This is a genomic window from Variovorax endophyticus (assembly GCF_025376855.1).
Classification (GTDB): Bacteria; Pseudomonadota; Gammaproteobacteria; order Burkholderiales; family Burkholderiaceae_C; genus Variovorax.
The window spans coordinates 55,272-108,786 of the sequence record NZ_JAHUTH010000031.1 but is presented as its reverse complement, the minus strand read 5'-3'; the positions used below and the strand labels follow the sequence as shown (position 1 = coordinate 108,786).

The following is a 53,515-nucleotide window of genomic DNA, read 5'->3' as shown; positions in this document are numbered from 1 at the left end:
CCACGTTCACGTGCGGCTTCGTGCGGGTGAATTTACCTTTTGCCATTTTTCAATCCTTGAAAGAGCAGTCCCGTGTATTGGTTTTATGTCTGCATCCGGTTGCTGGATCGCCTCGCACGGGAACGAGACGGCACCGGATCGCAGACAAGAAGGGCCGCGCACTGCGCGGCCCTGCATTCCTGAAACGCTTACTTCGCGCGGGCAGCCACGATGGCTTCGGCGACGTTACGCGGAGCTTCGGCGTAGTGCTTGAACTCCATCGTGTACGTGGCGCGGCCTTGCGACATCGAGCGCAGCGTGGTCGAGTAGCCGAACATTTCCGACAGCGGCACTTCGGCCTTGATGGCCTTGCCGCCACCGACCATGTCGTCCATGCCCTGCACCATGCCGCGGCGGGACGACAGGTCGCCCATCACGTTGCCGGCGTAGTCTTCGGGCGTCTCGACTTCCACTGCCATCATCGGCTCGAGGATCACGGGGTTGGCCTTGCGGGCACCTTCCTTGAAACCGAAGATCGCGGCCATCTTGAACGCCATTTCGTTCGAGTCCACGTCGTGGTACGAGCCGAAGTGCAGCGTGACCTTGACGTCCACGACGGGGTAGCCCGCCAGCACGCCTTGCGTCAGCGCTTCCACCACGCCCTTTTCCACCGCGGGGATGTATTCGCGAGGAACCACACCGCCCTTGATGGCGTCGACGAACTCGAAGCCCTTGCCGGCTTCCTGGGGTTCGATCTTCAGCACGACGTGGCCGTACTGGCCCTTGCCGCCCGACTGGCGAACGAACTTGCCTTCGGCTTCCTCGACGGTCTTGCGGATCGTTTCGCGGTAGGCCACCTGCGGCTTGCCCACGTTGGCTTCCACGCCGAACTCGCGCTTCATGCGGTCCACGATGATTTCGAGGTGGAGCTCGCCCATGCCCGAAATGATGGTCTGGCCCGATTCCTCGTCGGTCTTGACGCGGAACGACGGGTCTTCCTGCGCGAGGCGCTGCAGGGCGATGCCCATCTTTTCCTGGTCGGCCTTGGTCTTCGGCTCGACGGCCTGCGAGATCACCGACTCCGGGAACACCATGCGCTCGAGGGTCACGACCGAATCGGGATCGCACAGCGTCTCGCCGGTGGTCACTTCCTTCAGGCCCACGCAGGCGGCGATGTCGCCGGCGCGGATTTCGCTGACTTCCTCGCGGTTGTTCGCGTGCATCTGCACGATACGGCCGATGCGTTCCTTCTTGCCGCGCACCGGGTTGTAGACGCTGTCGCCCTTCGAAAGCACGCCCGAATAGACGCGCACGAAGGTCAGCTGGCCCACGAACGGGTCGGTCATCAGCTTGAAGGCGAGCGCCGAGAACTTCTCTTCGTCGTCGGCCTGACGCACCACCGGTGCGTCGCTTTCGTCGGTGCCGGCAACCGGGGGAATGTCCGTCGGAGCGGGCATGTACTCGATCACGGCGTCGAGCATGGCCTGCACGCCCTTGTTCTTGAAGGCCGAGCCACACAGCATCGGCTGGATTTCGCCGGCGATGGTGCGCTGGCGCAGGGCCTTCTTGATTTCCTCTTCGGAGAGCTTCTCGCCTTCGAGGTACTTGTTCATGAGCTCTTCGCTCGCTTCGGCGGCTGCTTCGACCAGCTTCTCGTGGTACTCGTTGCAGACGTCGACCAGGTCGGCCGGGATTTCACCGTAGGTGAAGGTCACGCCCTTGTCCTCGTCCCAGATGATGGCCTTCATCTTCACGAGGTCGACGATGCCCTGGAACTTGTCTTCGGCGCCGATCGGGATCTGGATCACGACGGGGTTGGCCTTCAGGCGGTCGATCATCATCTGGCGCACGCGCAGGAAGTTCGCGCCGGTGCGGTCCATCTTGTTGACGAACGCGAGACGGGGAACCTTGTACTTGTTGGCCTGGCGCCAGACGGTTTCCGACTGGGGCTGCACGCCGCCGACGGCGTCATAGACCATCACGGCGCCGTCCAGCACGCGCATGGAACGCTCCACCTCGATGGTGAAGTCCACGTGGCCGGGGGTGTCGATGATGTTGATGCGGTGCTCGGGGAAATTCTGGGCCATGCCCTTCCAGAAGCAGGTCGTGGCAGCCGAGGTGATCGTGATGCCGCGCTCTTGTTCCTGCTCCATCCAGTCCATCGTGGCGGCACCGTCGTGCACTTCACCGATCTTGTGGTTCACACCGGTGTAGAACAGGATACGTTCCGTCGTCGTGGTCTTGCCAGCGTCGATGTGCGCGGAGATGCCGATGTTGCGGTAGCGCTCGATGGGGGTCTTGCGGGACATGATTTACTTTCGGGTTGAAATGCGTTGAGCGCTGGGCCCCGGGGCAGGCTATACGCCCGACACCCGACACCCAACGCCCAAGCGAAGTTTGGTTTTTAGAAGCGGAAGTGGCTGAACGCCCGGTTGGCTTCCGCCATGCGGTGCACTTCGTCGCGCTTCTTCATCGCGCCGCCACGGCCTTCCGTGGCTTCCATCAGTTCGTTGGCCAGACGCAGGGCCATCGACTTCTCGCCGCGCTTGCGGGCGGCTTCCTTGATCCAGCGCATCGACAGGGCGAGGCGGCGGACGGGACGGACTTCGACCGGCACTTGATAGTTCGCACCGCCGACGCGGCGCGACTTCACTTCGACCATCGGCTTCACGTTGTTGATGGCAACGGTGAACGCCTCGAGGGGGTCCTTGTCCGGGTTCTTCTTCTCGATGAAGTCGAGCGCGCCATAGATGATGCGCTCGGCAACAGCCTTCTTGCCGCCTTCCATGATCACGTTCATGAACTTCGACAGCTCGACATTGCCGTACTTGGGATCCGGCAGGATTTCACGTTTGGGGACTTCGCGACGACGTGGCATTTTCTTAACCTCTTTGCTTCAGTTGGCACCGTCTCCGGCACCGCGAGAGTCGACTCGGACCCTCACTTACTCGACCCAACTTCGGGTCACTACGCTCGACATGCCCGCCAAGGCACTCGAACACCGATGAAACAACTACTGAAAGAAGAACCCGATCAGGCCTTCTTGGGACGCTTCGCGCCGTACTTGGAACGCGACTGCTTGCGGTCTTTCACGCCTTGCAGGTCGAGCGAACCGCGCACGATGTGGTAGCGCACACCGGGCAAGTCCTTGACACGACCGCCGCGAACCAGCACGACGCTGTGTTCCTGCAGGTTGTGGCCTTCGCCGCCGATGTAGGAGATGACTTCGAAGCCGTTGGTCAGGCGGACCTTGGCAACTTTACGAAGTGCCGAGTTCGGCTTCTTGGGGGTCGTGGTGTAGACCCGGGTGCAGACACCGCGACGTTGCGGCGAGTTCTGCATGGCAGGGCTCTTGGACTTGATCTTTTCGACCGTCCGGCCCTGACGCACCAGTTGATTGATGGTTGGCATGAATGAATTAGTCCCAAAACGAGAAATACCCCGGAACTGCCTTGCGGCGCCCTGATCGTGACTCAGGAACCGGGAGATGACGCAAACGTGAATCCCTTCGGAATTTTCCGAAAAGCCCACGAGTATAGCAGCGGGCTCGTGAAACGGCAAAGTCAGCCGGCTCGGCCCGCGTTCAGGCCGTGCGGCCGATCACTTGATCCAGAGTCGGACCGCATCCCAGGCGCGGCCCAGCATGCCGGCCTGCTCGACCGGCTCCAGCGCCACCAGCGGCACCTCGGCCACCGGCTGGTCGTCGAGCGTGACCTTGAGCGTGCCCACGGGCTGGTACTTGGTGAACGGCGCCACCAGCGGGTCGGGGCGCGCGATCTGGGTCTTGAGCTTGCTGGCGGTGCCCGCGGGCACGGCGACCACGATCGGCTCGGGGCGGCCGAGCTTGAGCACGTTCTGCTTGCCCTTCCAGACCGCCGGCGTGGCCGCGGGCTGGCCGCCGTCGAACAGGCGCACGGCGTCGTAGGCGGTGTAGCCCCAGTTCAGCAGCTTCTGCGATTCGTTGGCGCGCACGGTCTCGCCCGAGGTGCCGAGCACGATCGACAGCAGGCGGCGGCCGCCGGTCAGGTTCGGGAAGTCGCGCTTGGCGGTGGCGATCATGCAGTAGCCGGCGGCTTCGGTATGGCCGGTCTTCAGTCCGTCGACGGTCGGATCGCGGAACAGCAGCAGGTTGCGGTTGGTGTCGTTGGTCGAGGGCGTGCCCGGGTAGCGGTACTTCTTGATCGCGTAGTACTTGGCTTCCTCGGGGAAGTCGCGCACCAGCCGGGTCGCCAGGATGCTGAGGTCGCGCGCGGTCGTGGTGTGGCCGGGCGCGGTCAGGCCCTCGGGGTTCTTGTAGGTGGTGTTCTTCATGCCCAGCACCTTGGCCTGGGCGTTCATCATCTCGACGAAATGCTCGACCGTGCCGCCCACGCCCTCGGCCAGCGCCACGGTGGCGTCGTTGCCCGACTGCACGATCAGGCCCTTGATCAGGTCTTCCACCGGCACCTGCATCTTCGGGTCGATGAACATGCGCGAGCCCGGCATCTTCCAGGCGCGCGGGCTGACCGGCATCGTCTGCGTCAGGGTGATCTTCTTGGCGCGCAGCGCGTCGAACACGATGTAGGCCGACATCAGCTTGGTCAGCGACGCGGGCTCGACCGGGCTGTCGATGTCCTTCTGCGCGAGGATCTGGTTGGCCGTCACGTCGAGCAGCAGGTAGCTGCGCGCGGCGATCTCGGGGGGTGCGGGCACCTGGGCGGCGGCGATCAGGCAGACGGAAGCGGCGGCGGCGAGCAACAGCGCGCGGGCACCGTGGAGGAAGCGATTCATGGGAGCGATGGGAAAGAAACGAAGACGTGCCTGCAAGCCAGGCTTTCAGGCGGCCGGGTTGTCCGCGCGCAGATGGCGCGCGACCAGGCTCTTGAGCAGCGGCAATTGTCCGTGAAAGAAATGGCCGCCCCCGGGGACGACTGTGACAGGAAGTGACTGCGGCCGCGCCCAGTCCATGACGGCCGACAGCGCCACCGTGTCGTCGGCCTCGCCGTGGACCACCAGCGTGCGCTCGTGGGCCTCGGGCGGCAGCACGGCCACGGTGTTGCGCGCGGCGGCGGTGCCGACCAGCACGATCTGCCGCACGTCGCGCGCTGCCCAGAGCTTCTCGACCGCGCCGCTCGCGACGAAAGCGCCGAACGAGAAGCCGGCGATCGCCAGCGGGCCCTCGGGCGCGAGCTGGCCGACGACGTTCAGCATGTCCTCGAGCTCGCCGCGGCCCTCGTCGTGCACGCCCTGGCTGGTGCCGACGCCGCGGAAGTTGAAGCGCACCGCGGTCCAGCCGCAGGCGATGAAGGCGCGCGCGAGGGTCTGCACCACCTTGTTGTCCATGGTGCCGCCGAACAGCGGATGGGGATGGGCGATGACGGCGATGCCGCGCGCGGCCTCGGCCGGCTGGTCGCGCTGCACCTCGATGGCACCGGCGGCGCCCTGGAGGCTGATCTTTTCGGTCTGGGAATTCATGAGGCTCGGAGTGGAACGGGCCGGCAGGCCGACAGTGAGAGGGGTGCCTGCGGCGAGCACGGTACGAGCGCAGGCCCGGGCGAAAAGTTCAGCGCCCGACGTCGGGCGGCAGCAGCAGGCGCTCGACGATCTCGCCCTTCTTCAGGTGCGAGTCGACGATCTCGTCGATGTCGTCGGCATCGACGAAGGTGTACCAGACCGCCTCGGGATAGACCACGGCGACCGGGCCGCCGGCGCAGCGGTCGAGGCAGCCGGCCTTGTTGACGCGCACCTTGCCGGGCCCCGAGAGCCCCTCCTCCTTGACCCTGGACTTGCAGCGGTCGAAGCCCTGCTGGGCGTTGTGCATGGCGCAGGAATCCTCGCCGTTCTTGCGTTCGTTGAGGCAGAAGAAGATGTGGCGGCCGTAGTAGCCCGAAGGCGCGGCGTGGCTGGCGGGGGTGGACATCGGCGGATTCTAGGACCGCCGCCCGCGCGCCCGGACCTTCCCCTCAGGCGGCCGGCGCCCGGCTGCGCCGCGACAGCAGGAAGATCACGTAGGCCAGCACCCCGAACGGCCAGAACCAGCCCAGCCACTGGGCCAGCCCGTGGAAGCGGATGAAGCGCCCCTGCTCCCAGGTCGCCAGCGTCTGCGCGAAATAGGCGCTCTCGGGCGCCTGGTTCAGCAGGCTCAGCTGCAGCACCAGCGCCACCAGCAGCAGCGCGCCGCACAGGCGCCGCGGCGCGAACAGCAGCGCCACCCCGGCGAACAGCGCCGCCGCGATGCCGACCTGCGCCGGCAACCCGAGCCAGGCCCAGGCATGGTCGGGGCCGTAGCTCAGCGCGGCCGACAGCCCGGAGGCCGCCACGCCCGTCAGCAGGATCAGCGGCAGCAGCACCGCGCGCTGCACCACCGTGCGCGCCGCCAGATAGCCGAGCAGGCAGGGCACCAGCGCGCCCAGCATCACGCACAGCAGCTCGACCGCCGGCACCAGCGGCTCGAGCTCGAACTGGCGCACCGGCAGCCAGTCGATGAACGGGGTGTCGAGCAGCCATTCGGAGATCGCCGCCTCGAGCCGTTCGAACACCTGGCCCAGGCCGAAGGTCACGGCGGCCGGGAACAGCAGCGCGAACGGCCACAGCGCGAGCAGTACCAGCGCGCCGCGGGCGTCGTCGCCGAACCATTGCGCCCGGACCCGCCCCCAGTGCGCGACCGCGCCGAAGCGCTCGAGCGCCACCGCCAGCACGGCGCCCAGCAGCGCGCCAGCGCTGTTCAGGCCCAGGTCGACGTTCGAGGGAATGCGCACCGGCAGGTAGCTCTGCAGTGTTTCCATCGCGAAGGACACCGCCACGCCCGCCAGCGTGGCGCGCAGCACGGCGCGGCCGTTGCTCGCCGTGCTGCGGGTGCGCAGCACCGACAGCGCGCAGAGAAATCCGAAGGGCACGTAACCCGCGACGTTGATCGCGAAGTCGAAGCCGGTCCAGTACTTGGGCCAGGGCGCCCACAGGTAGGCCCAGGGCGCGATGCCCTGGTCGCGCCAGTCGGCGAAGGGATAGAGGCTCGCGTAGACGATCAGCGCCGCATAGGCCAGCGCAAGGGGCAGCGCGGCGGACTTGTGCTGCGTCGCCACCGCCGTCAGAAGGGCTTGACCACGACCAGGATCACGATCGCCAGCAGCAGCAGCACCGGCAGCTCGTTGAACCAGCGGTACCAGCCATGGTTGCGCCGGTTCTCGCCGGCCACGAAGCGACGCAGCAGCACCGCGCAGCCGTGGTGGTAGCCGATCGCCACCAGCACCAGCGCCAGCTTGGCGTGCATCCAGCCGTTGCCCGGGCCGCGCCCGATGCCGTAGCCCAGCCACAGCCAGAGGCCGAAGCCCAGCGCCGGCACGGCCAGGAAGGTGGTGAAGCGCAGCAGCTTGCGCGCCATCAGCAGCAGGCGCTCGCGCTCGGCGAGCGACTCGGGCGGCACCATCGCGAGGTTGACGAAGATCCGGGGCAGGTAGAACAGGCCGGCGAACCAGCTGGCGATGAAGACGATGTGGAAGGACTTGACCCAGAGCATGGCGGCCAGTTTAGTGGCCGCTCCCCGCCGCAGGCACCCGGTTTCGGCGGCCCCCCACGAAAGCGGCGGACAAAAAAAAGCCCGACGTCTTCACGTCGGGCTGGGAAGCCCTTTTGCTGTCACACATCAAGGCACCCGCTCAGGGAGGAAAAGCGGGGGACGGCAAGCCGTCCGGGGCAGAATTTAACAAAGACGAAACAAGGTTTCAAGCGACTGCTGCGCTTTAATTAACATTCTCGGGTAAAAATTTATTACTTTGGTACTACTAATTTCCGTAGTTGTCGGACAACCGGTCCCATCCGCGACAACAGGTCAGGAACTTTAGTTCGGGCACAATTTTCCGCATGAGCTCCACCCTTTCCTCCTTCGCCGCCTTCCCCGCCGGGCGCCCGCGCCGCCTTCGCCGCGACGCCTTCACGCGCAACCTGGTGCGGGAAAACGCCCTCACCACGCACGACCTGATCTACCCGGTGTTCGTGCAGGAAGGCAGCGGCCGGCGTGACGCGGTGGCCTCGATGCCGGGCGTGGAACGCCTGAGCCTCGACCTGCTGCTGCCCGTGGCCGAGCAGTGCGTGACGGCCGGCATCCCGGTGATGGCGCTGTTCCCGGTGATCGACGCGAGCCTCAAGACCCCGGCCGGCGACGAGGCCTTCAACCCCGACGGCCTGATCCCGCGCGTGGTGGCGGCGCTCAAGGCGCGCTTTCCCGAACTGGGCGTGATGACCGACGTCGCGCTCGACCCCTACACCAGCCACGGCCAGGACGGCCTGCTCGACGACAGCGGCTACATCCTCAACGACCCCACGGTCGAAGTGCTGGTGAAGCAGGCGCTCACACAGTCGCAGGCCGGCGTCGACATCGTGGCGCCCAGCGACATGATGGACGGGCGCATCGGCGCGATCCGCCAGGCGCTCGAAGCGCGCGGCGACGTGCACACGCGGATCATGGCCTACAGCGCCAAGTACGCGAGCGCTTTCTACGGCCCGTTCCGCGACGCGGTCGGCTCGGCCGCCAACCTCGGCAAGAGCAACAAGAAGGTCTACCAGATGGACCCGGGCAACAGCGACGAAGCGCTGCGCGAGGTGGGAATCGACATCGCCGAGGGCGCCGACATGGTGATGGTGAAGCCCGGCATGCCCTACCTGGACATCGTGCGCCGCGTGAAGGACGAATTCCGCGTACCGACCTTCGCCTACCAGGTGAGCGGCGAGTACGCGATGCTCAAGGCCGCGGCCCAGAACGGCTGGCTCGACCACGACGCGGTGGTGCTCGAGAGCCTCCTGGCCTTCAAGCGCGCGGGTGCCGACGGCATCCTCACCTACTTCGCGCTCGACGCTGCCCGCCTGCTACAAACTAAGTAGCACAATGGGGCCGCCCGGCCTTCAGTCCGGGCCATCTTGAGCAAGCACGGGGGCGCGCGATGCGAATCTTCGAAATCAACAGCTCGCAGGTCAGCGAGCATGCCGCGCTGGCGCCGCTGGCCCTGCCCGGCTCCTGCAGCGCCGCCAGCTATCTCTGGATCTCGCTCACGCGCGACGAATTCCGCGCCTCGCTGCCCGAGGTGCAGCAGATCCTGCAGACCCTGTGCCAGACCCAGCTGGTCGACCTGCACGTGGCCGACCTGCTGAACGACCAGTTGCCCTCGCACAGCGACTACACCTCGCAGTACGACGTGCTGGTGTTCCGCCGGCTCGCGAGCGGCAACGGCCAGCCGGCGCCGCCCGCTTCGACCGCGCCACCCGCCGCCGCCCCGGCCCCGCGCCCGCGCGGCGGCCCGCCCGTGCTGCGCCGCATCGACACCCGCCCGGTCGGCTTCGCCGTGTTCGACCGCGTGCTGCTGTCGGTGCATCCCGAGGACGGCGCGGTGCGCGACGTCTTCGCCGCGCGCCTGCTGGCGGCCGCCGCGCCCGGCGACCGCGGTACGCCGGCGCTCGACGTGCGCGCGGTCACGAACCGCGTGCCCACCAGCCCGGCCGACCTGATGCTGCGCGTCATCAACCAGATCGTCGACGGCTACCTCGACCTGCGGCGCGAGCTCACGAAGCAGCTCGACCACTGGCAGGCCGAGCTCATCGACCCGCGCAGCCGCTTCACCAACTGGGGCGCGCTGATGGAATCGCGCCAGTCGCTGCACCACCTCGACGAGATCTGCGAGGACCAGCGCGCCGCCATGCAGGACTGGCTCGACAACCTCGAGACCCTGCCGCCGCCCAAGGACGCGGCCGAGGGGCGCGAGCGCGAGCTGGTGATGATCCGCAGCCGCGACGTGCTCGAACACATCGAGCGCGTGGTGCACCACGTGCGCCGGCTCGAGCAGAACGCCGAGACCGCGGTGCAGATGCATTTCAGCGTGCAGGGCCACCGGGCCAACGACATCATGCGGGTGCTGACGGTGCTCACCGCCGTGTTCCTGCCGCTGAACCTGATCGCCGGCATCTTCGGCATGAACTTCGAGTTCATCCCGCTGGTGCACAAGGCCGACGGCTTCTGGATCGCCATGGGCTCGATGCTCGCGATCGCGGTGCTGCTGGTGCTGATCTTCTGGCGCAAGCGCTACCTCGCGCGCACGCGCTGACCGAACGCGCATGAAAAAAAGCCACGCGGAGCGATCCCCGCGTGGCTTTTTTTCGTCCGGATGCGAACGGCCCGAAGGCCGCCCGGTGCCGTGCGACAGCTTACTTGGCGGTGGCGCCGGTGCCTTGCTGGGCCTGGACGCGTGCGTCGAGCGGGTGTTGCATGGTCGAGATGACCTTGCTGTTCACGCGCGAACCCGAGGTCACGTTCTGGTCGGGAGCGGCGGCGGTGCGGATCGCTTCGGCTTCGACCAGGGCGCGGTCCTTCGACACGGCGACCGTTTCCGGGCCGCGCGAGCCGCGGGTCACGTTCTGGTTCGGAGCGGCGGCGGCGCGCACGGCTTCGGTGTTGACTTCGTCGCGGCTCTTGGTCGAGACGGCCTGGGTCACGCCTTCATAGGTTTCGGCTTGGGCGCCAGCGGCGGCAACGAGGGCCAGAGCGGCGGCGGCGATGATGTGCGAGGTCTTCATTTCGTTTGTCCTTGATACGGTACGTCGGAGGGTTTAGCCACCAGGCGCGCGAATCGGCTCGCCTGTGCGGCGAGTTTCAAGGCGAAATCGTTCGGGAAAACACCCGGTTCAGAGACACGGTGTTTCCGGTATTGAAACAATGTCAGGTCGACCGTTCAGTCATTAACCTGGGCGCGCAGCGGGCCATTCCGCCCCGCCGCATGCTCAGCGCCCGGTACGCGGCGTGCCCGGCACGGCCTTGATCTGCGGCGGGATCTCGCTGTTGACGAAGGCGCGGCGGTCGAGGTTCAGGCTCGGGTCGTGCGAGGCCGCCACCGCCTCGGCGCGTACCGCCGCGCGGTCGCGCCCGCCGGTGCGCGGCGCGGCGAGCGGCCGCTCGGCCTCCACGTCGCCATACGCATTGCCGGCGCGCGCCGCCGCGGCGGCTTCGGCGGCCAGCGCGGCGCGGTCCGCGCCGGGGCCGATCGGCCGGATCGGATCGAAGGCCTGGGCGAGCGCCCCGCCGGCCGGCAGCCACAGGGCCGCCAGTGCCAGCATCGCCGGCGCGAGGGCCGCATGGAATCGAAAAGTACGTGTCATCGAATGCATCCTTGCCTGCGTGCGAGTCGCGGCGCGCCACGAAAGTGCCGCGCGGCCATGCTAAGAAAAACCCTTGAGAATCGCGCCATCGCCCAGCGCTACCGGCACGACATCCATGGACAGCCTCGACCTGATCAGAACCTTTCGCGAAGTCGCGGCGCATGGCAGCTTCTCGCAGGCGGCCAAGCGGCTCGACATGTCCAAGGCCACGGTCAGCAAGTATGTCGCCGAACTCGAAACCCGCTTCGGCGTGCGCCTGCTCAACCGCTCCACGCGCTCGGTGAGCCTCACCGACGCCGGCCAGTTGCTGCTGGAGCGCAGCACGCCGGTGCTCGAGATGGTCGAGCTCACGCAGGCCGAGTTGCAGGAGCGCGCGAGCCAGCCCGGCGGCCGGCTGCGCATCTCGGCGCCGCACGGCATGGGCAACGGCGAGTTCCCCAACCTGCTGGCCGACTTCATGCGCCACTACCCCGACGTGCGCATCAGCCTGCAGCTGACCAACCGCACGGTCGACCTCGCCGAGGAAGGCATCGACGTCGACATCCGCAGCGGCCCGGTGGAGGACGCCAACCTGATCATGCGCAAGCTGCGGCTCATGAACATGGTGGTGTGCGCCTCGCCGGTCTACTGGAAGAAGCACGGCAAGCCCGAGCATCCGCGCGACCTGGCGGACCACGAGGCGCTCACCCACTCGCTGCTCGGCGCCCAGCCGGTCTGGCGCTTCGACGACGGCGGCGAGCCGCTCGACGTGCACGTCAGGAGCCGCATGGACTGCACCGAGGGCGCGCCGCTGATCCGCATCGCGATGCGCGGCTTCGGCGTGATCTACCTGCCCTCGATCCTGGTGCAGTCGCACATCGACCAGGGCGAGCTGGTACCGGTGCTGCAGGACTATGCGCGCAAGGACATGTGGCTGTCGGCCGTCTACCTGCAGCGGCGCCACAACAGCGCCGCGCTGCGCGCGCTGCTCGACTTCCTCGAGACCCGCGTGGGCGACAAGCCCGGCCTCAAGAAATGAAAAAGCCCGGCGGCGCCGGGCTCCCATGCGACGAAGCGAGCGCGCTCAGCCGATGTGCTGCGCGAAGAAGGCCAGCACGCGCTCGCGCGCCAGCTTGGCCGCGTCGGCGTCGTACGAGCCGCGCTGGTCGCAGTTGAAGCCGTGGCCCACCGGGTACACGTGCACCTCGACCTCGGGATGGGCCTTCTTGAAGCTCTCGATGGTGTCGAGCGGGATCCAGTGGTCCTGGTTGCCGAAGTGGGCCTGCACCGGCACCTTGGGCTGGCGCGCGGTTTCCTCGGGCGAGGTCATGCCGCCACCGTAGTAGGGCGCGGCGGCCGAGAGGCCGGGCACCAGCGCGGCGGCGCGCCAGGTCAGCAGGCCGCCCCAGCAGTAGCCGACGATGCCGACCTTGCCGGCCTTGGCCGCGTAGGCCACGGCGGCCTCGATGTCCTGCAGCACGCCGGGCGCGGGCAGCGCCTCCACGGCCGTCTTCAGGCCGAAGCCCGTCTTCATGTCGTCCTCGCTGTAGCCGAGCTCGACGCCGGGCTTCACGCGGTGGAAGGTCGCGGGCGCGACGGCCAGGTAGCCCGCGGCCGCGTAGCCGTCGGCCACCGAGCGGATGTGCGAGTTGACGCCGAAGATCTCCTGCACCACGACGACGGCGCCGCGCGGCGTGCCGGCGGGTTCGGCCACGTAGGCGGGGAAGCCGAAGCCGTCCTTGGCGGTGAGATCGATGAATTGACCCATGATGTGTTGCTCCTTTGATGGCAATGGGAAGGATGGAGGGAATGCGTGTCCGGTGCGTGTCGGCGGCGCTCAGCCCGCCGGCCCCGCGCGCAGCGCGCGTTCGACGAAATCGAGCCGGTCCTGGCCCCAGAAGATCTCGCCGTCGATCACGTAGCTCGGCGCGCCGAAGACCTGGATGTCGATGGCCTCCTGCGTGTAGGCCTCGTACCGTTCCTGCACCGCCTGGCTCTGCGCCTGCTCGGCGCGCTTGGCTGGCAGGCCGCATTCGGCCACCAGCGCCTCGAGCACCTTGGGGTCGCCGATGTTGCGCTCCTGCGCCCACACCGCGCCGAACACCGCCGCGCACATGCGCATCGCGGCCTCGCAGCCGTCGTTGAGATCGACCGCGATGATCAGCCGCGCCGCGTCGTCGCCCGCGACCGGAAAGAACTTCGGCTTCGGATGCAGCGGAATGCCCAGGTGCTTCGAGAAGCGCTCCAGCTCGACCAGCCGGTAGGCCTGCCGCTGCGGCGCGCGCTTGCCCAGCGGCAGCCCGCCCGAGACCGGAAAGATGCTGCCCATGTCCACCGGTCGCACGCGCACCGTGGCGCCGGCCGCGGCCGCGATCGCGGCGAAGCGCGCATGGCCCAGGTAGGTCCAGGGGCTTTGGGGGGGGAAGTAGTAGTCGATGGTCTTGCTCATGAATTCACCTCCGCGCACGAAGCGCCGCCGGAACATCCCGGTACTGCGGGTAAGGCCCGCGACTTGCGAGCCACCCTCGGTGATGTAATCCGGACCGACGGTTTTAACTGACGCGCAGCTTTTGTGCAGGAGATCGGAATTGAACCAGCAGGTGCTCTTGGTCACGGGGGGCGGACGCGGCATCGGCGCCGCCACCGCCTTGCTGGCGGCGCGGCGCGGCCATGCCGTGGCGGTCAACTACGCGAGCAACTCGCTCGCGGCCGACGAAGTCGTGCGCGCGATTCGCGCCGCGGGCGGCAAGGCGATCGCGGTGCAGGCCGATGTCGGCGACGAAGCGCAGGTGATGGCCATGTTCGAGCAGGTCGACGCCAGGCTCGGCCGCCTCACGGCGCTGGTCAACAGCGCCGGCGTGGTCGACGTGCGCGCGCGCGTCGACGAGATGAGCGCGGCGCGGCTGGAACGCATGTTCCGCATCAACGTGATCGGCAGCTTCGTCTGCGCGCGCGAGGCGGTGCGCCGCATGAGCACGCGCCACGGCGGCACGGGCGGCGTGATCGTCAACCTCTCGAGCGCCGCCTCGCGGCTGGGTTCGCCCGAGCAGTACGTGGACTACGCCGCGAGCAAGGGCGCGATCGACACCTTCACGCTCGGCCTGGCCAAGGAAGTGGCCGACGAGGGCATTCGCGTCAACGCGGTGCGCCCGGGCCTGATCGACACCGAGATCCATGCCTCGGGTGGCATGCCCGACCGGGCCTTCGACCTCGCCGCCTCGGTGCCGATGAAGCGCCCCGGCAGCGCGGAAGAGGTGGCGAACGCGATCGTGTGGCTGCTGTCCGACGAGGCCAGCTACACCACCATGGCCCTGCTCGACGTCTCGGGAGGACGCTGATGAGCACCTCGATGGACCTGATCAAGCCGCTGGTCACGCTGGTGGCGATCGTCAACCCGCTGGCCATCGTGCCCTTCTTCATCCACTACACGCAGGGTTATTCCGACGCGCAGCGCCGCCGCACGGTGCGCATGTCGGCCTTCAGCGCCTTCGTGGTGATCGCGGTCAGCGCGCTGATCGGGCTGCAGCTCTTGTCCTTCTTCGGCATCTCGATCGCGAGCTTCCAGGTCGGCGGTGGCCTGCTGCTGCTGATGAGCTCGCTGTCGATGCTCAACGCGCAGCCGGCCGAGAGCAAGACCAACGTCGAGGAGCTGCGCGCCACCGAGGTCAAGGCCTCGATGGGCGCCTCGATCGCGGTGGTGCCGCTGACCATCCCGCTGCTCACCGGCCCGGCCACCATCTCCACCGTGGTGATCTACGCCGACAAGGCCAAGCACCTGTGGGAGCTCGCGGTGCTCGTGGGCTATGGCGTGGTGGTGGCGCTGGCCACGGCCATCGCCTTCTCGCTCGCCCAGCCGATCGCGCGCGTGCTCGGCAAGACCGGCATCAACATCATGACCCGGCTCATGGGCCTGATCCTCGCGGCGCTGGCGGTCGAGGTGATGACCGACGGCCTGGGCAAGCTGTTCCCGATCCTGTCGAAGGCTGGCTGAATTCGGGGGCGGACAGCCGAACGCAGAAGGAAAACCAAGAAGCGCAGAAGTCGCAGAAGAAGACTTTCGAAAAGTTTTTTTGGCTGTTCTTCTGCGACTTCTGCGCAACCTTCGCGTCTTCTGCGTTCGGCTGTCCGTTCCCGAATTCCTTCAGCCCAACATCTTCTCGATGATCTTCCAGTGCGCCGGCTCCACCGGCGTGATCGACAGCCGGTTGCCCTTGCGCAGGATCGTGAGCTCGGCCAGCTCGGGCTTCGCGCGCAGCTCGGGCAGCGCCAGCAGGCGCGTCTTGCGCAGCGCCTGCACGTCCACCAGCAGCCAGCGCGGATCGTCCTTTTTCGAGGCCGCGTCGTAGTAGGGCGACTTCGGGTCGAACTGCGTGGGATCGGGCTTGATGCCCGAGGCCACGCGCGCGAGGCCGGCGATGCCGGGCTCGGGACAGCTCGAGTGATAGAACAGCACGCCGTCGCCGACCTTCATGCCGTCGCGCATGAAGTTGCGGGCCTGGTAGTTGCGCACGCCGGTCCACGCCACGGTGGCGTCGGGCGCGGCCAGCGCATCGTCGATCGAGACCTCGTCGGGCTCGGATTTCATCAGCCAGTACTGGGGCATGGCGTTCTCGCGAGGATGGGATGCCGCGCAATATAGCCGCCCGCCCCGCCGCCGGGGCCCGGCCTCAGGGTGCCACGTAGTCCGACACCACCACCCACTTGCCGTCCTTGATCTGCGACAGCCGCGACTGGTCGTTGCCCAGGCGCTTGGTGGCGGTGTAGGTGCTCTTCGGGCTGCCGAACATGTCGGGCTCGAAGGTGATGCTGTCCATGGCCTTGATGAAGCTGTCGGTCGTGAGGTTCGGGCCGGCTTTCTGCGCCGCCTTGATGAAGGAGTCGACGATCACGTAGCCGTAGACCGAGAACACGGTCGGGTCCTCGTTGAACTTGGTCTTGTACTTGTTGGCCCAGAAGCGCAGCGGCTGCGACTGCTCGTCGGTGTAGGGGTTCTGCACCGTCATGGTCGCGTAGATGCCGTCCATGGCCTTGCCGCCGAGCTTGTGGATCAGGTCGGTGTAGGCCGCGCTCGACCCCAGGAAGGTCGGGTTGAAGCCGGTCTTGCGCGCCTCGCCCACCGTGCCGATGGTCTCGCGGATGATGGTGCCGAGCACCACCAGGTCGCAGTTGGCGGCCTTCATCTTCGCGACCTGCGAGCTGAAGTCGGTGGCGCCGCGCTTGAACGAGGTCTTCTCGGCCAGCTCCATGTTGACGGTCTTGAGGCCGGCCTCGGCGCCGCGCTGCACCTCGAGGCCGAACTCGTCGTCCTGGTAGATGGTGCAGACCTTCTTCGCGCCCTTGTCCTTCACCATCTTCGGCAGCGCCAGGCGGATCTGGTCGTAGTAGGTGGCGGCGAACGAGTACTTGAGGCGGTTGAGCGGCTCGTACATCTCGCGCGCCGCGGTGATCGGCATGTAGTTGACGACGTTCTTGTCGAACTGCACCGGCATCGCCGCCATGTTCTGCGCCGTGCCGATGTGGCCGGCCATGATGAAGATCTTCTCCTGGTTCACCAGCTTCTGCGCCGCCAGCACGGCCTTCTTCGGGTCGTAGCCCGAGTCCTCGACGTAGAGCTTGAGCTTGCGGCCGTTGACGTCGCCCTGCTCGTTGAGCTCGTCCACGCGCAGCTGCATGCCGTTGCGCGCCTGCTTGCCGAAGCCGGCGAGCGGCCCCGAGAGGTCCTGGATCGTGCCGATGCGGATCTCGTCCTTGGTCACGCCCTGCTGCGCGGACGCGAGCGTCGCGGCCAGGCCCAGCACGGCCAGCATCGTCGGTGTCTTGAGCTTCATGCGCTTGTCTCCTCGGGTTGGCGAAAAAATCGGGTGGCGATCGGGACGTTCTTCGATGCGCTCAGCGGTACATGGCCTCGATGCGCGGCGCGTACTTGGTCTGCACCAGCTTGCGCTTGAGCTTCATGGTCGGCGTCAGCTCCTCGTCCTCGGCGCTCAGCTGCGTCTCGAGCAGGAAGAACTTCTTGATCTGCTCCACGCGCGCGAACTTCGCGTTGACGCGGTCGATCTCGCCCTGGATCAGGTCGAGCACCTCCTGCGTGCGCGTGAGGCTTTCGTAGTTGCTGAACGGCACGTCGTTGTCCTGCGCGAATTTCTCGACGTTCTCCTGGTCGATCATCACGATCACCGTCAGGTAGGGCCTCTTGTCGCCGATCACCACCGCGTCGGTGACGTAGGGGCTGAACTTGAGTTCGTTCTCGAGTTCGCTCGGCGTGATGTTCTTGCCACCTGCCGTGATGATGATGTCCTTCATGCGGTCGGTGATGCGGAAATACCCTTCCGCGTCGACCGTGCCGACGTCGCCGGTGTGCAGCCAGCCCTCGGCGTCGATGGTCTCGGCGGTCTTCTCGGGCAGGTTCAGGTAGCCCATGAAGACGTTCGGGCCGCGCACCAGGATCTCGCCGGTCTGCGGATCGAGGCGCACCTCGTTGTAGCCGGCCGCCGGGCCGATCGAGCCCGGCATGATGCGCGTGACCGGCACGCCGGTGGAAGCGCCGCACGACTCCGTCATGCCCCAGACCTCGAGCATCGGCACGCCGAGCGCGAGGTACCAGCGCACCAGCTCGGGCGAGATCGGCGCGGCACCGGTCACGAGGAAGCGCGCGCGGTGGATGCCGATCAGCTTGCGCACGTTGTCGAGCGCGAGCCAGCGCGCCAGGCGGAACTTCAGGCGCAGCCCCGCGCCCACCGGCCGGCCCTCGAGCACCCGCTGCGCGATCTGCTGGCCCACGCCGATGCTCCAGCCGTAGGCCGCCTGCTGCAGCCGGCTGGCCTCCTTGAGCGCGATCATCACGCCCGAATAGAACTTCTCCCACACGCGCGGCACGGCCGTGAACACGGTAGGCGCGATCTCGCGCACGTTCTCGGGCACGGTCTCGGGGTTCTCGACGAAGTTGAGGATCGAGCCGGTGTACATCGCGAAGTACTCGCCGCCCATGCGCTCGGCGATGTGGCACAGCGGCAGGAAGCACATGCGCTCGTCGCTCTCGTCCTGCGCCAGCAGCGTGTTGTAGCCGCGCATGGTGTAGACCAGCCCGCCGTGGCTGTGCATCGCGCCCTTGGGCTTGCCGGTGGTGCCCGAGGTGTAGACCAGGATCGCGAGGTCCTCGGCACGGCAGGCGGCCACGCGCTGCTCGAGCGCCCGCGGATGCGCGGCCAGGTGCGCGCGGCCCAGGGCACGCAGGGCCTCCAGGCTCAGCACGTCGGGATCGTCGAGCTCGCGCAGGCCCTCCATGTCGAACACCACCACCTTGCGCAGCAGCGGCAGCGCGGCGCGCACCTCGAGCGCCTTGTCGAGCTGCTCGTCGTCCTCGACGAACAGCACCGTGGTGCGCGAGTCCTCGCACAGGTACTGCACCTGCGAGGCCGCGTCGGTCGGGTAGATGCCGTTGGAGACGCCGCCGCAGCTGAGCACCGCCACGTCGGCCAGCACCCATTCGATGACGGTGTTCGACAGCACCGAGGCACACTCGCCGGCCGCGAAGCCCAGCGCCATCAGGCCGCCCGCGATCTCGCGCACCGCCTCGGCGGTCTGGCCCCAGGTCCAGCTGCGCCAGATGCCGAATTCCTTCTGCCGCATCCAGACCTTGTCGCGGCGCAACTCGACCGCTTTCCAGAACACGGCCGGGATGGTGTCGCCCGGCACCACCACCTCGGTGCGGGGCTGCAGGTGCGCCAGGTCCCAGAGGCCGGCCGGCGCGCGCAGTGCGAAGGTGCTGCTCATCGGTGCTACCTCCAGGTCTTCTTTTTCTTCCAGCGCCGCTCGCCGCGCACGCCCTCGTCCTTCACGCCGAGGTAGAACTCCTTGATGTCCTCCTTCTCGCGCAGCCGCTCGCAGCTGTCCTCCATCACGATGCGGCCGTTCTCGAGCACGTAGCCGTGGTCGGCCGCGTTGAGCGCCATGTTGGCGTTCTGCTCCACCAGCAGGATGGTGGTGCCGCGCTCGCGGTTGATGCGCACCACGATCTCGAAGATCTCCTTGGTGAGCTTGGGGCTCAGGCCCAGGCTGGGCTCGTCGAGCAGGATCAGCTGCGGCGCCGCCATGATCGCGCGCGAGATCGCGAGCATCTGCTGCTGCCCGCCCGAGAGCAGGCCGGCGTCCTGCGTGGCGCGCTCGCGCAGGATCGGGAAGTAGCCGAACACGGTCTCGATGTCGCGCGCCACGCCGTCGCGGTCCTGGCGCGTGTAGGCGCCCATCAGCAGGTTGTCGCGCACCGACAGCAGCGGGAACACCTCGCGGCCTTCGGGCACGTGGCTCAGGCCCTGCTGCACGATGTGGGCCGGGTCCCTGGCCGTGATGTCGCGGCCCTGGAACTCGATGCTGCCCTTGCGCGGATCGATGATTCCCGAGATGGTCTTGAGGATGGTGGTCTTGCCGGCGCCGTTGGAACCCAGCACGGTCGCGATCTCGCCCTGGCGCACCTGGAGGCTCACGCCGCGGATGGCCTTGATCGGGCCGTAGGCGCTCTCGACGTTGAGCAACTGAAGCACCACGTCGCTCATGCTCGAACCCTCCGCAGGCTGCTCACGTCGTCGACCGTGCCGAGGTAGGCCTCCACCACGCGCGCATCGGCCTGCACCTCGCGCGGCGAGCCTGTGGCGAGCACCTCGCCCTGGTTCATCGCGAGCACGCGGTCCGACACCTTCGACACCAGCGACATGTCGTGCTCCACCATCAGCACCGACACGCCGAGCTCGTGCTGGATGTCCTGGATCCAGAACGCCATGTCGGCCGTCTCCTCGACGTTGAGGCCCGACGAGGGTTCGTCGAGCAGCAGCAGCTTCGGCTCGGTGCACAGCGCGCGCGCCAGCTCCACCACCTTGCGCACGCCGTAGGGCAGGCCCGCCACCATCGCGTCGCGGTGGTGCTGCAGGTCGAGCAGTTCGATCACCTGCTCGACCTTCTCGCGCGCCTCGATCTCGGCGCGCCGCGTGGCCGGCGTGAAGAACAGCTCGCGCCAGAAGCCGCTGCGCCGGTGCGTGTGGCGGCCGATCAGCAGGTTGTGCAGCACCGTCGCATGCTCGAACAGCTCGATGTTCTGGAAGGTGCGCGCGATGCCGAGCGCCGCGATCGCATGCGGCGCCTGACTGGTCAGCGCCACCGCGCCGCCGGCCTCGCCATGCCAGGTGATCTGGCCGGAGGTCGGCGTGTAGATGCGGCTGATCAGGTTGAACACCGTGGTCTTGCCCGCGCCGTTGGGCCCGATCAGCGTGAACACCTCGCCGCGCCGCACGTCGAAGCTGACCTTGTTGACCGCGAGCACGCCGCCGAAGCGCACGCTCAGGTCCCGGGCCGAGAGAAGGATGTCGCCGCCGCTCATCTCAGGCGATCCGACTTGGTGAAGGACTTCTGCCGCTTGAACAGGCCCTTGCGGTAGAACGGAAACAGCTGCAGGTAGGTGCGCACCTTGAGCCAGCGCCCGTACAGGCCCAGCGGCTCGAACAGCACGAACACGATCAGCACCACCCCGTAGACGAAGCCCTGCAGGCCCGGCGCCTGGCCGATCACCGCGGGCAGCCAGTCCTTGCCCATCGAGATCAGCTGCGGCATCGCGATCAGGAAGATCGCGCCGAGGAAGGCGCCGTGCACCGAGCCGAGCCCGCCGATCACCACCATCAGCAGCAGGTCGATCGACTGCAGGATGTTGAACTGGTCGGGCGAGATGAAGCTCAGCTTGTGCGCGTAGAGCGCGCCGCCGAGCCCCGCGAGCGCGGCCGAGATCGCGAACGACATCGTCTTGTAGCGCGCGAGATGGATGCCCATGCTCTGCGCCGAGATCTCCGAGTCGCGGATCGCCACGAAGGCGCGGCCCGTCGGCGAGCGCAGCAGGTTCAGGATGCCCAGCGTGCTGAGCACCGCCACCACCAGGCACAGAAAGTAGAAGCCGTCGCCCGAGCCCAGCGACCAGCCGAAGAGCTGCGGCGACTTCACGTGCAGGCCCGCGTTGCCGCCGGTCACGCTCTCCCAGCGCGCGAACACCTCCTCGACGATGAAGCCGAACGAGAGCGTCGCGATGCCCAGGTAGATGCCCTTCACGCGCAGCGCCGGCAGCGCCACCACCACGCCCACGCCGGCCGACAGCGCCGCGGCCGCGACCAGCGCGAGCGGGAACGGCACGCCGAGGTTGGTCAGCACGCCCTGCGTGTAGGCACCGGTGCCGAGGAAGGCCGCGTGGCCGATCGAGAACTGGCCCGTGAAGCCCGCGAGCAGCATCAGGCCCAGGCCGACGATGCCGTAGATCAGCACGAAGGTCAGTTGCGCGAGCCAGTACTCGTCGATGACCCACGGCGCGGCCAGCAGGAAGACGCACAAGAGGCCATACCAGAAGACCTGGCCGCCATGCTTGGCGAGCCGGATGTCCTGGTCGTAGGAGGTCTTGAAGATGTAGCGCATCGTTCAGACTTTCTTGCGCAGCTTCTCGCCGAACAGGCCGTTGGGCTTGATCATCAGCATCAGCAGCACCACGATGTACGGCGCCGTGTCCTTGAAGCCGTCGGGCAGATAGAAGCCCGCGAACGACTCGACGATGCCGATCACCAGCCCGCCGACGATCGCGCCCGGCAGGCTGCCGAAGCCGCCGACCACCGCCGCCGGAAAGGCCTTGAGGCCGATGAAGCCCATGTTGGCGTGCACGAAGGTGATCGGCGCGAGCAGCATGCCGGCGATGGCCGCGACCGCGGCCGCCAGCCCCCACACCAGCCCGTTGAGCCGCTTGACCGGAATGCCCATGTAGTAGGCCGCGAGCTGGTTCTGCGACGAGGCCTGCATCGCGATGCCGAGCTTGCTGTAGCGGAACATCGCGAACAGCAGGCCGCAGAGGATCGCGGTGGCGACGATGATCACGAGCTGCTCGAGGTTCACCACCAGCTCGCCGAGCTTCCAGATCCGGTCCTTGTAGGGCACGGCCAGCGCATGGGTCTCGGTGCCGATGCCCGGCACCATGGTGACCAGCCCGCGCGCCACGTAGGCGATGCCGATGGTGAGCATCACGATCGAGAACTGCGGCTGGCCGAGGATCGGGCGGATCACCACCAGCTCGAGCAGCACGCCGAAGGCCGCCATCGCGGCGATGGCGAGCACGGCCGCGAGCCAGAACGGCATGCCGAACAGCGACATGCCCGCGAACGCGGCGAAGGCGCCGAGCATCATCAGGTCGCCCTGCGCGAAGCTCACCGTCTCGGTGGCCTTGTAGATCAGCACGAAGCCGAGCGCGATCAGGCCGTAGATGCAGCCTTGCGCGATGCCCGACAGCAGGAGCTGGAGGATCTGCACGACGGGAACCTCCTTGGCCTTACTGGCGCAGGTGACGGAACGGGGACGTGAAGGGGCGGTAGGCCGCGCCGGCGGCGTCGTGCAGCGCGAGGCGCCGCGAGCCGGCCAGGATGTCGCTGGGCTTCAGGCCATAGACCTGGCGGATCGAATGGCTGAAATGGGTGGAGTCGGGATAGCCGGCCTCGAGCGCGATGTCGGTCAGGGTGGCGGTCTGGCGCACGTAGCGCAGCAGGCTGCGCGCGCGCTTCCAGGCGCGGAAGGCGCGGAAGGCCATGCCGGTCTCCTGCTTGAACAGGTGCAGGAAGCGCGAGAACGAGAGGTGCACCGAGGCCGCGCATTCCTCGGCCGAGGTGGCGGCCGCGGGATCGGCGTTGATCGTGTCGATGACCTTGCGGATGCGCGCATCGAGCGCGCGCGGCGCGAGCGGCGCGCCGAAGAACTGGCGGTCGAAGTCCAGGCCGTCGAAGCGCTGGCCGCGCGCCGAGGCGGCCAGCAGCTGGGCATGGCTCTCGCGCACGCGCTGGACGAAGGCCGGTGCCTGCACCGGGCCGCAGTGCTGCAGCCAGTCGGGCATGCGCGCGGGATCGACCGACTCCGATTCGATCAGCAGGTTGAGGATCAGCGGATGCGCGCTCTCGATCTCGATCGGCACCTGCGGCGGCACCACCAGCAGTTCGCCGCTCTGCCAGGCGCCGCCGCCCACGCGCAGGCGGTTGGGCGGTGCACCCGCGGGAGAGATATAGACGCCATGGCCGCCCATGGTGCGCACGGCGGCACGGCCCAGCAGGCCGGCGTAGAACACGCGCTGCGTGGTGAGCCACATCAGGCGTTCGCCCTGGCCGCGACCCTCGCGGGCACCGCCTTGCGTCGACGGCGCCATCCTCGTTCCCTGCATGGTGTCTGTCTCCTGCATTCGGGGGCCTGGGCCAGGGCACGGGCCCTGGGTCGGCGTCGTTGTGGGGCTGATCGTAGCGGGGCACGCGCGCGGCGCGGCACCGATTTGCGCGGGGACTTTCCCTAGGCCTGCGGCCGTGGCGCCGCGAGCGCGCGACGCAACTCGGTGGCGCAAAGCGCGACCGCGGTGTTGGCCTCGTCGAGCACCTTGCCCATGGTCACGAAGCCATGGATCTGGCGCTCGAAGCAGACGTAGTTCGCGCTGTTGCCGGCCGCGGTCAGCGCCTCGGCATAAGCCAGGCCCTCGTCGCGCAGCGGGTCGTAGCCGGCCGTGAGCACCAGCGCCGGCGGCAGCCGCGACAGATCGCCGTGCAGCAGCGGCGAGGCACGCCAGTCGAGGTCGTGCTTCGCATCGGTGATGTAGTGGTCGTGGAAGTAGGTCATCGTGTCGCGCGTCAGCAGGTAGCCCTGGCCGTTGGCCTGGTGCGACGGATGGCCGCGCCGCATGTCGGTGGCCGGATAGATCAGCAGCTGGAAGACGAGCGGCAGGTCGGCGCTGTCGCGCGCGGCGATCGCCACCACCGCCGCGAGATTGCCGCCGGCGCTGTCGCCGCCCACCGCCATGCGGCTCGCGTCCACGCCCAGCGCCGCGGCCTCGCGCCGCACCCAGCGCGTGGCGGCCAGCACGTCGTCGACCGCGGCCGGGAAGCGGTGCTCGGGGCCCATGCGGTAGTCGACCGCCACCACCGCGCAGCCCGCGCCGTTGGCCAGTTCGCGGCACAGCACGTCGTGCGTGTCGAGGTCGCCGATGACCCAGCCGCCGCCGTGGTAATACACCAGCACCGGCAGCGGGCCGGCGCCCGAGGCCAGCGGCCGGTAGATGCGCACGGGAATAGGGCCGTGCGGCCCGTCGGCCGCGAGGTCGCGCACCTCGGCCACTTCGGCCGGCAGCGGCTGGGTGGCGGCGCGGCGCTCGCGGTAGAAGGCGCGCGCGTCGGCGGGCGACAGCGTGTGGGTCGGCGGGATGCCCCGCGCCTCGATAAAGTCGAGCAGCGCGCGGGCCTGGGGATGCAGCATGGTGTCTCCGGTGGATCGATCGATCGACCCAGTGTGGAGCGCGGCGCGCGCGGACGGTATCCGCATGCACCCGCATGCCTCCCCAGGGCCGGCGTCTTTCGTCAGCCCCGGCACCATGCCTGCGCCTGCGCGGCGCGGCTTGCGAAAACTGGCTACCGCTGTCGCGCGCGCAACCGGGCGGCCGAAGCGTTCAGGCCTGGCGCGGCTTCACGCGCGAAGCCGCTTCCTTGGCGTTGGCGCGCGCGGTCTCCACGTCGGCGGCATGCGCCAGCGCCACGCCCATGCGGCGCTTGACGAAGCTCTCGGGCTTGCCGAACAGGCGCAGGTCCACGCCCGGCACCTGCAGCGCCTCGGCCACGCCGTCGAAGGCGATGCCCTGGGCATCGACGCCGCCGTAGATCACCGCGCTGGCGCCCGGGCTCTTGAGCGTGGTGTCCACCGGCAGGCCGAGGATCGCGCGCGCATGCAGCTCGAACTCGTTCTGCCACTGCGTGGCCATGGTGACCATGCCGGTGTCGTGCGGGCGCGGGCTGACCTCGCTGAACCAGACCTGGTCGCCCTTGACGAACAGCTCGACGCCGAACAGGCCCTGGCCGCCGAGGTCGGCCGTGACCGCCTCGGCGATCTGCTGCGCCTTCCGCAGCGCGGCGGGCGCCATCGGGTGCGGCTGCCAGCTCTCGACGTAGTCGCCGCTGACCTGCACGTGGCCGATGGGCTCGCAGAACCGGGTGCTCACGGCGCCGCCGGCGTCCTTGGCACGCACGGTCAAGAGCGTGATCTCGTAGTCGAAGTCGATGAAGCCCTCGACGATCACGCGGCCATGGCTCACGCGGCCGCCGGCCATGGCGTAGTCCCAGGCCTTCTGCACATCGGCCGGGCCGTCGATCTTGCTCTGGCCCTTGCCGGAGCTGCTCATCACGGGCTTCACGATGCAGGGGTAGCCGATACCCGCGTCGATCGCGGCCTGCAGCTCGGCGAGCGAGTCGCAGAACTTGTAGGGGCTGGTGGGCACGCCCAGCGTCTCGGCCGCCAGGCGGCGGATGCCTTCGCGGTCCATCGTGAGGCGGGCGGCGCGGGCCGTGGGGATCACGCGCACCGTGCCCGCGTCCTCGAGCTGCTGCAGCATCGGCGTGGCGATGGCCTCGATCTCGGGCACCACGAGCTGCGGCTTCTCGGCCTCGATCAGCGCCTGCAGCTGCGCGGGGTCGCTCATGACGATGGTGCGCGCATGGTGGGCCACCTGCTGGCCGGGTGCGTTCTCGTAGCGGTCGACGGCGATGGTCTCGACGCCCAGGCGCTGCAGGGCGATCAGCACCTCCTTGCCGAGTTCGCCGGAGCCGAGGAGCATCACGCGGGTTGCCGAGGGGGAGAGGGGGGTGCCGAGGGTGGTCATGGCGGCTTCTGTCGGTTCGGGAGGGAGAAAAAGAGGGGAAAAGCGCGAGCGCGCACTGTAAGCCACCCGTGTCGCCCGCGGCAACGACGCGCCCGCGGGGCTGATCCACAATGGACGGCTCGGCGGCTGGCCCGCCTTCTCTTTTCTTCCCCTTTCGTTTTCTCAAGGAGCATTTCTCATGGCGATTCAGACCGTCGGCATCATCGGCGCCGGCACGATGGGCAACGGCATTGCGCAGGCCTGTGCGGTGGCGGGCGTCAAGGTGGTGATGATCGACGTCGCGCAGGCGGCGGTCGACAAGGGCCTGGCCACCGTCTCGGGCAGCCTCGACCGGCTGATCAAGAAGGAAAAGCTCACCGCCGAGCAGAAGGCCGCCGCGCTGGCGCTGATCCAGGGCTCGACCAATTACGATGACCTCAAGGGCGCGCAGCTCGTGATCGAGGCCGCGACCGAGAACCACGCGCTCAAGCTCAAGATCTTGAAGCAGGTCGACGAGCTCGTGGGCCCCGAGGTCATCATCGCCTCGAACACCTCCTCGATCTCGATCACGCAGCTGGCCGCCGCCACCTCGCGCGCCGACCGCTTCATCGGCATGCACTTCTTCAACCCGGTGCCGATGATGGCGCTGGTCGAGCTGATCCGCGGCTACCTCACGAGCGACGCCACCCACGACACGGTGAAGGAACTGGCCGAGCGCCTGGGCAAGTCGCCGATCACGGTGAAGAACGCGCCGGGCTTCGTGGTCAACCGCATCCTGGTGCCGATGATCAACGAGGCCTTCTTCGTGCTGTCCGAGGGCATCGCGACCGCCGAGGACATCGACGCCGGCATGAAGCTGGGCTGCAACCAGCCGATCGGCCCGCTGGCGCTGGCCGACATGATCGGCCTGGACGTCTGCCTCGCGGTGATGGAGGTCTACCTCGACCAGTTCGGCGACTCCAAGTACCGCCCCTGCCCGCTGCTGAAGGAAATGGTCGCCGCCGGCCAGCTCGGCCGCAAGACCGGCCGCGGCGTCTACACCTACTGACGCGCCGAAGAACGAGGAGACAGGGAACGCCATGACCGCCACGCCCACCACCCCGCCGACCGAAGGCTGCATCGACACCCAGGTGCTCGACCACGTGCTGCTGATCGGCATCAACCGGCCCGCCAAGCGCAACGGCTGGACGCCGCCGATGTTCCGCCAGCTCGCCGAGGCCTACACGCGCCTGGACGACGACCCGAAGCTGCGCGTGGGCGTGCTGCATGCCTTCGGCGACCACTTCACGGCCGGCCTCGACCTGCCCGCGGTGGCCGAGTACATGAAGCGCGGCGAGAAGGCGATCCCGCAAGGACTGGTGGAGCCGCACGACTTCGGCCTCGAGGGCTACCGCCGGCGCACCAAGCCGATGGTGGTGGCGGTCAAGGGCATCTGCTTCACGGTGGGCATCGAGCTGATGCTCGGCGCCGACATCGTGGTGGCGGCCGACAACTGCCGCTTCTCGCAGATGGAGGTGCAGCGCGGCATCATGGCCACGGGCGGCGCCACCTTGCGCATGGCCGAGCGCGCGGGCCTCGGCAACGCGATGCTGCACCTGCTGACGGCCGACGAGTTCGGCAGCGCCGAGGCCTATCGCCTGAACTTCGTGCAGAAGGTGGTGCCCGCGGGCCAGGAGCTCGACGAGGCGCTCGCGATCGCGCAGCGCATCGCCGCGCAGGCGCCGCTGGCGGTGGTGGCCACGCGCCTCAACGTGCTCAAGGCGATCGAGCACGGGCCGCTGGCCGCGGTCGGCGAGTTCATCGAGACGCAGAAGCGGCTGTCGAACAGCGAGGACGCGGCCGAGGGCGTGCGCTCCTTCATCGAGCGCCGGCCCGCGCGCTTCAGCGGGCGCTGACGAACGCCCCCGTTCCTCCCCTCTTCTTCCCCTCTCACCATGACCCTGCGACTGCGCGCGGCCCTGGCCGCCCTGACCCTCTCCGCCGTGAACACCTCCCTCCACGCCCAGGCACCGGCCGCGCCCGCGGCCCTGCCCGATCCCGCGGCCACCTCCGTCGACGCGCTCGGCTGGATGCGCGGCTTCCCGCCGCCGCCCGACAAGCAGATCACCTTCGAGAACCCCGCCGGCAACGCCTTCCCGCGCAACCGCTGGACCTTCTCGCACGTGCGCGAGGTCGTGCCCACCGCCAACGTGTGGCGCGGCAGCGGCGCCGCGAGCCCGCTGCCGGCCGCCACGGGCGTGACGCCCGAGCAGATCGAGGGCATCCGCTTCAAGTCGCTGTCGGGCGAGGACAGCACCGTCGCCCAGATGATCGCCAACACCTACACCGACGGCTTCCTGGTGCTGCACCGCGGCCAGGTGGTGTACGAGAAGTACTTCGGCGCGCTCACGCCCGAGCGGCCGCACCTCGCGATGTCGGTCACCAAGTCCTTCGTGGGCACGCTCGCGGCCATCCTCGCGGACGAGGGCAAGCTCGATCCCGCGGCGCCCGTGACCCAATACGTGCCCGAGCTCAAGGACAGCGCCTACGGCGACGCCACGGTGCGCCAGGTGATGGACATGACCATCGGCGTGCGCTATTCCGAGAACTACGCCGACCCCAAGGCCGAGATCTGGGACTACTCGCGCGCCGGCGGCTTCATCCCGCGCGCGCCCGGCTACAGCGGCCCGAATACCTTCTACGAGTTCCTCGCGCTGCAGAAGAAGGAAGGCACGCACGACGAGGCCTTCGGCTACAAGACCATCAATGCCGAGGTGCTGGCCTGGATCCTGCGACGCGCCAGCAACCAGTCGCTGGCCGATCTGCTCAGCGAGAAGATCTGGCGCCGCATCGGCGCCGAGCAGGACGCCTATTTCATGGTCGACAGCATCGGCACCGAATCGGGCGGCGGCGGCCTCAACACCACGCTGCGCGACCTCGCGCGCTTCGGCGAGACCTTGCGCAACGGCGGCCGCGCGCCCAACGGGCAGCAGGTGTTCCCGAAGGCGGTGGTCGACGACATCCGCCGCGGCGGCGACACCGCCAAGTTCGCGAAGGCCGGCTACGGCCTGCTGCCGGGCTGGTCGTACCGCAACATGTGGTGGGTGTCGAACAACGCGCACGGCGCCTACATGGCGCGCGGCATCCACGGCCAGAGCATCTACGTGGACCCGGCGGCACAGATGGTGATCGTGCGCTACGCGGCGCACCCGATCGCCGCCAATGCCGGCAACGACCCGCTGACGCTGCCGGGCTTCGCCGCGGTGGCCGATGCGCTGATGAAGCGCCCCTGATTTTTCCTCCCCTCTCCCGCCGGGAGAGGGCGCCTGAAAACCTCGTGGCACGAAATACTTTGCACACAATTTAATTGAGTGCCATAATTCGCCCATGCCCTCCTTGACGCAAGACGAACTCCTGAAGCTGGACAACCAGCTCTGCTTCGCCATGTACTCCGCCTCGCTGGCCATGACCCGCCTGTACAAGCCCCTGCTCGACAAGCTCGGCCTCACCTACCCGCAGTACCTGGTGATGCTCGCCCTGTGGGAAAAAGACGGTCCCATGGTCTCCGAGCTCGGCGAGCGCGTCTCGCTCGACTCGGGCACGCTCACCCCGCTGCTCAAGCGCCTCGAGGCCAACGGCTTCGTGGCCCGCGTGCGCGACGTGGCCGACGAGCGCCGCGTGCACATCACGCTCACGGCCGCGGGCCGTCGCCTCAAGGCGCGCGCGGGCCATGTGCCCGAATGCCTGCTCGCGGCCTCCGAATGCTCGGTGCCCGAGCTCGTGGACCTCACCCACCAGATTCAAGCGCTGCGCGACCGCATCCGCAAGGCCGCCTGAGCAAGCAAGCCATTTCAATCACTACAACAGGTTTCTCCCGCCGCGTGCCATTCCGGACCACGACGGCTTTCTTCAACCACCGTTCCACTTCGACCAAGGAAACATCACCATGACCACCAAGCTCGACAAAGTGCTCTACACCGCCCAGGCCCACACCACGGGCGGCCGCGACGGCGCCGGCAAATCCAGCGACGGCGCGATCGACGTCCAGCTGAGCTCGCCCGGTTCGGGCAAGCCCGGCACCAACCCCGAACAGCTGTTCGCGGTCGGCTACGCTGCCTGCTTCATCGGCGCGATGAAGGCCGTGGGCCCGAAGATCGGCGTCAAGGTGCCGGACGACGTGGCGATCGACTCCAGCGTCTCCCTCGGCCCGACGAATGGCGGCGCCGCCTACGGCATCGCGGTCAAGCTCGCGATCACGCTGCCCGGCCTCGACGCCGAACAGAAGCAGAAGCTGGTCGACACGGCCCACCAGGTCTGCCCGTACTCGAACGCCACGCGCGGCAACATCGACGTCGAACTGACGATCGCCTGAGCCTCCCGCGCTCCATGACGAAGCCCCGCTCGCGGGGCTTTTTTGCGTGCGCGCGCTTGTCCCGCGCGTGACGCGCCGGCGACCTGCGCGATGGCGCCTTTCACGAAGCTTGGCTAATGTCACGTGGACGCACCCCTTGCCACCCCAGCGGCCGGAACGCCGCGCAGCCACGGAGCCTCGACACGCCATGAGCACCACCCTCAGCCTGCAGATCCGCAAGAGCCGACTGGGCGACACCCGCCTCGACGACAGCACCGACACCCCGCTGGCCGACGGCCAGGTGCGCGTGCGCATCGACAGCTTCGCGCTGACCTCGAACAACATCACCTACGCCGCCTTCGGCGACGCCATGAGCTACTGGCGCTTCTTCCCCACCGGCGACGAGGCCTGGGGCAACATCCCCGTGTGGGGCTTCGCGAGCGTGGTGCAGTCGCTGCATCCGGGCGTGGCCGTGAACGAGCGCCTCTACGGCTACTGGCCCATGGCCACCGGCGCGGTGCTGAGCCCGACGCGGCTCTCGCCCGAGCGCTTCGCCGACGGCGCCGCGCACCGCGCCGAGCTGCCGGCGGTCTACAACCAGTACTTCCGCTGCAATGCCGACCCGCTCTACACCGCCGACAGCGAGGACACGCAGGCGCTGCTGCGCCCGCTGTTCATCACCTCCTGGCTGATCGACGACTTCATGGCCGACAACGACTTCTTCGGCGCGCGCACCATGCTGCTGTCGAGCGCCTCGAGCAAGACGGCCTACGGCACCGCGTTCCAGCTGCACCAGCGCGAAGGCATCGAGGTGGTCGGCCTGACCTCGGCCGCCAACGTCGGCTACTGCGAGAGCCTGGGCTGCTACCACCGCGTGCTGCGCTACGACGCGCTCGACGAATTGCCGGCCGACACGCCCTGCGTCTACATCGACTTCGCGGGCAACGGCGCGCTGCGCGAGGCGATCCATGCGCGCTTCACCGGCCTGCGCTACAGCTGCGCGATCGGCGGCACGCATGTCGAGGAACTGGCCTCCAAGGGCGCCACCCGCGAGCTCGCGGGCCCGCGCGCCACGCTGTTCTTCGCGCCCGCGCAGATCAAGAAGCGCACCGCCGAATGGGGCGCCGAGGAATTCAGCCGCCGCATGGTGGCGGCCTGGCAGGCCTTCACCGCACGCGCGACCGATGCCGCGAGCCCCTGGCTGCGCGCCGAGCACCACCACGGCGGCGCGGCCGCGCAGGCGGCCTATGCCCAGGTGCTGGCCGGCAAGGGCGATCCGCGCACCGGCCACATCCTGTCGCTGCACGCGCACCCCGGCGGCCTCTGAAAAGCGCGCGGGGTGCGGGCGACGACAATCGCCGCATGATTCCCGATTCCCCCGCGGCGCCCGCCGGCCACCCTGCCCATCCCTACGAGAGCCTCACGCCCGACGTGGTGCTCGACGCGCTCGCGGGCCTCGGCCTGCACGGCGACGGCCGGCTCACCGGGCTCAACTCCTACGAGAACCGGGTCTACCAGGTGCACCTCGAGGACCCGCAGCCGCACCCGGCCGTGGTGGTCAAGTTCTACCGGCCCGGCCGCTGGAGCGAGGCCGAGATCCTCGAGGAACACGCTTTCTCCCTCGAACTCGCCGCGGCCGAGGTCCCCGCCGTGCCGCCGCTGGCCTTCGGCGGCGCCACCTTGCACCGCCATGCCGGCTTCGCCTTCAGCGTGAGCCCCTACCGCGGCGGCCGCGCGCCCGAGCTCGACGACTTCGAGGTGCTCGAATGGGTCGGACGCTTTCTCGCGCGCATCCACACCGTGGGCGCCGCGCGCCCCTTCGAGGCGCGGCCCGCGCTCGACCTGCAGAACTTCGGCACCGCCTCGCGCGACTGGCTGCTGGCGCACGACAAGCTGCCGCTCGACGTGCAGCGCGACTGGGAGAAGGCCTGCAACGAGGCGCTCGAGATGATCGCCGCGACCCCGCTTTCAGGCTCGGCCGCCGCTGGCGACGGGCCGCGCAAGCTGCGCCTGCATGGCGACGTGCACCCCGGCAACATCCTCTGGACGCCGACCGACCGCCCCCACGGCGGCCCGCACTTCGTCGACCTCGACGACGCGCGCACCGGCTTCGCGGTGCAGGATTTGTGGATGCTGCTGTCGGGCGAGCGCGCCCAGCGCACCGCGCAGCTCTCCGGGCTGCTCGACGGCTACGAGCAGTTCCGCGAATTCGACCGCCGCGAGCTCGCGCTGATCGAGCCGCTGCGCACGCTGCGCCTGATCCATTACAGCGCCTGGCTCGCGCGGCGCTGGGAAGACCCGATCTTCCCGATCAACTTCCCCTGGTTCGGCAGCAGCGACTACTGGAAGGGCCAGGTCCAGATGCTGCAGGACCAGTGCGAGGCGATGGCCGAGGACCCGATCTACGCCTGAACCGTCGGCGCCGACAGCCGGCGGATCTCCTCGCGCACGATCTCGCGGTGATGGTGCGAGGGCGAGAGACCGATGAACTGCGTGTACTTCTCGAGCGCGGCCGCGACGTTGCCCGCGTCCTCGAGGTCCAGCGCCTCGAGCATCAGTTGCGTGAACAGCCGGTTGGCATCGGCCTCGCGGCGCGAGGCCGCGAGCGTGCGCGGCTGCAGCTCGGGCTGCTCGGCATAGATCCGGCGCTGCACCTCGATCAGCTCGACCATCGCGCGGCCGATGCGGTGCACCTGCTCGGTGGCCGGCTCGAGGCCGCAGGCCCGCACGTCGGCCGCGGCCTGGTCGAGCAGGTGCGAGGCCACGCGCAGCAGCCGGTTCAACGATTTGAGGCTCATGGCAGCACCGCCCCGGCCGTGCCCGCCGGCCCGGCCCTGCACGCACGCGCCGCCATCAGGACGCCAGCTCCGCGCCGTCGAGCTGCCGCTTGAGCGCGAGCTGCGTCTCGCGCTCGGCGATCGCGAGCCGCTTGGCCGCCTGCTCGCCATGGGTCTTCACCGAGAAGGCCTTGCTGACGGTGCCGCGCCCGGCGATGAAGGTGATCGCCATCCAGTAGCCCGGATGGTCGGGCCGCGGCGACTTGAACTGCACGCCGCTGGTGCCGCTCGAGTTGTTGCGCCGCACGATCTCCGCGCGCGAGAGCCGCGCCGTGCGCGCGCGCGGCGCGGCATCGGTCTCGCGGCGGATCGCTTCCTCGGCCGGGTGCACGTGCGCCAGGCCGGTCATCTGCGCGAGCTGGCGCGCGCGCTCGGCCAGCGCCGCCGCATGGGCCGCGCGGTCGGCGCCATCGACCGAGAAATAGGTCTGCAGGATCTGGTCCTCGGCGATGTAGGTCTTGGCGAGCCAGGCGCGCACGCGGCCGTCGGGCGCGACGCGGCTGTAGACGCCGGGCGCGCCGGTGCTGTTGTTGGCACGCGGCTGCTCGGCCCGCGCGCGGCGCGCGATCGGCGGGTGCTGCCGCACGATGGCGTCGCGCCAGTCCTGCGCATGCGCGAGCGCCTGTTCGGCGCCGCCGTAGCTCGCCCGGCCGAACTGCCGGTAATGGCGGGTTCCGTTGCGCATGACGGAGACCTCGTAGCCCCAGGGCCGGGTGAAGATGCCGTACATGGCGGCGGAATTGGGGATACCTTTGGGCATGCTGGCGTCGACTCGGCCATGTCGTTGATCTGAACCCCCTGGCGGCACCCCTTTTTTCCGGCGTGCTCTTGAAGGCCCGGGCCACGGCGAGGTTGGCGGGAATACTAAAGCCTTCGCAAGGCCTTGGGCATCACCGGTTCCGGTAGCCCGGCGCGGCGCGGGGTCGATGCCCCGCATGGTCACGGCCCTGCCACGAAGACGGTGCAGAACGGCGTCCGCGTTCAGCGCTTCGCGCTCTCGCGCAGGCTCTTCGCGAGCCCGTCGAGCAGCCGCTGCACCAGCATGTTCGGCGGTCCCGCGCGCCACACGCCGTAGGCCTCCGACGGCGTGACCTCGCGGTCGAGCGGACGGAACACCGCACCGCTCAACGCCGAGTGCCGCATCGCCTGCGGCACCAGCGCCACGCCCATGCCCTGCGACACCAGCGAGACCACCGCGAGCCAGTGCCGCACCTCGTGCCGCACCTCGGGATGGAAGCCCGCGTCGGCGCAGATCGAGAGGATGCGCTCGTGGTAGTCGGGCGAGGCCTCGCGCGAGAACAGCACGAAGGGCTCGCCGCGCAGCTCGGCCGGCGCGAGCGCGCGCCGCCGCGCCAGCGCATGGCCCGCGGGCAGGCAGCAGACGAAAGGCTCGGTCAGCAGCAGCCGGTGCTGCAGCTCGGGCGGCATGCGCGCGGTGTGGACGAAGCCGAGGTCGAGCCGGTCGTGCATCAGCTCGGCGATCTGCACGCCCGAGTTGAGTTCGGCCAGCGTGATGCGCACCGCCGGATGTTTGGCCTGGAACGCACGCAGCGCCTGCGGCAGGCCGCGGTAGAGCATCGCGCCGACGAAGCCGATGCGCAGCCGGCCGGCCGAGCCCTGCGCGATATCGCGCGCCTCGAGCGCGGCCTCCTCGGCCTGCTGCAGCAGCCGGCGCGCCGACACGCGCAGCGCATCGCCCGCGGGCGTGAGCCGCACCTCCTTGCTGTTGCGCTCGAACAGGCGCGCGCCCACCGTGTCCTCGAGCTGGCGGATCGCCACCGACAGCGGCGGCTGCGAGATCGAGAGCCGGCGCGCCGCGCGCCCGAAGTGCAGCTCCTCGGCGAGCACGGAGAAATAGCGCAGGTGACGCAGTTCCATGAATAGGCAAATCGAATCGAGCAAGACCCAAACGATATTAGACACGGATCGTCACGGCTTGAACAATGGCGCGAATCCAGGAGACAAGCCATGCCCCAGACGTCTGCCGTGCCTGCAGCGCCCGCCGTTCACCCCATCCCCGACCGCCACGGTCAGAACCTCTACAGCGTCGACACCGAGCTGCAGTCGCTGCTCGCGCTCTACCTGCCCGAGGACCTGCTGCGCCACCTGCGGCCACACCTCGAGCGCCTCGGCGGCCTCGCGGGCGGCAGGCTCGACGAGCTGGCCGGCACCGCCGACCGCAACCCGCCCACCCTGATGCAGCGCACGCGCATCGGGCTCGACGAGCAGCAGGTGATCAAGCATCCGGCCTACGTCGAGATGGAGCGCCTCGCGCTCAGCGAATTCGGCCTGGCCGCGATCTCGCATCGCGACGAGACGCTGGGCTGGAAGGGCCGCATGCCGCCGCTCGTGAAATACGCGCTGACCTACCTGTTCGTGCAGGCCGAATTCGGCCTGTGCTGCCCGGTCTCGATGACCGACTCGCTCACGCGCACGCTCAAGAAATTCGGCGCGCCAGAGCTGGTGCGAAAGTACCTGCCGCGCCTGACCTCGCTCGACTTCGACGAACTCGCGCAGGGCGCGATGTTCATGACCGAGCAGGCCGCGGGCTCCGACATCGCCGCCACCGCCACGCTGGCACGGCGCGAGGCCGACGGCAGCTGGCGCCTCACGGGCGACAAGTGGTTCTGCTCGAACCCCGACGCCGACTTCGCGATGGTGCTCGCGCGCGCCGAGGACGGCGTGGCCGGCATGAAGGGCGTGTCGCTGTTCCTGCTGCCGCGCCGGCTCGACGACGGCAGTCTCAACCACTACCGGATCATCCGGCTCAAGGACAAGCTCGGCACGCGCTCGATGGCCAGCGGCGAGATCCGGCTCGAGGGCGCGCTCGCCTTCCTGGTCGGCGAGGAAGGCCGCGGTTTCGTGCAGATGGCCGACATGGTCAACAACTCGCGGCTGTCGAACGGCGTGCGCGCCGCGGGCCTGATGCGCCGCGCGGTGGCCGAGGCCGAGTACATCGCGGCCGAGCGCCAGGCCTTCGGCCGCACGCTCGACCGGATGCCGCTGATGCAGCGCCAGCTCGACAAGCTGCGCGTGCCGGCCGAGCAGGCGCGCACCATGGTCTGCCAGACCGCCTTGGCGCTCGCGCGCTCCGATGCCGGCGAGCCCGATGCCTACGCGCTCCTGCGCATCCTCACGCCGCTCATCAAGTTCCGCGCCTGCCGCGATGCGCGCAAGGTCACCGGCGACGCGATGGAGGTGCGCGGCGGCTGCGGCTACATCGAGGAATGGAGCGATCCGCGGCTGGTGCGCGATGCCCACCTGGGCTCGATCTGGGAGGGCACGAGCAACATCGTCGCGCTCGACGTGATCCGCGCCGTCAAGCGCGAGGGCTCGCTGCCGGTGCTGCGCGCCCATTGCGAAAAGCTGATCGCCGAAGCCGAACCGACCCCGGCCTTCGCCCAGGCGCTGCGCGATGCGCTGGCGCGCGCCGCCGCGCTGGCCGAGACGGCCGCGCGCGAAGGCGGCGACGTGCTCGCGCGCCAGGCCGCCTCGGCGCTCTACCACTGCACCAGCGCGAGCGCGATGGCCTGGGAGGCCGCGCGCACCGGCTCGGCCGCGCGGCTGCGCTGGTCGCAGCTCGCGCTGCTGCACCGCGTGCTGCCGCGCGATCCGCTCGCGCCCGATGCGCTGCCCGCGGACTGGACCGCGGCCTGAGCCCTTCCCTCGAACAAAGAACGGAGACCTCCTCTTGAAACACCTCGCCTCCCTCCTCGCGCTGGCCACCGCCTGCGCCGGCCTGCTGGCCGCGGCCCCCGCCGCGCAGGCCGACACCGCCTTCCCGTCCAAGCCGATGATGCTGGTCGTGCCCTTCCCGCCCGGCGGTCCCACCGACGCGATGGCGCGCACGCTCGCGGCCGAGATGAAGGACCGCATGGGCCAGCCGATGATCGTGGAGAACCGCGCCGGCGCGGGCGGCAACATCGGCGCCGAGTACGTGGCGCGCGCCGAGGCCGATGGCCATGTGCTGCTGTTCGGCACCTCGGGCCCGCTCGCGATCAACGCCAGTCTCTACCGCAAGATCAACTACGACCCGGTCAAGAGCTTCGCGCCCGTGATCCAGGTTGGCTACCTGCCGAACATCCTGGTGGTGAATCCCGCGCTGCCGGTGAAGACCGTGCCCGAGCTCGTCGCCTATGCCAAGGCCAACCCCGGCAAGCTCAGCTATGCCTCCTCGGGCAACGGTGCCTCCTCGCACCTCGCGGGCGTGCTGTTCAACTCGATTGCCGGCACCGACTTCCAGCACATCCCCTACAAGGGCACCGGCCCCGCGCTCAACGACCTGCTGGGCGGCCAGGTCAGCATGACCTTCACCGACATCCTCACCGCGCTGCCCTACGTCAAGGCCGGCAAGCTGCGCGCGCTGGGCGTGGCCACCCTCGCGCGCTCGCAGGCGCTGCCCGAGGTGCCCACGATCTCGGAGCAGGGCTACAAGGGCTACGACGTGAGCGTGTTCTTCGGCATCGTCGCGCCCGCGGGCACGCCGGCCGATCGCGTGGCGAAGCTCAACCATGCCTTCGCCGAGGTGCTGAACTCGCCCAAGGTCAAGCAGATGTTCGCGGCCCAGGGCCTGGAGGCCAGCGCCGACACCTCGCCGCCGAAGCTCGGCCAGTTCATCGCGAGCGAGTCGGCGAAGTGGAAGGACGTGGTCAAGAAGTCGGGCGCGCAACTCGACTAGCGCATCCGCAACCGATCCGCCGCACGTGCCCCGAACGACAAGACAAAGGGAACAAGAAATGACACAAGGCGCACTCGCGGGCATCCGCGTGCTCGACATCTCCCGCATCCTCGGCGGCCCCTACTGCGGCCAGATCCTCGGCGACCATGGCGCCGACGTGCTCAAGATCGAGCCGCCGCAGGGCGACGACACGCGCACCTGGGGCCCGCCGTTCAAGGATGGCGTGGCTTCCTACTACCACGGCCTCAACCGCAACAAGCGCGTGCAGCACCTCGACTTCTCGACCGAGGAAGGCCGTGCCGCCCTGCTCGCGCTGGTGGCCGAGGCCGACGTGCTGATCGAGAACTTCAAGACCGGCACCATGGAACGCTGGGGCATCGGCTACGAGACCCTGTCGCAGCGCTTTCCGCGCCTGGTCTGGTGCCGCGTCTCGGGCTTCGGCGCCGACGGTCCGCTCGGTGCGCTGCCCGGCTACGACGCCGCCGTGCAGGCCATGACCGGCATCATGAGCGTCAACGGCGAGGCCGAGGGCGGGCCGCTGCGCGTGGGCCTGCCCGTGGTCGACATGGTGACCGGCCTCAACGCCGTCATCGGCGTGCTGCTCGCGCTGCAGGAACGCCAGCGCAGCGGACGCGGCCAGTTCGTCGAGGCCGCGCTCTACGACAGCGGCATCTCGCTCTTGCATCCGCACGCCGCCAACTGGTTCATGGACGGCAGCGCGCCGCGCCGCACCGGCAACGCCCATCCCAACATCTATCCCTACGACGCCCTCGCCACCGGCACCGACCCCGTGTTCGTCGCCGTCGGCAACGACCGCCAGTTCGCGAGCCTGTGCGGCTGCATCGGCCTGCCCGCGCTGGCCACGGATCCGCGCTTCGCCACCGCGGGCGCGCGCTCGGTGAACCGCGACGCGCTCAAGCAGCAACTCGAGACCGCCATGGCCGCCTTCGACGGCCGCGTGCTGGTCGAGCAGCTCATGGCCGCGGGCGTGCCGGCCGCGCCCGTGCTGCCCGTGGCCGCCGCGCTCGAGCATCCGCACACGGCGCATCGCGGCATGGTGGTCGAGCTCGAAGGAGGCTATCGCGGCATCGGCGCACCCGTGAAGCTGGGCCGCACGCCCGCGAGCTACCGGCATGCGCCGCTGACGCCGGGCGATGCCTTCCTGCCGCGCGAGGCGGACACGCCGGCGCGCTGAAGCCCCCGCCGTTCCCGCCTTGTGCGATAAAGGCGGGATGCAATCCTCTCCCGCGGTTCCCCCTGGAACGAACGGCGCCATCGCGCGCGTGGCGGCGCGCACCGCGCTGGTCCTCGAGACCAACAACCTGCGCGGCGGCGCCGATGCGCAAGCCAGGACCGCCGCCAGCCTGCAGCGGCTCATCGCGCTGCTCGCGCGTCAGAAGCAGCCGCTGTTCACGCTGGCCCAGGTGGTCATCACGCACGACGGCCTCGATGCCGCCACCTGCGAGCAAGTGCAGCGACTGGCCCAGCGGCCCGTGGACTTCGTGCGCATCGACGCCAGCACCGGCTACTACGACGCCAAGAACACCGGTTTCGCGGCCACCGACGCGGCGCGCTGCGACTGGGTGGTGTTCGCCGATGCCGACTGCCTGCCCGACGAGGACTGGCTGCGCGAGCTGCTCGCGCCCTTCGCGCGCGCCGACGCGCCGGCCGTGGTGGCGGGCCGCACCAGCTACGCGGCCAACGTGGTGGGCACCGCGCTCAGCACCATCGACTTCATGTACTTCCCGAACGAGCACGCGGGCGCGACGAGCAACTTCTACGCGAACAACGTGGCGTTCCGGCGCGAGGTCTTCGACACCCACGGCTACCAGGCGCTCGACGGCGTGTACCGCGCCCACTGCCAGGTGCTCGGCATGCGGCTGCGCGCGGCCGGCATCCCGCTGCACTACGCGGCGCGCGCCCACACCGAGCACCGCCTGCCCGACACGCGGCGCGAGGCGCTCAAGCTGCGCTGGATGCGCGGGCAGGACACGTATTCGCTCACGCCGCACCTGCTGCGCAGCTACGTCTCGCCGCGCTGGCAATGGCTCGCGAAGAGCGGTCCGATCGGCCCGCTGTGCGTGCTCGTCACGCGGCTGGGCTTCAGCCTGCGCGCGCTCAACCGGCAGGACCTGCCGCCGCTGCGCGGCGCGCGCTGGGCGCTCGGCGTGCTGCTGATCCTGGGCTTCTCGGCCGTCGACATGCTCGGCGCCTTCGCGCGCGGCATCGGCCTGCACACCACGGGCCGCGCGCATGCCGATGCGCAGGCGCTGTCATACCACCGCCCCTGAGGCCCGCGACCATGGCACGCATGCTCGTTCTCGCCGCCCTCGCGCTGCTCGCCCCCGGACTCGCGGCCTCGGCCGAGTTCTCGGGCCGCGGCGTCTTCGCCTTCCGCTCGGGCAGCGGCTGCCCTCTCGCCAACGGCGGCGAGGACTGCAACCGGCTCGCGCTCGACGACGAGCACACGCGCGCCACGCTCGACGAGGCGACGCACACGCTGCGCTTCTCGAATGGCTTCGGCTACGACAGCAAGCGCATCGTCGGCGACGTGGTGCTGCAGGGTTCGGGCCGCACGGCCGACGGCCAGCGCGTGCCGCTGAGCTTCCATGCGTTGCTGAGCCGCTCGGGCAACGACTGGTCGTTCAGCAGCCATGCGCATGCGCCGGTGCGCGGCGAGTTCTCCGAGATCCGCATCGATCCCTGGCAGCTCGTGGTCGGCGAGGCCGGCGGCGAGCGCGTGCTGTTCAGCAGCGCGCAGGTCATGGAGGCGCTCGCCAGGCCCTCGCTGACGGCGCGCCTGGCCGACGAGCTGGTGCAGGTGCGCGACAACCGCGAGAGCGCCGCGCGCGACGCCGACATCACGGTCGGGCTCGGCGTGTCGAAGGCCGTCAAGTGGGTGGCGCGCACGCGCTTCGCCACGACGCGCAACCAGCCGCTGGCCGAGGCGATGCGCGAGGGCAACTGGTCGCTCGAGCTGCAGGCGCTCAGCGGCCGGATCCCGCGCCAGGTGGTGCAGCGCGACCTGTTCCTCTACGGGCTCGAATCGCAGTCGCTGCTGCAGCCTCTGCTGCAGCGCGGCTTCCGCAAGAACGAGACGCTCGCGATCGGTGCCGCCGGCGGCAAGGGCTTCGTGCGCTACGACGGGCAGCAGCGCGAGTTCGCGGGCGCCGATGCCACGGCGCGCGGCTTCCTGCAGGGCAGCTTCCTGGGGCTGGTGCTCGGCTGGCAGCAACAGCAGTTGCAGCCCGTGGCACTGGACGCGAAGGCGCGGCCGAATGGCCGCTGAGCCGTACGCGCAGGCCGAGACCGAGGCCGAACCTCCGGGCTTCGAGAGCCTCGCGCCGCCATCGCTGCGCGGCTGGCCCGCGCTGCAGGCCGCGCTGGTGCACCGCGTGAAGCGCGCCGCGCTGCGGCAACTGCATGCCAGCCGCGCGGGCGAGGCGCTGCTGCTGCGCTTCTACCTCGTGGGCGAGGAATCGTCGGAACAGGCGCTGCAGCGCGAACTGCGCGCCGCCGCGCCCGACTGGCTCGCGCGCCAGCTCGACCAGCACCTGGCCGACGAGCAGCTGCATGCGCGGCTGTTCGCCGAGGCCATCGCCGAACGCGGCGGGCGCGCACGGGCCGGTGCCCTCGACGGCGAGCAGCCGCGGCCCGACTGGTTCAGCCGGCGCAAGCTCGCGCGCTGGCAGGCGCTGATCCGGCGCCACGCGCCGCATTTCGCGCACGGCGGCCTGGTGCCGGCCTATGCGATCGGCCTCGCGGCCGAGCAGATGGCCTCGCGCATCCTCGAGCGTCACTGCGCGCTGATCGGGCCCGCGCATGCGCTGCATCCGCTGCTCGCGCGCGTGTGGGCCGACGAGCAGCGCCATGTGCGGCTGTGCAGCCACACGCTGCGGCGCTGCGTGGCGCCGCACGAGCGCGCGCGGCTCGCGCGGCTGATGGACGAGGTGCGCGCCATCGAGCGCGGCTTCGGCGTCACGGGCGCGCTCGGCATGTGGTGCGCGGGCGCGGCGCTGCGGCTCGCGCCGCACGTGGGTTGAGCGTCGGCTGAGCCATGCCGCGCATCCTCTACCTCGCGACCGCGGACGCGCGCGGCCACCTGATGCGCTCGCAGCTGCTCGCGCACGCGCTGCGCGCGGCCGGCGCGCAGGTGCAGGTGCTGACCACCTCCGACGAGGGCGCGCTCTTCCTCGCCGGCTTCGGCATCGAGGCGCCCGTGCTCTCGCGCCACTACGCGGTGCAGTTCGACGCGCGGCAGAACATGCTGCGCCGCGAGACCGACCGCAACGTGGCGCACTACGTGTTCCGGCCCGGCCGCATGCTGCGCGACATCGTGCGGCTGCACGGCCGGCTGCGCGAGGCCGACCTGGTGGTCAACGACTCCTTTCATCCCGCGCTGCTGTTCATGGGCGCGCTGCCGCCGTGGCGGCACAAGGTGGTGCACGTGTACGGCGCGAGCCTGCGACGCGCGCTCGAAGGCAACTTCAGCGGCCGGCTGCCGGGCTGGACGGCGCGCGCCTTCGGCCGCATCGTGGCCTGGCAGATCGGGCGCAGTCGCGCGCGCATCGCGCACGACTTCGCGCAGGGAGCGCCGGCGCACGAGGGCCATGGCACGCACCGGCTCGCGACGCCGGTGGCCGTGGCCTCGGGCGAGGACGTCGGGCCCGTTGCACCGCGGGCCGCGGTCTACCTCAACCCGCACTTCAGGGACACGGCGCTGGCCGACGGCCTCGAACGCGGCCTGGCCGCCGCGAGCCTGAACGCGCATTGCGTGGGCGAAGGCTATGCCGGGCGCGCCGGCTGGCAGCCGCAGGACGCGCACTGGATCGACAGCGCGGCGCGCAGCGCCTTCATCGTCTCGGCCCCGGGCATGGCGGCGCTGTCTGTGGCCCAGGTCTATCGCAAGCCGATCCTGCTGCTGTTGACCGACCAGCCCGAGCAGGCGAGCAATGCCGAGCGCGCCGCGCAACTCGGGCTGCATCACCGCACGGTGGTGTGGCGCGGCGATGCGGCCGCGTTCGCGAACGACGTGGCGGCCGCGGCGCGCGAGCTGGGCGCGCGCACCGAGGCCACCGCCGCGCAGGGCCGTGAAGCGGCGCTCGAGCGGCTGCAGCCGTGGCGCCAGCTGCTGCTGGAGCTGGCCACGCAGGCCGCCCCGGCCCGCGCAGACTCCTAGCCTGCCGCGCGCCGGCCGGACTGAAGGAAGACGCGTAGCATCCGGTCGAGCACGCGACCGGGCGCCGCCGTCGAGGCCTCGGGCTGCGGCAGCGCCGCGACCCCGCCCGTGCCGGTCGCGTTCATCGACACGCGCAGCCGGCGCAAGGTGAAGCCCGAGCGCACCACCGGCGCCTGCGTGCCGTCGGCCACCTCCGCGCCGGCCGCCTCGCCGACGAAGAACTGCAGCACCAGGCACTTGCGCTGCGGCGAGGGCACGAGCTCGAACACCAGGCTGCGCCGCCATGCGCCCGTCGTGCGCTGGCCCGGCAGCATCGCGCCGTCGAGCAGCGCCACCACGCGCGTGCCCTTGGCTTCGCAGCGGTAGTCGATGCGCACGCGCAAGCGCTGCGCCGGCGCCTGCAGCGGGTGCGCGAACACGGCCGCGGGCGGCAGCGGGATCGCCAGGCAGGCCAGCGCGCCTTCGCTCCAGGTGTCGACGTCGTCGGGTGCCGCCCAGCCATGGGCCAGCCAGGCCGTGGCCGGATTGCCGGTGCGGAAGGCGTAGTCGCGGCCGAGCACGAGCTCGGGCAGCGGCTGCAGGCCCGGGCTGTCGTCGTCGAGGCCCCAGCGCGTGGAGAAGGCGCGTTCGATCGCATCCGCGGGCCAGGCGCCGGCATCGCCGGTCGATGCCGCGATCAGCCCCTGCGACTCGGGCGCCTGGCAGGCCTCCAGCACGAAGTCGAGCGAGCCGAGCTCCGGTCCCACCGGCATCCACGGCGAGCAGCCCGCGGGCAGGCGTTCGGGCGCGTTGCGGTCGGCACGGATCAGCGCGCGCGTGGGCTTGAGGAAGTAGCGCGCCTCGGTCAGCACGCTCGACGACAGTCCGGCGACGAAGCGCACGTTGTCGGCCGACAGCAGCGCATAGCTGTTCTCGCGCGTCCAGGCGACGTTGGGAATGGCGCGCGCGATCGGCGCGAGGTCGTGCAGCGCGGGCTCGTAGGGATGCGGTTTCACCACCAGCAGGTCGACCTCCTGCGCCAGCGTGCGCAGCGCGCCGATCACGGCCGACGGATGCTGGCTGCGCCCGCCGCTCACCAGCGACAGGTCGACCAGGCTCTGGCCGAAGAACACGCCCACGCGCAGGCGCGGATCGAACAGCGCGCCCGCGCCGCGGCGCGCGAAGAAGCCCTGCAGCGAGGCCGCGTGGTTCCAGAACAGCTCCTCGCCGATGGCGCGGGCCTCGAGCGCGGCACGGATGCGCGCGTCGTTGGTGCGCGCGCAGAAGTGCAGGTGCTCGGTGAAGCGGCGCGGGTCGATCTCGATGTCGAGGTAGCTCGCGCCGCCGCGGTCGATCGCGTGCTGCAGCGCGGGCGTCAGGCCCCAGCCGATCATCAGGCAGCCGGGGCCGAAGGCGGGCCAGCCCTCGAGCTCCCGCAGCGGCGCGAGGTCGGCGATGCAGGCGCGGGCCCAGCCCGCCGGCGTGGCCGGCAGGCCCAGGAGCGCCATCGCGCGCGCCACGTCGATCGCGCCGCCGTGCGAGCGTGGCGCGATCTCGCGCATCGGCAGGCCGAGCCGCCCGAGCGCCGAGCCGAAGAAGCCCTTGAGGAAACGGCGGTTGGCGGGGAAGTGGTTGAGCCCGTTGGCGGGCGAGCGGAAGAGATCGTCCGCGAAGATGACCTGGTGGAACCGGCGTGCTGGCATGGCGTGGGACGGTCGGTGCCGGAGGCCCTGCGGGCCGCCTCGCCGGCCGGTGGCTGAGGTGGAGGCGCCAATCTAGGACCGCACTCTTAGCGGGCGGTGAGCCGCGCGTCCCGCGCGCGCAAAGTTCATGCAAAGGCCGCGTAAAGCGCGCGCCGTGCGTGAACGGCACGCAAAGTACGCGGGCGGTTCAGTCGAGCGTCAGGTTGAGCTCGCGGATCAGGCCGTCCCAGCGCTCGGATTCCTGATGCAACAGCGTGGCGAATTGCGCCGGCGTGCCGCCCACCGGCTCGATGCCGTAGGCCGCGAGCCGGCGATGCACCGCGGGGTTGTGGATCGCGCTCGCGATCGCCTGCTGCAGCCGCGCCACCAGCTCGGCCGGCGTGCGCGCCGAGGCCACCACGCCGACCAGCGCCGCGGCCTCGACGCCCGCGATGCCGAGCTCGGCGAAGGTCGGCACCCCGGGCAGCTGCGGCAGGCGCACGCTGTCGGCGACCGCGAGCGCGCGCACGCGGCCGCTGCGGATGAAGCCCAGCGCCGCGGCGAGGTCGCACATCATGGTCTGCAGCTGGCCGCCGGCGAGATCGGCCACCGCGTTCGCGGCGCCGCGGTAGGGCACGTGCTGCATGCGCAGGCCGGCCTGCCGCTCGAGCAGCTCCATCGCGAGATGGTGCGGACTGCCGGTGCCGGCCGAGGCGAAGCTGAGCTTGCCGGGGTAGGCGCGCGCGTCCTCGAGGAAGGCGCGCGCGTCGCGCACGCCGCTCGCGGGGCCGACCAGCAGCACCATCGGGAAGCGGCCGAGCAGCGTGACCGGCGCGAAGTCGCGCTGCGGGTTGTAGCCGAGGTTGCGGTAGAGCAGCGGGTTGAAGACCAGCGTGCCGTTGTCGGCCGACAGCACGGTGTAGCCGTCGGCCGGCGCGCGCAGGATCTCGGCGGCGCCGAGCGCGGTGTTGCCGCCGGTGCGGTTCTCGACCACCACCGGCTGGCCGGTGTCGATCGCGAGCTGGTGGCCGACGATGCGCGTGAGGAAGTCGGAGCCGCCGCCCGCGGGGTAGGGCACGATCCAGCGGATCGGCCGCTCGGGGAATTCGCGCTGGGCCCGCGCGGTGGCGGGCACGCCGGCCAGCAGCCAGGCGGGCGCGAGGCCGATCGCGAGGGCCGCGCGGCGGCGGCATGGGTCGATCGCCGTCGATTCCGCGGACCGCGCCGATGCCGTGCGTGCCGCGTTCGATGCCATCGCTTCAGGGCGCGATCGGGTTGGCCGGGGAACCGAGCGCCGGGACGATCTCGCGCGCCGGGCCGGCGCCCGAGGCCGCGGGCGCGGACGCCACGGCCTCGGGCGGCCTGTGGACGATGCGCACCGGCGGCGCCGCCGCGGAGGATGCGCCGCCGGTGCCGCGGCGAACGACCACGCCGTTGCCACGGCCGCGCACGGCCGGCGCCGAGGCGGCGGCAGGCAGGGCCGTCGACGCGGTGGCGGTCGAGGGCAAGGGCAGCGGCTCGGCCGCGGGCTGCGAGCCATCGCCCGGCGGCAGCGTCTTCGTCACGCCCATGCCGAGCCCGGCGCCACCGACGCCCGCGCTCATGCTGGTCACGGGCGCGGTGGGCAGGGCATTGGCCTGGCCCGCGTTGGGATCGTGCAGCACCACGCTCTGGCCCACGCCGACACCGGCGGGGCCGATGCCCGCGCCCATGCCGACCGAGCCCGCGACCACGCCGCTGTTGTGCACCGCGACGCCCGCGCCGAGCGGGCCGAAGCCGGTGTTGAGGCCGACCGAGAAGTTGCCGTCCTTGGTGGCGCCCAGGCCGATCGCAAGGCCGGGCGCGATCGGAATGCCGATGCGGTAGTGGGAGCAGCCGCTCACCAGCAGCGCGAGCAGCACGCCGGCCGGAAGGCCGGCGGCCGCGATGCGGGTGCGCGGCCGCGTGCTCACACCAGGAGCGCGTTCACGCGCCGCACGTAGGCCGCGGGATCGGCCGGCAGGCCGCCCTCGGCGAGCAGCGCCTGGTCGAACAGGATGTTCGCGAGGTCGTCGAAGTGGGCCGAGCCCTCGAGCTTCCTAACCAGCGCGTGCTCGGCATTGACCTCGAGCACCGGCTTGAGCTCGGGCGCGGGCTGGCCGGCCTGCTTGAGCATGCGCGCGAGCTGCGTGCTCATGCCGCCGTCCTGCACCACGAGGCAGGCCGGCGAGTCGACCAGGCGCGTGGTGACGCGCACGTCCTCGGCCTTGTCCTTGAGCGCTTCCTTGAGCTTCTCGAGCAGCGGCTTGAACGACTCGGCGGCCTCCTCGGCGGCCTTCTTCTCGTCCTCGTCCTGCAGCTTGCCGAGGTCGACCGCGCCCTTGGCCACGCTCTGCAGCGGCGTGCCGTCGAACTCGTTGAGGTAGTTGAGCGCCCACTCGTCGACGCGGTCCGTCATCAGCAGCACCTCGATGCCCTTCTTCTTGAAGACCTCGAGCTGCGGGCTGTTCTTGGCGGCGGCCAGCGTGTCGGCCGTGATGTAGTAGATCGCGTCCTGGCCGTCCTTCATGCGCGCCTTGTAGTCGGCGAAGCTCACGCTCACGGCATCGGTGGTGGTCGAGGCGTAGCGCAGCAGCTTGGCGATGCGCTCGCGGTTGCCGAAGTCCTCGCCCAGGCCTTCCTTGAGCACGGCGCCGAACTCGGCGTAGAACCTGGCGTACTTGCCTGCGTCGTCGGCCGCCGCGGCGGCGGTCTCGGCCGCGGTGGGTGCGTTCTTGTCGACCACGTCCGTCACGGCCTCGGTCGGCTCGGGCGTGGGCACCGATTCGCCCGAGCCCACGTCGATGCGGCCCTCGCCGCTCTCGGGTCCGGTCTTCTGCTTCCTGGCCAGGTCCTCGAGCATGCCGAGCACGCGCTTGGTGCTGCCTTCGCGGATCGCCTTCACGTCGCGGCTTTCCTGCAGCAGCTCGCGGCTCACGTTGAGCGGCAGGTCGGCCGAGTCGATCACGCCCTTGACGAAGCGCAGGTAGCTGGGCATCAGCGCCTCGGCGTCGTCCATGATGAAGACGCGCTTCACGTAGAGCTTCACGCCCGCGCTCTTCTCGCGGTTCCAGAGGTCGAACGGCGCCTTGGCGGGGATGTAGAGCAGCTGCGTGTACTCGGTGCTGCCCTCGACGCGGTTGTGGCTCCAGGCCAGCGGCGCCTCGAAGTCGTGGCTGATGCTCTTGTAGAACTCTTCGTACTGCTCGGTCGTGACGTCCTTCTTGGGACGGCTCCACAGCGCGTTGGCCTTGTTGACCGTTTCCCATTCGCCGGTCTTCACCATGTCGCCGGGCTGGTCGTTCTCGCCTTCCTTCCACTCCTCCTTCTCCATGAGGATCGGCAGCGAGATGTGGTCGGAGTACTTGCCGACGATCTGCTTGAGCTTCCAGGCGTTGAGGTATTCGTCGGCATCCTCGCGCAGGTGCAGCGTGATGCTGGTGCCGCGCTCGGCACGCACGATGTCGGCCACCTCGAAGTCGCCGGCGCCGCCGCTGGCCCAGCGCACGCCCTGCTCGGCGGGCAGGCCCGCGCGGCGCGACTCGACGGTGATGCGGTCGGCCACGATGAAGCCCGAGTAGAAGCCCACGCCGAACTGGCCGATGAGCTGCGCGTCGGCCTTCTGGTCGCCGCTGAGCTTGCTCACGAAGTCCTTGGTGCCGCTCTTGGCGATGGTGCCGAGGTTGTCGATCGCCTCCTGGCGCGACAGGCCGATGCCCTTGTCGGCGATGGTGATGGTGCGCGCGGCCTTGTCGAAGCTGATGCGCACGTCGAGCTCGGACTGGCCTTCGTAGAGCTCGGGATGGTCGATGGCCTCGAAGCGCAGCTTGTCGCAGGCGTCCGATGCATTCGAGATCAGCTCGCGCAGGAAGATTTCCTTGTTCGAGTACAGCGCATGCGTGACGAGGTGCAGCAGTTGCGCGACTTCGGCCTGGAACGGGAGTTTGGTGTTGGAGGAGTCAGCCATGGGTGAGATAAGGATCGAAGCCCAAAAATTCTAAGTCGGCCCGTCCGCGGAGGACGGCCGGCTCGCCAACTTTTGCAAATGGGGACAGCCTCGTGCAAAAACAACACCCTGCCGGCGGCAGGGAGAAGAAGCCCGCGGGCCCGCGCTTCAGCGCGGCAGCGCCTCGACCTCGCGCGTCCAGCGGTCGATCAGCCGCTTGCGCTCGGCCGCCTGGCCGTACTTCTGGAAGTCGTATTTGATGAGCTTCACGCCGTCCATCGAGGGAATGCGCGGATCGGGCTTGAAGGTCTTGTTGGCCGGCGACTGCAGGCTGCCGGCCTTGGCGCCGATGGACTGGCCCGCGGGACTCATGAGCCAGTCGTAGTAGCGCTTCGCGTTCTCCTTGTTGCGCGCGCCCTTCACCAGCGCGATGCCGCCGATCTCGTAGCCCGTGCCCTCGCAGGGCGCGGCGGTCTTGACCGGAAAGCCGTCGTGGCGCCAGCGCTCGAAGCCGAAGATGAAGCTCACGCCGACCGCGACCTCGCCCTTGGCGACGTTGGGCGCCTGGGCCTGGCCGCTGCGCGTGTAGCTGGTGACGTTGCGATGCAGCTTCTTCAGGTAGTCGAAGGCGGCCTCCTCGCCCATCTGCTGCACCAGGCCCGCGATGATGGTGTAGGCCGTGCCGCTGGTGGCCGGGTGCGAGATCTCGATCTCGCCCTTGTAGCCTGGCTTCACGAGGTCGGCCCAGCAGTGCGGCTCGGGCAGCTTCTTTTTCTTCAGCAGCTCGGTGTTGAAGCCGAAGCCCATCGCGCTGGTGTAGAAGCCGCCGACCATGTTCTGCGACAGCGCGTACTGGCGCACGGCCCAGTCGTGCAGGTCGTTGATGTAGGCCGGGCGGTAGGGCTCGAGCAGGCCCTGCTCGGCCGCCTGCAGGAAGGGGTCTCCGGTGCCGCCCCACCAGAGGTCGGTCTTGGGATTGGCGGCCTCGGCGCGCAGCTGGGCGCCGATCTCGCCGGTGCCCTTGTGGGCTTGCAGCACCTTGATGCCGGTCTCGCGCGTGAAGGCGGCGGCCGCGGCCTCGCACCAGCCGGCGTCGGTGCTGCACAGCGCGCTGACCGTGCCCTGCGCTGCCGCATGCGGCGCGAAGGCGAGCAGGGTGGCGGCCGCGCCGAGCGCGGCGAATGTGCGGGTGAAGGCGAGCAAGTGCATCGTGGGTCTCCTCGGGGTCAGGATAGCGCCGGCGCGCGCGGGCGCCGACAGGGTTCAGTCGGTTGCCAGCAGCGGCGGAAGATGCTCGGCCAGCCAGTCGATCACCACGCGCGTCTTCAGCGGCAGGTAGCGGCTGCGCGCGCGGATCACGTGCAGCGCGAAGCCGAAGGGCCGCGGCTCCTCGAACACGCGCACCAGCGTGCCGGCCGCCAGCGCCTCGGCCGCGAGCCAGGCCGGCAGCCGCGCGAGCCCCATGCCGCCGATGGCCGCCTCGAGCAGCACCTCGGCGCTGTCGCAGCGCAGCCGCGAGGGCAGCAGGATCTCGGCGAGGCGATCGCCGGTGTGGAAGCGCCAGGCCGAGGCCTCGCCGTCGCGCGCGTAGAGCACCGCCTCGTGCGGCGGCTTCAGGTCCTCGATGCCTTCGGGATGCCCGCGCTCGGCCAGGTAGGACGGCGCGGCGCACAGCACCATCCACTGCGTGCCCACGGGCCGCGCGATCAGCGCCGCGCTGTCGCCGAGATCGCCGCTGCGGATCGCGAGATCGAGCCCCTCCTCCGCGAGGTCGACGCGCCGATCGCTGAACGCGAGTTCGAGCGAGAGCTGCGGATGACGGCGCGCCAGTGCCAGCAGCAGCGGCCCGACCTTGAGCCGCCCGAGCATGGCCGGCATGCTGAGCCGCACCACGCCCGAGGCCGTGCTGCGCGCCGCATCGGCGAGGGCCTCGGCGGCCTCGAGCTCGGCCAGCGCGTTGCGGCAGCGCTCGTAGTAGCCATGGCCTTCCTCGGTGAGGCTCTGGCTGCGCGTGGTGCGCAGGAACAGCCGCGTGTGCAACCGCGCCTCGAGCCGCGCGATGCTCTTGGCGACCGCCGAGCGCGTGACGTGCAGGCGCTGCGCGGCGAGCGCGAAGCTGCCGGCCTCGACGGCGGCGACGAATTCCTCGATGCCTTGCAGGCGCTGACTCATTGGCGAATTTCAGGCAACAAATTTAGGAAAATTATCCACCACCGATGCCTATCGAGCGTCAATAGCATGAAGCCTTCTTCTTTTCACGGAGGCCCCTCATGCCCGAAACCACCCTGCGCCGCTGGCAGCTCCCCGCCTACGGCCGCGCCCATCTCGAACAGGTGCAGGCAGCGCTGTCCGCGCCGGGCCCCGGCCAGATCCTGGTGCGCGTCGGCGCGGTCGCGCTCAACTACCGCGACCTGCTGATGACCGAGGACGGCATGGGCATGCCGCTCGCGCTGCCGTTCACGCCGGGCTCGGACATGGCGGGCACGGTCGAGGCGGTCGGCGACGGCGTGCGCCGCTTCGCGCCCGGCGACCGCGTGATCAACACCTTCTGGAACGGCTGGATCGACCACCACTGGCCCGCCCATGCCGTGCCCGCGGGCGGCCCCGGGCCGGGCATGCTGGCCTCGCACGTGCTCATCGACGCCGAGGCCGCGGTGGCCGCGCCCGCCACGCTCTCGCTGGCCGAGGCCAGCACCCTGCCCTGCGCCGGGCTCACGGCCTGGTTCGCGCTGGCCGAGCTCGGCGCGCTGCGCGCGGGCCAGACGGTGCTGATCCACGGCACCGGCGGCGTGGCGCTGTTCGGGCTGCAGATCGCGCGGCTGCATGGGGCGCGGGCCATCGTGGTCTCGGGCAGTGCCGGCAAGCACGAGGCCGCGCGCGCCCTCGGCGCCAGCCATGTGCTGGCGCGCGACAGCGACTGGCCCGCCGAGGTGCGGCGCCTGACCGGCGGGCGCGGCGCCGAGCACGTGCTCGAGCTCGCGAGCGGCCCCAACCTCGACCGCTCGCTGCAGGCCGCCGCCCAGGGCGCGCGGGTGTCGGTCATCGGCATGCTCGAGGGCACCACGCTCGACGCCTCCTTCTACGGCCTGGTGCTCGGCCGCGTCACGGTGCAGGGCATCGGTGTGGGCCACCGGCGCGCGCTCGAGGACCTCGTGCGCGCCGTCGACGCCAACGGCCTGCGCCCGGCGATCGCCGCCCGCTACGGCTTCGACGCGCTGCCGCAGGCGCTCGACCACCTCGCGCGCGGCGCCTTCGGCAAGATCGTCGTGACCCTCTGAGCCCGCGCCGACCGCCGCGCGGCACGGAAAAGCGCGGCGTTTTCGTGAAGAGTTGCCCGGCTTTCCCGGCCCCGTGCGGGCGCCCGAACGTTTCCCCTTCGTTTCCCGTTTCAGAATCCGCGCGCGCCGGGCCTTCCCGGCGTTTTCGTTGACATCGAGAACATCAGAGAGAGGACATCGAACATGGAACGCAGGGACTTCAGTGCACCGCAGAAATGGGCCGCCGAATTCATCGGCACCTTCTGGCTCACCTTCGGCGGCTGCGGCAGCGCGGTGCTCGCCGCGGGCTTCCCGGAACTGGGCATCGGCTTCGCGGGCGTCGCGCTGGCCTTCGGCCTCACCGTGCTGACCGGCGCCTATGCGCTCGGCCCGATCTCGGGCGGCCACTTCAACCCCGCGGTCTCGATCGGCCTCGCCGCGGCCGGGCGCTTCAATCCGGCGCAGCTCGCGGCCTACATCGTGGCGCAGCTGCTGGGCGCGATCGCCGCCGGCGGCCTGCTCTACCTGGTCGCCAGCGGCAAGGCCGGCGCGCAGCTCGGCGGCTTCGCCACCAACGGCTATGGCGAGCATTCGCCGGGCGGCTACAACCTGGTGTCGGCGCTGCTGATCGAGGTGGTGCTCACGGCCGTGTTCCTGGTCGTGATCCTCGGCGCCACCGGCCGCCGCGCGGCGCAGAACTTCGCGGGCCTGACCATCGGCCTGTGCCTCACGCTGATCCACCTGATCTCGATCCCCGTCACCAACACCTCGGTGAACCCGGCGCGCAGCACCGGCGTGGCGCTGTTCGGCCCGAGCTACGCGATCGAGCAGCTGTGGCTGTTCTGGGTGGCGCCGATCGCGGGTGCCGTGATCGGCGCGCTGATCTACCGCGGTCTGCGGCTGCGCGGCAACGGTGGCAGCGGAAGCGGCAGCGACAGCGCGCTCTGAACGACGCGCGGCGCGCAAACGACAAAAGGGGGGAGGCATCGCTGCCTCCCCCCTTTTTTCGTCGTGCCGACGCGCCGGTCGCTCAGCTGCCGGTGGCCGACTTCACCAGCGGCGCCGAGGTCGACTGGCCGATCGACTCGGTGCCGCTCGGATGCGAGGCCGCGTAGGCGCCGGCCTGGATGTCCGACACCGGCGTCACCGAATTCATCGCGGGCGCGCTGGTCGACTGGCCGATGGACTCGGTGCCGCTCGGGCGCGCGGCGGCCATGGCCGCGGCCTGGATCTCGGCGCTGGCGGGCGAATTCATCTGCAGCGGGTGGTAGTCCGAACCGTCCATCTTTTCCTGGGCCGATGCGGTGATCGCGCCCGTCGCCGCGAGCGCGGCGAAGGAGGCGACGGCGAGAAGCTTGAAGGAAGTGCGCATGCGTGTTCTCCTGGTCACAGTTGTCCCCGGCCTCGTGCCGGCGCCGATGGGCGCGCGGCAGGCCTGAACGCACTCTATGCAGGCCGACTGAGGGCAGCGTGAGTAAAGAGTTACGAGGGCCTTAGCGGGCGTTGAAGACTACTTCGCCGACGTTGGCCGAATTTCCTACTGCGCGCGCCGCACTGGGCACGAAGGCATTCATTCGCCGGCGGCACCGAGCTCGCCATAGGGAATGCGCCCCTCGCGCTCGGCCTGCGCCGCGAGCGCGCTGACGCTCTCGCGCGTGAGCCCCGGCTGCGCGCGCTCCATCGGCGGCGCGGTCTCCTGCGACAGCATCGGCGAGGCGGTCGCGGTCTGCGAGGCCTGGGCGGCATCGCGCGCGAAGTCGGCACGCGAGCGCTGCGACTGGAACTGCAACGCGTGCTCCGAACCGTCGGCCTCGTCGGCCTGCGCGGCCACCATCGGGGCCAGCGCCACCATCGCGCCCGCGATGAGG

54 protein-coding genes (1 of these 54 running past the window's edge) are annotated in these 53,515 nt (G+C 69.8%); 21 read left to right on the top strand and 33 right to left on the bottom strand.

The annotated features are described in order from the left end of the window. Positions 1-188 precede the first annotated feature (188 nt). The 8 genes from fusA to KV106_RS31875 all read right to left on the bottom strand — a co-directional run bounded on the left by fusA (position 189) and on the right by KV106_RS31875 (position 7,474). Positions 189-2,288, bottom strand: coding sequence for an elongation factor G (gene fusA, locus KV106_RS31910; RefSeq protein WP_057597517.1), 2,100 nt, complete (start codon positions 2,286-2,288; stop codon positions 189-191). Between the two features lie 95 nt (positions 2,289-2,383). Further along, a complete protein-coding gene (gene rpsG / locus KV106_RS31905) occupies positions 2,384-2,857 on the bottom strand; it encodes a 30S ribosomal protein S7 (RefSeq protein ID WP_007829591.1) in 474 nt (157 codons plus the stop codon). Between the two features lie 155 nt (positions 2,858-3,012). After that, positions 3,013-3,390 carry a 30S ribosomal protein S12 gene (rpsL, locus tag KV106_RS31900; protein WP_057597516.1) on the bottom strand — a complete coding sequence of 126 codons (378 nt, stop codon included), beginning with the start codon at positions 3,388-3,390 and terminating at the stop codon, positions 3,013-3,015. A gap of 189 nt (positions 3,391-3,579) precedes the next feature. After that, on the bottom strand, positions 3,580-4,749 hold the full coding sequence (locus KV106_RS31895) for a D-alanyl-D-alanine carboxypeptidase family protein (RefSeq protein WP_057597515.1): 1,170 nt from the start codon (positions 4,747-4,749) through the stop codon (positions 3,580-3,582). A gap of 45 nt (positions 4,750-4,794) precedes the next feature. Beyond that, entirely contained in the window at positions 4,795-5,433 is a 639-nt protein-coding gene (locus KV106_RS31890; RefSeq protein ID WP_261215254.1) for an alpha/beta hydrolase, read from the bottom strand. 88 nt (positions 5,434-5,521) lie between these two features. Next, on the bottom strand, positions 5,522-5,878 hold the full coding sequence (locus tag KV106_RS31885; protein ID WP_057597513.1) for a (2Fe-2S) ferredoxin domain-containing protein: 357 nt from the start codon (positions 5,876-5,878) through the stop codon (positions 5,522-5,524). Positions 5,879-5,921: 43 nt separating this feature from the next. Next, complete coding sequence (locus KV106_RS31880) at positions 5,922-7,040, bottom strand: VanZ family protein (RefSeq protein WP_057597512.1); 1,119 nt, start codon at positions 7,038-7,040, stop codon at positions 5,922-5,924. 5 nt (positions 7,041-7,045) lie between these two features. Then, a complete protein-coding gene (locus KV106_RS31875; protein WP_057597511.1) occupies positions 7,046-7,474 on the bottom strand; it encodes a CopD family protein in 429 nt (142 codons plus the stop codon). Between the two features lie 344 nt (positions 7,475-7,818). On the opposite strand from KV106_RS31875, the gene hemB reads away from it, so the two are divergent. Next, positions 7,819-8,835, top strand: coding sequence for a porphobilinogen synthase (gene hemB, locus KV106_RS31870; RefSeq protein ID WP_261215251.1), 1,017 nt, complete (start codon positions 7,819-7,821; stop codon positions 8,833-8,835). A 59-nt stretch (positions 8,836-8,894) separates the two neighbouring features. Further along, positions 8,895-10,049, top strand: coding sequence for a magnesium transporter CorA family protein (locus KV106_RS31865; protein ID WP_057597509.1), 1,155 nt, complete (start codon positions 8,895-8,897; stop codon positions 10,047-10,049). 100 nt (positions 10,050-10,149) lie between these two features. Here the strand turns inward: KV106_RS31865 and KV106_RS31860 are convergent, their stop codons facing one another. Further along, positions 10,150-10,518 carry a DUF4148 domain-containing protein gene (locus KV106_RS31860; RefSeq protein ID WP_057597508.1) on the bottom strand — a complete coding sequence of 123 codons (369 nt, stop codon included), beginning with the start codon at positions 10,516-10,518 and terminating at the stop codon, positions 10,150-10,152. 204 nt (positions 10,519-10,722) lie between these two features. Then, positions 10,723-11,097, bottom strand: coding sequence for an alpha/beta hydrolase (locus tag KV106_RS31855; protein ID WP_261215248.1), 375 nt, complete (start codon positions 11,095-11,097; stop codon positions 10,723-10,725). A 115-nt stretch (positions 11,098-11,212) separates the two neighbouring features. Here KV106_RS31855 and KV106_RS31850 point away from each other — a divergent pair, with 115 nt between their 5' ends. Further along, positions 11,213-12,115, top strand: a complete 903-nt coding sequence (locus KV106_RS31850) for a LysR family transcriptional regulator (protein ID WP_057595108.1) — start codon at positions 11,213-11,215, stop codon at positions 12,113-12,115. A 45-nt stretch (positions 12,116-12,160) separates the two neighbouring features. Here KV106_RS31850 and KV106_RS31845 read toward each other — a convergent pair whose 3' ends face one another. Next, positions 12,161-12,844 (bottom strand): dienelactone hydrolase family protein, encoded by a 684-nt coding sequence (locus KV106_RS31845; RefSeq protein WP_261215245.1) that lies wholly within the window; start codon positions 12,842-12,844, stop codon positions 12,161-12,163. A gap of 69 nt (positions 12,845-12,913) precedes the next feature. Further along, positions 12,914-13,525: a 2-hydroxychromene-2-carboxylate isomerase gene (locus KV106_RS31840; RefSeq protein WP_057595110.1), complete on the bottom strand. Its 612-nt coding sequence runs from the start codon at positions 13,523-13,525 to the stop codon at positions 12,914-12,916. 139 nt (positions 13,526-13,664) lie between these two features. Here KV106_RS31840 and KV106_RS31835 point away from each other — a divergent pair, with 139 nt between their 5' ends. Both KV106_RS31835 and KV106_RS31830 read left to right on the top strand, forming a co-directional pair. Next, positions 13,665-14,414 carry an SDR family oxidoreductase gene (locus KV106_RS31835; protein ID WP_261215237.1) on the top strand — a complete coding sequence of 250 codons (750 nt, stop codon included), beginning with the start codon at positions 13,665-13,667 and terminating at the stop codon, positions 14,412-14,414. Next, positions 14,414-15,067: a MarC family protein gene (locus tag KV106_RS31830; RefSeq protein ID WP_409976579.1), complete on the top strand. Its 654-nt coding sequence runs from the start codon at positions 14,414-14,416 to the stop codon at positions 15,065-15,067. Before KV106_RS31835 ends, KV106_RS31830 begins: the two co-directional genes overlap by 1 nt. A 150-nt stretch (positions 15,068-15,217) precedes the next feature. Here KV106_RS31830 and KV106_RS31825 read toward each other — a convergent pair whose 3' ends face one another. The 10 genes from KV106_RS31825 to purT form a co-directional block, all read right to left on the bottom strand. After that, complete coding sequence (locus tag KV106_RS31825; protein WP_261215236.1) at positions 15,218-15,679, bottom strand: EVE domain-containing protein; 462 nt, start codon at positions 15,677-15,679, stop codon at positions 15,218-15,220. A 64-nt stretch (positions 15,680-15,743) separates the two neighbouring features. Further along, entirely contained in the window at positions 15,744-16,904 is a 1,161-nt protein-coding gene (locus tag KV106_RS31820) for an ABC transporter substrate-binding protein (protein WP_057595113.1), read from the bottom strand. Positions 16,905-16,965: 61 nt separating this feature from the next. Next, entirely contained in the window at positions 16,966-18,849 is a 1,884-nt protein-coding gene (locus tag KV106_RS31815; protein WP_261215233.1) for an AMP-dependent synthetase/ligase, read from the bottom strand. Positions 18,850-18,854: 5 nt separating this feature from the next. Further along, positions 18,855-19,628, bottom strand: a complete 774-nt coding sequence (locus KV106_RS31810; RefSeq protein ID WP_093355294.1) for an ABC transporter ATP-binding protein — start codon at positions 19,626-19,628, stop codon at positions 18,855-18,857. Beyond that, on the bottom strand, positions 19,625-20,446 hold the full coding sequence (locus KV106_RS31805; protein WP_203203899.1) for an ABC transporter ATP-binding protein: 822 nt from the start codon (positions 20,444-20,446) through the stop codon (positions 19,625-19,627). Before KV106_RS31805 ends, KV106_RS31810 begins: the two co-directional genes overlap by 4 nt. Then, complete coding sequence (locus KV106_RS31800; protein WP_093355289.1) at positions 20,443-21,519, bottom strand: branched-chain amino acid ABC transporter permease; 1,077 nt, start codon at positions 21,517-21,519, stop codon at positions 20,443-20,445. The genes KV106_RS31805 and KV106_RS31800 overlap by 4 nt, the downstream gene beginning before the upstream one ends. Positions 21,520-21,522: 3 nt before the next feature. Next, positions 21,523-22,398, bottom strand: a complete 876-nt coding sequence (locus KV106_RS31795; RefSeq protein ID WP_057595118.1) for a branched-chain amino acid ABC transporter permease — start codon at positions 22,396-22,398, stop codon at positions 21,523-21,525. A gap of 19 nt (positions 22,399-22,417) precedes the next feature. After that, the gene (locus KV106_RS31790) at positions 22,418-23,293 is read right to left on the bottom strand and encodes a helix-turn-helix domain-containing protein (protein WP_057595119.1); all 876 of its coding nucleotides are present in this window, start codon (positions 23,291-23,293) and stop codon (positions 22,418-22,420) included. Positions 23,294-23,415: 122 nt separating this feature from the next. Beyond that, complete coding sequence (locus tag KV106_RS31785; protein WP_261215221.1) at positions 23,416-24,369, bottom strand: alpha/beta hydrolase; 954 nt, start codon at positions 24,367-24,369, stop codon at positions 23,416-23,418. A gap of 190 nt (positions 24,370-24,559) precedes the next feature. Next, positions 24,560-25,762, bottom strand: coding sequence for a formate-dependent phosphoribosylglycinamide formyltransferase (gene purT / locus KV106_RS31780; RefSeq protein WP_057595121.1), 1,203 nt, complete (start codon positions 25,760-25,762; stop codon positions 24,560-24,562). 178 nt (positions 25,763-25,940) lie between these two features. Here purT and KV106_RS31775 point away from each other — a divergent pair, with 178 nt between their 5' ends. The 7 genes from KV106_RS31775 to KV106_RS31745 all read left to right on the top strand — a co-directional run bounded on the left by KV106_RS31775 (position 25,941) and on the right by KV106_RS31745 (position 32,483). Further along, positions 25,941-26,789 (top strand): 3-hydroxybutyryl-CoA dehydrogenase, encoded by an 849-nt coding sequence (locus KV106_RS31775; protein ID WP_093355279.1) that lies wholly within the window; start codon positions 25,941-25,943, stop codon positions 26,787-26,789. 31 nt (positions 26,790-26,820) lie between these two features. After that, entirely contained in the window at positions 26,821-27,636 is an 816-nt protein-coding gene (locus tag KV106_RS31770; protein ID WP_261215218.1) for a crotonase/enoyl-CoA hydratase family protein, read from the top strand. 39 nt (positions 27,637-27,675) lie between these two features. Beyond that, entirely contained in the window at positions 27,676-29,013 is a 1,338-nt protein-coding gene (locus KV106_RS31765; RefSeq protein WP_261215217.1) for a serine hydrolase domain-containing protein, read from the top strand. Positions 29,014-29,107: 94 nt separating this feature from the next. After that, positions 29,108-29,557 (top strand): MarR family winged helix-turn-helix transcriptional regulator, encoded by a 450-nt coding sequence (locus tag KV106_RS31760; RefSeq protein ID WP_057595125.1) that lies wholly within the window; start codon positions 29,108-29,110, stop codon positions 29,555-29,557. Between the two features lie 109 nt (positions 29,558-29,666). Further along, positions 29,667-30,092 (top strand): organic hydroperoxide resistance protein, encoded by a 426-nt coding sequence (locus KV106_RS31755; protein WP_057595126.1) that lies wholly within the window; start codon positions 29,667-29,669, stop codon positions 30,090-30,092. A gap of 187 nt (positions 30,093-30,279) precedes the next feature. Further along, a complete protein-coding gene (locus KV106_RS31750; protein ID WP_261215215.1) occupies positions 30,280-31,398 on the top strand; it encodes a DUF2855 family protein in 1,119 nt (372 codons plus the stop codon). Between the two features lie 35 nt (positions 31,399-31,433). Further along, positions 31,434-32,483 carry a serine/threonine protein kinase gene (locus KV106_RS31745; RefSeq protein WP_261215213.1) on the top strand — a complete coding sequence of 350 codons (1,050 nt, stop codon included), beginning with the start codon at positions 31,434-31,436 and terminating at the stop codon, positions 32,481-32,483. Here KV106_RS31745 and KV106_RS31740 read toward each other — a convergent pair. The 3 genes from KV106_RS31740 to KV106_RS31730 form a co-directional block, all read right to left on the bottom strand. Next, entirely contained in the window at positions 32,474-32,869 is a 396-nt protein-coding gene (locus tag KV106_RS31740) for a hypothetical protein (protein WP_057595129.1), read from the bottom strand. The two genes, KV106_RS31745 and KV106_RS31740, sit on opposite strands and share 10 nt — an antisense overlap. Before the next feature lie 55 nt (positions 32,870-32,924). Then, complete coding sequence (locus tag KV106_RS31735) at positions 32,925-33,668, bottom strand: AP2 domain-containing protein (RefSeq protein WP_261215212.1); 744 nt, start codon at positions 33,666-33,668, stop codon at positions 32,925-32,927. A 221-nt stretch (positions 33,669-33,889) separates the two neighbouring features. Beyond that, positions 33,890-34,786, bottom strand: coding sequence for a LysR family transcriptional regulator (locus KV106_RS31730; RefSeq protein ID WP_057595131.1), 897 nt, complete (start codon positions 34,784-34,786; stop codon positions 33,890-33,892). Positions 34,787-34,876: 90 nt separating this feature from the next. Here KV106_RS31730 and KV106_RS31725 point away from each other — a divergent pair, with 90 nt between their 5' ends. Genes KV106_RS31725 through KV106_RS31695 form a run of 7 tightly spaced genes read left to right on the top strand, consistent with a single transcriptional unit; the run spans position 34,877 to position 42,765 of the window. Beyond that, the gene (locus KV106_RS31725; RefSeq protein WP_261215211.1) at positions 34,877-36,565 is read left to right on the top strand and encodes an acyl-CoA dehydrogenase family protein; all 1,689 of its coding nucleotides are present in this window, start codon (positions 34,877-34,879) and stop codon (positions 36,563-36,565) included. Positions 36,566-36,599: 34 nt separating this feature from the next. Further along, positions 36,600-37,586, top strand: a complete 987-nt coding sequence (locus KV106_RS31720) for a Bug family tripartite tricarboxylate transporter substrate binding protein (RefSeq protein WP_261215209.1) — start codon at positions 36,600-36,602, stop codon at positions 37,584-37,586. A gap of 58 nt (positions 37,587-37,644) precedes the next feature. Further along, positions 37,645-38,781 carry a CaiB/BaiF CoA transferase family protein gene (locus tag KV106_RS31715; RefSeq protein WP_261215207.1) on the top strand — a complete coding sequence of 379 codons (1,137 nt, stop codon included), beginning with the start codon at positions 37,645-37,647 and terminating at the stop codon, positions 38,779-38,781. 37 nt (positions 38,782-38,818) lie between these two features. Then, positions 38,819-39,877 (top strand): glycosyltransferase family 2 protein, encoded by a 1,059-nt coding sequence (locus KV106_RS31710; protein WP_261215205.1) that lies wholly within the window; start codon positions 38,819-38,821, stop codon positions 39,875-39,877. 11 nt (positions 39,878-39,888) lie between these two features. Continuing rightward, positions 39,889-40,875, top strand: coding sequence for a hypothetical protein (locus KV106_RS31705; RefSeq protein WP_057595136.1), 987 nt, complete (start codon positions 39,889-39,891; stop codon positions 40,873-40,875). Then, positions 40,865-41,629, top strand: coding sequence for a diiron oxygenase (locus KV106_RS31700; protein WP_261215202.1), 765 nt, complete (start codon positions 40,865-40,867; stop codon positions 41,627-41,629). The genes KV106_RS31705 and KV106_RS31700 overlap by 11 nt, the downstream gene beginning before the upstream one ends. A gap of 14 nt (positions 41,630-41,643) precedes the next feature. Beyond that, the gene (locus tag KV106_RS31695; protein WP_261215201.1) at positions 41,644-42,765 is read left to right on the top strand and encodes a glycosyltransferase family protein; all 1,122 of its coding nucleotides are present in this window, start codon (positions 41,644-41,646) and stop codon (positions 42,763-42,765) included. Here the strand turns inward: KV106_RS31695 and KV106_RS31690 are convergent. The 6 genes from KV106_RS31690 to KV106_RS31665 form a co-directional block, all read right to left on the bottom strand. Next, positions 42,762-44,447, bottom strand: coding sequence for a hypothetical protein (locus KV106_RS31690; protein ID WP_261215199.1), 1,686 nt, complete (start codon positions 44,445-44,447; stop codon positions 42,762-42,764). The genes KV106_RS31695 and KV106_RS31690 overlap by 4 nt on opposite strands. Before the next feature lie 187 nt (positions 44,448-44,634). Further along, a complete protein-coding gene (locus tag KV106_RS31685) occupies positions 44,635-45,681 on the bottom strand; it encodes a Bug family tripartite tricarboxylate transporter substrate binding protein (RefSeq protein ID WP_261215197.1) in 1,047 nt (348 codons plus the stop codon). A 4-nt stretch (positions 45,682-45,685) separates the two neighbouring features. Further along, positions 45,686-46,378, bottom strand: coding sequence for a hypothetical protein (locus tag KV106_RS31680; RefSeq protein ID WP_261215196.1), 693 nt, complete (start codon positions 46,376-46,378; stop codon positions 45,686-45,688). Beyond that, a complete protein-coding gene (gene htpG / locus KV106_RS31675; protein ID WP_057593543.1) occupies positions 46,375-48,411 on the bottom strand; it encodes a molecular chaperone HtpG in 2,037 nt (678 codons plus the stop codon). The genes KV106_RS31680 and htpG overlap by 4 nt, the downstream gene beginning before the upstream one ends. A gap of 147 nt (positions 48,412-48,558) precedes the next feature. Further along, positions 48,559-49,599, bottom strand: coding sequence for an ABC transporter substrate-binding protein (locus KV106_RS31670; RefSeq protein WP_261215195.1), 1,041 nt, complete (start codon positions 49,597-49,599; stop codon positions 48,559-48,561). A 54-nt stretch (positions 49,600-49,653) separates the two neighbouring features. Further along, on the bottom strand, positions 49,654-50,562 hold the full coding sequence (locus KV106_RS31665) for a LysR family transcriptional regulator (protein ID WP_057593545.1): 909 nt from the start codon (positions 50,560-50,562) through the stop codon (positions 49,654-49,656). A 98-nt stretch (positions 50,563-50,660) separates the two neighbouring features. On the opposite strand from KV106_RS31665, the gene KV106_RS31660 reads away from it, so the two are divergent. Next, a complete protein-coding gene (locus tag KV106_RS31660) occupies positions 50,661-51,668 on the top strand; it encodes a zinc-dependent alcohol dehydrogenase family protein (protein ID WP_261215187.1) in 1,008 nt (335 codons plus the stop codon). 183 nt (positions 51,669-51,851) lie between these two features. Further along, the gene (gene aqpZ, locus KV106_RS31655) at positions 51,852-52,595 is read left to right on the top strand and encodes an aquaporin Z (RefSeq protein WP_261215185.1); all 744 of its coding nucleotides are present in this window, start codon (positions 51,852-51,854) and stop codon (positions 52,593-52,595) included. Between the two features lie 82 nt (positions 52,596-52,677). On the opposite strand, the gene KV106_RS31650 is transcribed toward aqpZ, so the two are convergent. Next, positions 52,678-53,019, bottom strand: a complete 342-nt coding sequence (locus tag KV106_RS31650) for a hypothetical protein (RefSeq protein ID WP_057593548.1) — start codon at positions 53,017-53,019, stop codon at positions 52,678-52,680. 198 nt (positions 53,020-53,217) lie between these two features. Beyond that, a protein-coding gene (locus KV106_RS31645) for a hypothetical protein (RefSeq protein WP_261215183.1) crosses the window boundary here: on the bottom strand, positions 53,218-53,515 show its 3' portion. The gene runs 35 nt beyond the window's last position; 298 of the gene's 333 nt are visible here — the last part of the coding sequence; its start codon lies beyond the right edge, outside the window; the stop codon is at positions 53,218-53,220.

Coding starts and splice junctions, on each gene's coding strand:
- KV106_RS31815 (WP_261215233.1), bottom strand. CDS start 18,849: ATGAGCAGCACCTTCGCACTGCGCGCGCCGGCCGGCCTCTGGGACCTG.
- KV106_RS31890 (WP_261215254.1), bottom strand. CDS start 5,433: ATGAATTCCCAGACCGAAAAGATCAGCCTCCAGGGCGCCGCCGGTGCC.
- KV106_RS31770 (WP_261215218.1), top strand. CDS start 26,821: ATGACCGCCACGCCCACCACCCCGCCGACCGAAGGCTGCATCGACACC.
- KV106_RS31875 (WP_057597511.1), bottom strand. CDS start 7,474: ATGCTCTGGGTCAAGTCCTTCCACATCGTCTTCATCGCCAGCTGGTTC.
- KV106_RS31735 (WP_261215212.1), bottom strand. CDS start 33,668: ATGCCCAAAGGTATCCCCAATTCCGCCGCCATGTACGGCATCTTCACC.
- KV106_RS31800 (WP_093355289.1), bottom strand. CDS start 21,519: ATGCGCTACATCTTCAAGACCTCCTACGACCAGGACATCCGGCTCGCC.
- KV106_RS31810 (WP_093355294.1), bottom strand. CDS start 19,628: ATGAGCGACGTGGTGCTTCAGTTGCTCAACGTCGAGAGCGCCTACGGC.
- KV106_RS31745 (WP_261215213.1), top strand. CDS start 31,434: ATGATTCCCGATTCCCCCGCGGCGCCCGCCGGCCACCCTGCCCATCCC.
- KV106_RS31755 (WP_057595126.1), top strand. CDS start 29,667: ATGACCACCAAGCTCGACAAAGTGCTCTACACCGCCCAGGCCCACACC.
- KV106_RS31665 (WP_057593545.1), bottom strand. CDS start 50,562: ATGAGTCAGCGCCTGCAAGGCATCGAGGAATTCGTCGCCGCCGTCGAG.
- KV106_RS31825 (WP_261215236.1), bottom strand. CDS start 15,679: ATGCCCCAGTACTGGCTGATGAAATCCGAGCCCGACGAGGTCTCGATC.
- KV106_RS31715 (WP_261215207.1), top strand. CDS start 37,645: ATGACACAAGGCGCACTCGCGGGCATCCGCGTGCTCGACATCTCCCGC.
- KV106_RS31690 (WP_261215199.1), bottom strand. CDS start 44,447: ATGCCAGCACGCCGGTTCCACCAGGTCATCTTCGCGGACGATCTCTTC.
- KV106_RS31860 (WP_057597508.1), bottom strand. CDS start 10,518: ATGAAGACCTCGCACATCATCGCCGCCGCCGCTCTGGCCCTCGTTGCC.
- KV106_RS31775 (WP_093355279.1), top strand. CDS start 25,941: ATGGCGATTCAGACCGTCGGCATCATCGGCGCCGGCACGATGGGCAAC.
- KV106_RS31820 (WP_057595113.1), bottom strand. CDS start 16,904: ATGAAGCTCAAGACACCGACGATGCTGGCCGTGCTGGGCCTGGCCGCG.
- KV106_RS31685 (WP_261215197.1), bottom strand. CDS start 45,681: ATGGCATCGAACGCGGCACGCACGGCATCGGCGCGGTCCGCGGAATCG.
- htpG (WP_057593543.1), bottom strand. CDS start 48,411: ATGGCTGACTCCTCCAACACCAAACTCCCGTTCCAGGCCGAAGTCGCG.
- KV106_RS31750 (WP_261215215.1), top strand. CDS start 30,280: ATGAGCACCACCCTCAGCCTGCAGATCCGCAAGAGCCGACTGGGCGAC.
- rpsG (WP_007829591.1), bottom strand. CDS start 2,857: ATGCCACGTCGTCGCGAAGTCCCCAAACGTGAAATCCTGCCGGATCCC.
- KV106_RS31660 (WP_261215187.1), top strand. CDS start 50,661: ATGCCCGAAACCACCCTGCGCCGCTGGCAGCTCCCCGCCTACGGCCGC.
- KV106_RS31650 (WP_057593548.1), bottom strand. CDS start 53,019: ATGCGCACTTCCTTCAAGCTTCTCGCCGTCGCCTCCTTCGCCGCGCTC.
- KV106_RS31700 (WP_261215202.1), top strand. CDS start 40,865: ATGGCCGCTGAGCCGTACGCGCAGGCCGAGACCGAGGCCGAACCTCCG.
- KV106_RS31790 (WP_057595119.1), bottom strand. CDS start 23,293: ATGCAGGGAACGAGGATGGCGCCGTCGACGCAAGGCGGTGCCCGCGAG.
- KV106_RS31785 (WP_261215221.1), bottom strand. CDS start 24,369: ATGCTGCATCCCCAGGCCCGCGCGCTGCTCGACTTTATCGAGGCGCGG.
- KV106_RS31840 (WP_057595110.1), bottom strand. CDS start 13,525: ATGAGCAAGACCATCGACTACTACTTCCCCCCCCAAAGCCCCTGGACC.
- KV106_RS31865 (WP_057597509.1), top strand. CDS start 8,895: ATGCGAATCTTCGAAATCAACAGCTCGCAGGTCAGCGAGCATGCCGCG.
- KV106_RS31740 (WP_057595129.1), bottom strand. CDS start 32,869: ATGAGCCTCAAATCGTTGAACCGGCTGCTGCGCGTGGCCTCGCACCTG.
- KV106_RS31895 (WP_057597515.1), bottom strand. CDS start 4,749: ATGAATCGCTTCCTCCACGGTGCCCGCGCGCTGTTGCTCGCCGCCGCC.
- KV106_RS31850 (WP_057595108.1), top strand. CDS start 11,213: ATGGACAGCCTCGACCTGATCAGAACCTTTCGCGAAGTCGCGGCGCAT.
- fusA (WP_057597517.1), bottom strand. CDS start 2,288: ATGTCCCGCAAGACCCCCATCGAGCGCTACCGCAACATCGGCATCTCC.
- KV106_RS31845 (WP_261215245.1), bottom strand. CDS start 12,844: ATGGGTCAATTCATCGATCTCACCGCCAAGGACGGCTTCGGCTTCCCC.
- KV106_RS31830 (WP_409976579.1), top strand. CDS start 14,414: ATGAGCACCTCGATGGACCTGATCAAGCCGCTGGTCACGCTGGTGGCG.
- rpsL (WP_057597516.1), bottom strand. CDS start 3,390: ATGCCAACCATCAATCAACTGGTGCGTCAGGGCCGGACGGTCGAAAAG.
- KV106_RS31765 (WP_261215217.1), top strand. CDS start 27,676: ATGACCCTGCGACTGCGCGCGGCCCTGGCCGCCCTGACCCTCTCCGCC.
- KV106_RS31730 (WP_057595131.1), bottom strand. CDS start 34,786: ATGGAACTGCGTCACCTGCGCTATTTCTCCGTGCTCGCCGAGGAGCTG.
- purT (WP_057595121.1), bottom strand. CDS start 25,762: ATGACCACCCTCGGCACCCCCCTCTCCCCCTCGGCAACCCGCGTGATG.
- KV106_RS31695 (WP_261215201.1), top strand. CDS start 41,644: ATGCCGCGCATCCTCTACCTCGCGACCGCGGACGCGCGCGGCCACCTG.
- hemB (WP_261215251.1), top strand. CDS start 7,819: ATGAGCTCCACCCTTTCCTCCTTCGCCGCCTTCCCCGCCGGGCGCCCG.
- KV106_RS31805 (WP_203203899.1), bottom strand. CDS start 20,446: ATGAGCGGCGGCGACATCCTTCTCTCGGCCCGGGACCTGAGCGTGCGC.
- KV106_RS31855 (WP_261215248.1), bottom strand. CDS start 11,097: ATGACACGTACTTTTCGATTCCATGCGGCCCTCGCGCCGGCGATGCTG.
- KV106_RS31725 (WP_261215211.1), top strand. CDS start 34,877: ATGCCCCAGACGTCTGCCGTGCCTGCAGCGCCCGCCGTTCACCCCATC.
- KV106_RS31760 (WP_057595125.1), top strand. CDS start 29,108: ATGCCCTCCTTGACGCAAGACGAACTCCTGAAGCTGGACAACCAGCTC.
- KV106_RS31670 (WP_261215195.1), bottom strand. CDS start 49,599: ATGCACTTGCTCGCCTTCACCCGCACATTCGCCGCGCTCGGCGCGGCC.
- KV106_RS31705 (WP_057595136.1), top strand. CDS start 39,889: ATGGCACGCATGCTCGTTCTCGCCGCCCTCGCGCTGCTCGCCCCCGGA.
- aqpZ (WP_261215185.1), top strand. CDS start 51,852: ATGGAACGCAGGGACTTCAGTGCACCGCAGAAATGGGCCGCCGAATTC.
- KV106_RS31710 (WP_261215205.1), top strand. CDS start 38,819: ATGCAATCCTCTCCCGCGGTTCCCCCTGGAACGAACGGCGCCATCGCG.
- KV106_RS31885 (WP_057597513.1), bottom strand. CDS start 5,878: ATGTCCACCCCCGCCAGCCACGCCGCGCCTTCGGGCTACTACGGCCGC.